We start from the raw sequence: 54,201 nt of genomic DNA, 5'->3' as shown, positions 1-54,201 counted from the left end.
CGACCACGGTGAACACGATCAACACGTTCACGATGACGATCACCCGGCATCGCACCGCCACCACCGGCACGCCCAGCGACATCGCCAAGGCGATCATGACCGTGCTGGAGAGGCATTCGGCGATGAGCATCAAGGAGATCATCCGCGAACTGCAGATGACGCCGCTTGCCGCCACATCCGGCATGCGCGAGCTGATTCGCGAAGGACGGGTCGCCTTGGTGAGATTCCAGGACGACCCGATCCAACGCTACCGGCTGAAGGGCAACTAGGGAAAGCCGCATCGCCCCTCGCCGTCATTCGGCAAGCTGCGTGACGGCTTGCGACACCGCACTTGGCCGCGAGCGCCGAATCCGCCCGACCGCCAGTCCTATGCAAAGGAACGCCGCGGCGAACAATGCGACCAGGCCGACCGAGCCGGCCCATCCGGCCACGCTCACGCCATCATGCGCGGCGGTTCCTATGCCAAGCGCCTGATCGACTGCCGTGCAATACCACCAGCCGGGGAGCATCCTGCCGATGACGGTCATGAATCCCGGCATCATATCGACTGGAAGCCACATACCTGACGTGAACATGATGAGCAATCCGAACAGGTTGGCGAATCCATTGGCCATCGTGTCGCTTGAGCTGCATTCGCCGAGCAGGAATCCGCAGGCCACCGTCATCAGCGCGTAGACGAACGCGGCGATGACGGTCATGGCGATCCCCGATGGCGGCAGCGCGGCGACATCGGCTCCCGCCACCAGCATCAGTCCCAGCGTCGCCAGAAGATATCCGACCGTCACGATCAGCGCGAACACGCCGATGGTGGCCAGACGCTGGATGCCCATCAGGCTGAATCGTTGCGGCGAGGCGGCGAGTCGCCGTCTGGTCTCGCCGGCATTGAACACGCTGAGCACGAGGGCCGTGCATACCGTCATCGCCAGGAACAGCGGATAGAGCGCGGTCTTCATCGTGCTGCCGAAGCCGCTCACCGCCGTATCCGCGTCGGTTGACGCGTTGGCAGCGGCAGCGGAGCTTCCGGCGGCGGCCTGCGTTGATGCCTGATCGGAGCGATCCACCGCGATCGCATGATTCGCGTTCCCGTCGGCCGCAATCGCACGAACCCGCTTCGCCGCATCCGCCAGATCATCCAGGGTGAGATTGTCCAGGCGTCCATTCGGCAGCATGTCCAACGTGCTCTGATCCGGCGTGGTTCCCGTCTGCGTCTGTGTACCGGTGCCTTTCTGCGCAGCATCCGTCGGCGCAATGCCATCCGGGGCAGCGGCAGTCGTATCCGCATCCCCGTACTTGGCCGCCCAGTCGCCGTCGGTCACCGCCACATTGCCGCCGATCAGTGCCGTGCGAGTCATGCCAAGGAATCCGCTGACATCCATCGATGCCATCGCGCCGACACCGGACGTGTAGCTGGTCACGGTCTCAACGGTCGGCGCACCGTCATGCGATGCATCCGAACCAGCCGAATCCGCACCGCCCGCTGCCGAATCAGCCGAATCCGCACCAGCCGAGGAAGCGGATGCGATCAGCCCTTCGGCATACCCATCGGGAATGATGACGATGAGATCCACCCAATTCGACGCCACCGCCTGCTGCAGCGTGCGCGGATCGTCTTGCAGATCGACCAGATCACTGCTGTCGGCCAGATATTCGCGCATTTCCTGGGCGATGCGCCCACGGTTAGCATCCCGGTCGATGACCGCCACCGTAGGCCTGCCGGGCGCATAGGTGTCGCTGCCGCCCTCATCGCGCGAGCCGAACAGCTGGGCACCGCTGATGGAGAACATCATGATGCCGATGAGCACCAGATAGATGAAAATGTAGAGTCGATGCGCAAGCAGCACACGCAACGTGGCCTTACAGGTGTTCATAGCGTTCCTCCTTGAGCATGACGACCGCGGCGATCAGGAATACGGCGCTCATGGCGAGCAGCCGGGCACAGGTGGCGACGAACGGACCATAGCCGTCGTAGTAGAGAATGTCGTAGAACAGGTCGGTCACCTGCTGCGCGGGGTTGATGAGACCGAATGCGGGCGCATTGCGGGCGATCCAGTCGCTCAGCGACATCGCGAATCCTCCATACAGACCGGTGAACAGCGACAGCGCGCAGGGAATCGCGCTGGTCAGACCCGTCTTGACACTGTGCGACAGCTTCGGGATCGCGCCGATCATCGTGCCGAACGCGCAGGCCATGAACGAGGCGAGCAGCACCGCGAGCGCGGCGGCCGGCTCACGCCCGCCAAGCGCAATGCCGCACACGTAGCGAATGTAGGCGAGCGCGATCAGAAGACTCAGCCCGGAGCACAGCCAGCTGGCGAGGAATCCGGCGATCAGCTGCGCGGAACGGCTCAGGGGGGCGACCGTGCGGCGAATGCCCAATGCGGACAGGTTCGCCTGAGCGGTGGTGACTGCGGAGATGGCGTATCCCATGGCCGTCAGGCACGACATGCCGAGCAGCGCATAGTAGTATCGCGCCATCGCGTCCGGTTTGAAGTTCGTGAGCGTGGTTTCGCGGGTCATGCCGGTGATGTCGTTGAGCGACGTCCAGAATGAGCGGCTCGCCGCAGCCTGGGGATTGGTGTCGAGAAGCTGCCTGGTGAGGGTGTCGGTGCGGTTGTAGAGGTCGATCGCCTCGCCCAGCGCGGCGATGGTGATGTGCGTGTTCGACGCGCTTTCCGACGCGTTCGTCGAGCCGTTTGCGATCGCGGCGGATACCGTCAGGACGATGCGACCCGACCCGTCGACGCTCAGGTATCCGTCCGTTGTCGCTCCGGCGATCGTTTGGCGCGCCTGATCGAGAGAGGTGACCGCGGTGGCGTCCACCAGCCGCATGTCGGTGCCGGATGACTCGGTGCCGGCCGACTCGGTGCCGGCCGCCTCGCTGTCTGCTGCCTTGGTGCCGGCTGACTGATCGGAACCGGCAGCATCAGAACCGGCCGCACTGGAACCGGTCGCACCAAGGCCGGCACCATTCGACGTGGTCGTGCCGGACAATGCGTTGACGAACGTCTGTGCCCCGACGGCCCGTTTCCAGTTCGCGTCCTGAACCACCGCCAACGGGACCGCTTTGATCTCATAGCCCGAGGCGAGGTCGCCGAACATGCCGTTCAACAGCGTCGCCACTGCGAGGGGGAAGACGATGACCCAGAACAGTGCGGGCTTGTTGCGCAGGTTCGTCTTCAATGTCATGACGAATGTGGACCACATGGCTGTCTCCTTCCCCGCTAGTCCCGCAGCGCCTTGCCGGTCAGCTCAAGGAACACGTCGTTGAGGGTCGGCGGCTGGCTGGTCAGATGGCCGACGCTGGCACCGGCGGCACGCAGCACGCCGAGCAGATCGACCAGATTGTGCTCTCCCCGACCGCACCGCACGTCGAGCTGAGTGCCGTCATAGTTCGCTTCGATGACGAAGCCGAGCGCGCGCACCGCCGCAAGGGTATCGTCGGTCAGATCAAGCGTTTCGATGGTGATGCGCTCTCCGGTGCCGATCATCGCCTTGAGCTCGTCGGCGGTGCCGAGCGCCAGATGCCTGCCGTGATCCATGATGAGGATGCGGTCGCAGATCCGCTCGACCTCCTCCATGTAGTGGCTGGTGTAGATCACCGTCGCACCCGCCTTGTTCAGGCGCACGATGCCCTCGAGAATGGCATTGCGGCTTTGCGGGTCCACGGCCACGGTCGGCTCGTCGAAGAAGATGAGGTCGGGTTTGTGGGCGATGCCGCACGCGATGTTGAGCCGCCGAAGCAGACCGCCGGAGAGCTTGCCGGGGCGGAACCTGCGAAAGTCCTGCAGCCCGGCGAATTCGATAGCCTCCTCCACCAACGGTGCGCGCTCGGCCTTCTTCGGCACGTACAGCGAGCAGAAGTAGTCGATGTTCTCGGTCACGGTCAGTTCGTTGAGCACGGCGACGTTCTGCGGCACGATGCCGATGCGGCGCTTGAGAGCGTAGCTGGTGGGCGTCATCGGCTGGCCGAATACCCGGATGGTTCCCGAATCGTAGGCGAGCAACGCAAGAATGCAGTTGATCGCAGTGGTCTTGCCGGAGCCGTTGGGGCCGAGCAGACCGAAGATCTCGCCCTGGTGCACGTCGAGATCGAACTGGTCGAGCGCCACCATGTCGCCATAGCGTTTGACGAGTTTCGTGACGCTGACCGCCGAGATGCCGGTCTCCTCCGACGCGGCTGGGTTGCCGACGCCGCCATTGACGCCGGTGTTGGCGCCGGCGTTGGCGCCGCCGCCGACGCCGCTGTTGCTGTCTGTTTCCGTGGTCATGTCCGATTCCTCTCTGCCTCGGATTGCGGTGCGGATGCCTGTGGTTGAGGCTGATTCCATTGTCCGCTCGACGGCCCGGTTCGCGCCACCGCCATTTGTCACGCGGCGCGGACGACGCGATGACAAATGTCATTGGTCGTCTCCACGAGGTGCATCTTGGCAATCAACTATCATGGTGTGCATGCGCGCATTGGGAAATAAGGCGCTGTTGCTGGCGTTGGGTGTGATCATGGTGCCGTTCGGCGTGACGACTGGCACGTCGGCTGGCGCGCTGATCGTCGATCCCCGCGCCGACGTGCCGATCATGCTGATCGGTCTGCTGATCGCCGTCTCCTGCTCCTCGCTGGGTGAATGGCTGCTGCGCGGCACTCCGTCGTCGCCTTTGGCATGGCTGCCAAGCATGGTCTTCGTCGCGGCATGCCTGCCGATGACCTCATGGTGCGCGTTTCTTTCCGTTGCGGCCTACGACATGCCGCGTTGGAGTATTACCCAGCAGGCGGGCAACGACTTCATGACGCGTGTCACCCGACATGCGCAGCATGCACTGTGGCCGCCGCGTCTGCTGTGGCTGCTGCCTGTGCTACGCATGATGATCGAGAACCGTCCCGATCGAGGCATGGTGCTGACCGCGGTCGTGACGCTGGTCGGATTCGTCTGGGGTGTCGCGGATCGTGAGATCACGGCCACGCGCCGTTTGATGCGTCGTGCGCAGGATGCCATTCGCGACATGACCCGCGCATCGCGCAGAAGGGTCGCCGATCTGGAAGAGGAGCGCTCCCGTTCGGTGCGCATGGCAACGCTCAACGAACGCACGCGCATCGCCCGTGAGATTCATGACAACGTCGGTCATCTGCTTACGCGTGCGATCATGCAGGCGCAGGCCGGTCGGGTCGTCGCCGATGCGACCGGTGACGACAGTGCCGCCCAAGGATTCGCCGCGCTTGCCGAAACGCTGGACGGGGCGATGACGATGGTGCGCCGGTCGGTGCATGATCTTGAGGACGACGGCACGGATTTTTCCGCGCAGGTCAACGATGCCGTCTGCGCATACGCCGAGTCGTCTTCGTCGCTGACCGTGCGTCTGGCGAACGACATCGATCATGTGCCGGCACCGGTCGCACGCTGCCTATCGACGGTGATACGCGAGTCGCTGGCGAACGTGTCGCATCACAGCATGGCCCGTGAGGCATCCGTCACGCTTCGCGATTTGCCGGCATTATGGCAGTTGGTCGTTCAGGACCCGGGACCGGCGAAGCCCGACATCCCCACTGATGGCACGCCTTCGCACGGCATGGGACTCGCCGATATCGAGGCCCGTGTCAGATCCGTCGGCGGCATCTCGTCCTGCGGTCCGTATCAGGATGGCTGGCGGGTGTTCGTCTCCGTGCCGAAATCACGATGGCCCGAACATGTTCACGGCGCATCGAATAGCTCAGAAAACACCTCAGAGAATATCTCACAGAATATCTCAAGGAAAGGTGGACGCGCATGACAACCGCCGACATGACCATCGCCATTGCGGATGACGATCCGATCGTATGCCAGTCGCTGGCGACCATTATGACCGCCACTCACGCCGCCGACGTACTGTGGACCGCCGGCAACGGCGCGACGGCGACGACGCGTTATTTCGACAGTCCGACAAGCCGTCCCGACGTTCTGCTCATCGACATTCAGATGCCCGGAAGCGACGGTCTTGCCGCCGCCCGCGCGATACTCGCACGCGATCCGGCCGCGCGAATCCTGTTCCTCACCACGTTCGCCGATCGCGCATACATCGAACAGGCGATCGCGTTGGGGGCACGCGGCTATCTCATCAAGCAGGATGTCGCCTCGGTGGCGCCGGCGTTGCATGCGGTGATGGCCGGACAGATCGTCCTCGGCGCCGACGTGCTCGGCAAGATCACCGGACCGACGGCACCGACCGGCGCGCCTGGACTCCCCCATGATCCGGTTACGTCCACGCCGGATGCGGCAACGGATGCCGATCGGATGGCATTGGATGCGCTTGACGAGCGTAGTCGCATGATCGCCGCGCTGGTCGCCGAGGGTCTCGACAACCGCGACATCGCCGCCAGACTGTACCTGAGCGAAGGGACGGTACGCAACCGCATCAGCGCCATGCTGGACAGACTGGGACTGACCAACCGCACCCAGCTTGCGATCCTGTGGATCAACACGTATCGCTGACCAGCTTCGTATCGCTGGCTGCCGCCGTGTCGCTGGCGGCTGCCGTATCGCCGCCATTCCGCCGCCATTCCTCCGCCATCGAGCAGGCGTGCAGGCGTGCAGGGCAGCGTATCGATCAGCGCTGCGATCAGTTGTTCTTCATGACGATGCCGTCCACCACGTCGGCGACATGCTCGCAGGCGTCCGCACAACGTTCCAGATGCGTGTACACCTCATGCCAGGCGAACACCTGCATCGGATCGACACAGGTGGTGTGCAGTGTGCGCATCGCCCCGATGTACGCTCGGTCAATGTCCTGTTCGATGCGGTTGATCGCGAACACGCGCTGTCTGATCGACTTGGATCGGCGGAATTTCGGCAATTCGTCGAACAGGGCTACCATCTGTTCGCATGCCGTGACGATCATACCGGCCATGTCCAGCGCATCCTGACGCATGGCGGTGACGTTGTCGTAGTACATGCGGTGAAGCACGCCTTCGATGCCGTCGGTCACATCGTCAAGCGTCTGACTGAGCCGACCGATGTCCTCGCGATCGAACGGCGTGATGAACGCGGTCACCAGTTCGTCCATCATGCCGTGACGGATATCGTCGGCCTCCTGTTCGATGCGATGCATGTCTTTCATGCGTTCCTCAAGCCGGGTCGGCTCGAAGTCGTTCATGACATCGATCAGCAGCACCGAGGCACGATGTGCGCACCGTGCGCTGGACTTGAATCCGTCGAAATAGAACGCATCGTTTTTTCTGGACATCTATGGTGGTTCCTTTCCGCTTGTCCTGATGATGGTGTCGACTATGGCACCGATGCTGCGATTGTCGATGCATCGGCGCAGCGATGTCGTCTTCCCTGTGCATCTCTAGTGTCCTCCGCCAGAAGATCGTTGATCATATCTCTGGCTCCCCTTGTCAGGGGAGCTGGCTCGCGAAGCGGGACTGAGGGGTAGTGAATTCGTCAAAGAACTTCTGACGGAGGACACTAGAACATGATCATGAACAGTCGGGCCATGGCGTAGCTGATGATGCCGCAGCCGGGGAATGTGAACACCCAGGTGAGCATCATGTCCCGCACGACGCCGAAATTGATGGCCGAAAGCCTGCGTACCGCGCCGACACCCATGATCGCGCTCGTCTTGGTGTGCGTCGTGGATACGGGGATGCCCAGCACCGTCATCACCAGCAGGCACAACGCACTCGACAGATCGGCGCTGAATCCCTGATACTTCTCCAATCGCACCATGTCCATGCCGACCGATTTGATGATTCGCTCGCCGCCAACCGACGTGCCGACGCCCATGATCACGCTGCACATGACCATCAGCCAAACCGGGATGACGACACCGGCGACCCCGGACTGCCCATTGGCGAACGCCATGCCGAGGAACAGCACGCCGATGAACTTCTGCCCATCCTGAGCGCCATGCATGAAACTCATCGCCGCGGCACCGGCGATCTGCGCGTAGGTGAAGAAACCGTTGGTGCGTCTGCGGTCAAGCCTCGCGCACACCAGTGTAACGGCCTTGCACACCAGCCATCCCATGCCGAACCCGATGAGAAGGCTCGCCGCAAGTCCATACAGCACCTTGACCCATTCACCCATGTTGATGCCTTCGACGCTGCCGTGAATCGCTATGGCGGCACCGGAGAGTCCGGCGATCAGACTGTGGCTTTCCGATGTGGGGATGCCGAGCAGCGATGCGCCGACGCTGTAGACGACGATGGAGAACAACGCGGCGCACAATGCGATAAGCGCCTCATTCGCATTGCCGCCGAAGTCCACCATGGTGCTGATCGTCGAAGCGACCGATGCGTTGATCCTAGTCATCACCAGCACACCGAGAAAATTGAGCACGGCGGCCATGATGACGGCGGATCTGACTCGCATGCAACGCGTCGTCACACAGGTGGCAATGGCATTCGGCGCATCGGTCCATCCATTGACGAAGATCACGCCAAGCGTCAACAACGTAGTTATCGCCAACGCGGGATTCGAGGTCATCTGCTGGAGGAAGTAGTCGAATGAGACATCCACTAGGAAATTACCACCTTCTTCGTCGAGGGTCGACACAGGGACAACGCTGATTGTAGCGGAACCAGACTACGTAGTCATCGCCATCGTCGGTCGTGTCGCGATATCGTCCACCAGATGCCATCAAGCACCATCTGACACCTAGTGGTCCATCTCGTAATTGCCTGCGTGGTGTTGGCATCCTTTGATGACGTTGCCGTGAAGCAAACAGCGGAGCTGTTTGTAGGCAACGTCGCTCGACGACAGTCGAGCCAGCAAACCGCGCGCGCAGCGCGTCCATGATTGCGGGACCGTTGCCGTGCGCAATCGTCCATGCCGCTGACCGTGCCGCCGGTCCATGGTTGGCGATCAAAATTCGGGAAAAGAACGGCCATCTCCCGAATATTGTTCATTGGGATGGCGTCAGTGATCATTATTCGGGAATCAGGCCCATTGCTCCCGAATTGTGATCGCTGCCGGCCGCTCAGTGAACAAAATTGAGGGAGATCAGCCATCGATTCCCGAATTTCGTTCACTGGAGACCGCCCCAACAGGCACTCGCCGTGCCTTTCACATCCATCGTGTGCAGGGGATGCTCGGCCGCGTGGACTGTCCGCGGAGTGTGTGCATGCAACGGATACCGAATGGACTGCCTGTGGGCATCGTGTGCATGGAGCGTATGTCGTCGGAGGCATCGTGTGCATGGAACGGTTGTGTGGAGGCTCGAAACGCGCGCTTCATGTACGTCGTATGCACACGATCGCGCAGATGTACGTTGCATGCACACGATCAGCAGCGCCTTATGTACGTGCCATGCACACGATCGACGGCTCGACATGGCGGGAGGGCCCGTCGCACCCCCTGTTACGTACGTTGCATGCACACGATGATTGTTACAAGGTGCGGGTCGCGTGCGCTCCGGCCGCGTGCGGATACGCCCCATGCACACGATCGAAGACCAGACAAGGCTGGGAGGCCCATCGTCCCCCCCCCGTTATGTACGTGCCATGCACAGGACGCCAAAACAATATACGTCCCATGCACACGACGGGCTACGTACGGGGATCCTCGTCACGGACACAGGGAGCGGGTTCGGTCACAGGGAGCGGGTTCGGACACAGGGAGCGGGTTCGGTCACAGGGAGCGAGGCGCACCCCGTGACCGGGGGCTGAAATCGTTGAAATATCAAGGGTTTTGAGCAATGGTCACAGGGAGCGGGGCGCACCCTGTGACCACACCCGTCCGAGCCCACGCCTGCGCGCGCAGCCTGCCAGCTCGCCGGTCGGCTCACACAGCACCTGCAAACAGCACCGCTGTTTGCAGGTGCTGTCCCGACATGGGAGCCAACGATATAATCAACGAAATTCGAGTCTTTGCCAGTTTGTGTGGTGTGTGATTGGGCCGAGGTGTCTTCGCCGGGGCCGATTTCGGGAGCGACGGACTTGTTCCGAGATTATCTTGCGCTTGCGGGTTGCTCCGCGCAAGGTTCTCTCGGGATTAGCCCTGAGCTCAAGATTCTCTTGCGTAAATCCGCCTGTCAGCGCAAGATTCTCTCGAACTGAGGGTTTTCCGCGAGATTCTCTTGCGCAAATGGGTGCGCCAACGGGAGACGCATAAACGGGTGAACGGGAGAACTAGCGGGAACGCAAAAGAAGCCATACAGTAAGAACACACACAGGAAGAACGCCCATCTCGTATCCCACACAGGAAAAAGCCCGACGAAGATACCAAGGCTCAACCAAGGCTCAACCACACCCACACAAACAGGCGAAGACTCCGAAATTCTGATGCAGGACACTAACCTGACAAGAAACAGGCTCGGGAAAAGCAAAGGGTGGACTTCGGGACGAATCCCGAAGCCCACCCTTGTGAGCTGCTAGCCGAAGCTAGCGAGAGAACCTTGAGTCAGGCTCGCATCACTCGTTGTCGCCAGCGGTGGCGGCGGTGGCGGTGACAGCACCCTTCTCAGCGGTGTTCAGGCCGGAGTACACCCAGTCGGTGTAATCCGGGTGATCGTAGCCGTGGTCAACGGCGAACTGGAAGGCCTCATCACGGAACTTCTCGAGCTCGTCGATCTTGGCGGCGTACTTGTCGGCATCGATCATGCGCAGAGCCTCAGCGGTCAGCTCGTAGCGATCGAGCTCGTTGACGCGAACCATGTCGTACGGGGTGGTGGTGGAGCCCTCCTCCTCGTAGCCGTGGACGTTGAAGTTGTCGTGGTTCGGGCGATCGTAGATCAGGCCGCGCACGTCGTGAGCGTAGGAGTGGTACGCGAACAGCACCGGCTTGTCGGCGGTGAAGATGTCAGCGAACTCCTCGTCGGTCAGGGCCTCGTCGTTCTCCTTGGCGGACTGCAGAGCGAGCAGATCCACCACGTTGACGACCTTGAACTTGATGCCGAGTTCCTTGAGCTTGTCGGAAGCGGCCATGATCTCCTGGGTCGGGACATCGCCGGCGGCGGCAAGCACGATCTCAGCCTCGTCGTTGGACTTCGCGGTGGAAGCCCAATCCCAAGCGGCAGCACCCTTCTCGAGTTCGGCGCGAGCCTCATCGAGGGACAGCCACGTGGCGGCCGGCTGCTTGCCGGCGATGATGGCGTTGATCTTGTTGGTGGACTTGTAGCACTTCTCGGCGATGGCCAGCAGCATGTTCGCATCGGTGGCGAAGTAGATGCCGATGACGTGGTCGTTGTGGAAGCACTTGTTCAGCAGCAGGGAGGTGACACCCGGATCCTGATGCGAGAAGCCGTTGTGATCCTGACGCCACACGTGCGAGGAGACGAGCAGGTTCATCGAGGCGATCGGCTTGCGCCACGGGATCTCGCGGACGGTAGCCTCAAGCCACTTGGCGTGCTGGTTGAGCATGGAGTCGATCACGTGGACGAAGGACTCGTAGGAGCTCCAGATGCCGTGACGACCGGTCAGCAGGTAGCCCTCGAGGAAGCCTTCCATCTGGTGCTCAGACAGCTGCTCGACGACCTGGCCGGAGACGTGCATGTGCTCGTCGACCTCGTCGGAGATGTAGCCGGCATCCCACTGCTTGTTGGTGACCTCGTAGGAAGCCTGCAGACGGTTGGAAGCGGTCTCATCCGGTCCGAAGATGCGGAAGTCGTGCGGGTTGTTCTTGATGATGTCGCGGGTGTAGACGCCGAGACGACGGGTGGCCTCGAGCTGGCCCCAGCCGTGGCCGTACTTCTCGACTTCCTTGACGGCGTAGTCCTCGATGTTCGGGAGCTTGAGGTCGTCGCGGATCACACCACCGTTGGCGTTCGGGTTGGCACCGATACGCAGCTCGCCCTTCGGCATGAAGGCCAGGACATCGTCCTTGACGGCGCCGTTCTCGTCGAACAGCTCCTCCGGCTTGTAGGACTCGAGCCAGTTCTTGAGAACCTCGAAGTGAGCCTCGGTATCGCGGGCGGAAGCCAGCGGCACCTGGTGAGAACGCCAGGAGCCTTCGGTCTTCTTGCCATCGATGTACTTCGGGCAGGTCCAACCCTTCGGGGTGCGGAAGATCAGCATCGGGTAGAACGGACGGTGCACGTTGTCGGTCTGGGCGGTCGCCTTGATGTCGCAGATCTCGTCCCAGATGGACTCCCACAGCTCGGCGAAGCGGCGGTGGATGGACATGTGGTCCTCATCGTCGAAGCCGGCGACGAACTCGTACGGCTCGTAGCCCATGCCGTGGAAGAACTCGTGCAGCTCTTCGTCGGAAATACGGGACAGAATGGTCGGGTTGGCGATCTTGTAGCCGTTGAGGTGCAGGATCGGCAGCACGATGCCGTCGGTGCGCGGGTTCACAAGCTTGTTGGACTGCCAGCCGGTGGCCAGCGGGCCGGTCTCGGCCTCACCGTCGCCGACGATGGCCGGGACGAACAGGCTCGGGTTGTCCATGATGGCGCCGTAGGCGTGGGACAGAGCGTAGCCCAGCTCGCCACCCTCGTGGATGGAGCCCGGGGTCTCCGGAGCGAAGTGGGAAGGAATGCCGCCCGGGTAGGAGAACTGGCGGAAGAACTTCTGCAGACCTGCCTCGTCCTTGGTGATCTTCGGGAAGGTCTCGGTGTAGGTGCCGTCCAGGTAGGACTGCGAGGTGCCGGCGGGGCCGCCGTGGCCCGGGCCCATGATGATCACGGTGTTCTGGCCGTGGTCGGCAATGAAGCGGTTGATGTGGCCGATCAGGAAGTTCAGGCCAGGAGTGGTGCCCCAGTGGCCGACCAGACGGTGCTTGACGTCTTCGCGGGTGAAGGGCTCCTTCATCAGCGGGTTGGAACGCAGATAGATCTGGCCGATGGACAGGTAGTTGGCAGCACGCCAGTACTTGTCAACGCCTTCAAGGGATTCCTCGGAAACCGGAGCGTTAAGCTTCTTCCAAGGGGTTCCAATAACAGGACTCGTCATGTGTACTCCTGTACTCCATGCACCGTTGGGTGCAATTGGTTATTATCTTCGGTCATGAGCCGACCGAGCCTTGCGGCTTTCACGGCCCGCTCAATCCCAATCGTCCCTCATGGTACGTGCTAGACGCGACTTATGGAAACTTTTGAGCATGTCTGTGCGCAAATGTTTGTTTAACGTAATGAATTATGTGTGAATCAGCGGTAACGCCAAAATGACAACAATCCGCGCAATCCCAAGGAAAACCGTATACGAACACCCTTCAGGGCACTCCCGGAATCGAACAAACGAACAAATCGCCGACCACCCAAACGGCGTGTTGGTTGTGCGAAAATGTTCGATTTTTCATGCTTCAGGCCGCCATGCGTCGGCATATCGAACAAACACCACTGTATAGGCCCCTCACTACGCCGCATCCGCCATTGTCTGCTTGAACGGCCACAATGTAAAGACACCGGAACAATCACCGAACCGAAAAGAGGAAACCACATGGCACAAGGACCAGTGCTCGTCGTCGACTTCGGCGCACAATACGCACAGCTCATCGCACGCCGCGTTCGCGAAGCCGGCGTATATTCCGAGCTCGTCCCCCACTCCATGCCCGCCGACGAAATCCTCGCCAAGGATCCCAAGGCGATTATCCTCTCCGGCGGCCCGGCCTCCGTCTTCGAGCCCGGCGCGCCCACCATCGACACCAAGGTGTTCAACGCATCCATCCCTGTGCTCGGCATCTGCTACGGCTTCCAGGTCATGGCCTACGAGCTCGGCGGCAAAGTGGACAAGGCCGCCCTCGGCGAATACGGCAAGACCAAGGCCGTCGTCGACGACGCCGAAGGCATCCTCGCCGACTCCCCTGCAGAACAGACCACATGGATGAGTCACGGGGTCGCCGTCGAACAGGCCCCCGAAGGCTTCACCGTGCTGGCGCACACCGAAGGCGCGCCAGTCGCCGCCATGGCCGACGAAACCCGCAAGCTCTACGGCGTGCAGTGGCATCCGGAAGTCAAACACTCCCCGCTCGGCCAGCAGCTCATCGAAAACTTCCTCCACCGCTGCGCAGGACTGCCCCGCGACTGGGACGCCTCCTCCATCATCGAAGACCAGGTGAAGAAGATCCGCGACAAGGTCGGCGACGCCGAAGTGATCTGCGGCCTGTCCGGCGGCGTGGACTCCGCCGTCGCCGCCGCCCTCGTGCACAAGGCCATCGGCGACCAGCTCACGTGCGTATTCGTCGATCACGGCCTGCTGCGCAAAGGCGAAGTCGAACAGGTCAAGCACGACTTCGTCGCCGCCACCGGCATCCGTCTGATCACCGTCGACGCAGCCGACGACTTCCTCACCGCGTTGAAGGGCGTCAGCGAACCGGAACGCAAGCGCAAGATCATCGGCGAAAAGTTCATCCGCACCTTCGAAAAAGCCCAGCGTCAGGTCCTCGAAGAAGCCGGCGCCCGCGGCAAGGAAGTCAAGTTCCTCGTCCAAGGCACCCTCTACCCCGACGTCGTCGAATCCGGCGGCGGCGACGGCGCGGCCAACATCAAATCCCACCACAACGTCGGCGGCCTACCCAAAGACCTCAAATTCCAGCTCATCGAGCCCCTGCGCACCCTCTTCAAGGACGAGGTGCGCGCCATCGGCACCGAACTCGGCCTGCCCGACGAAATCGTCTGGCGCCAGCCGTTCCCCGGCCCCGGCCTCGGCATCCGCATCATCGGCGAAATCACCAAGGAACGCCTCGACCTGCTGCGCGAAGCCGACGCCATCGCCCGCGAGGAACTCACCCGCGCCGGACTCGACCGCGACATCTGGCAGTGCCCCGTCGTCCTCCTCGCCGACGTCCACTCCGTCGGCGTCCAAGGCGACGAGCGCACCTATGGTTCCCCGATCGTTCTCCGCCCGGTGAGCTCCGAGGATGCCATGACCGCCGACTGGTCGCGCCTCCCCTACGACGTCCTCGCCACCATCTCCACGCGCATCACCAACGAATGCCGCCAGATCAACCGCGTCGTGCTCGACTGCACTAGCAAACCCCCCGCAACCATCGAATGGGAATGATGTGATGACGGAGCGTTAGCTGCGTTGCGGGAGACTCGACGTACCTGTTGCGCTGCGCGCAACCGTCGCAGCATAGCTGCTCCCTTCGCCTGGGGACAGTCCACCGGACTGTCCCCTATACGGCTCAGCGCCTTCCCTCGGTGCGCCTTGCTACCGCACGCGTCATCACATCATTCCGATACAAGGTATACAAGGTGATGGAGCGTCCTCGACGTTGCCCCTCGGTCGACGTACCTGTTGTGCTGCGCGCAACCGTCGCAGCATAGCTGCTCCCCTCGCCTGGGGACAGTCCACCGGACTGTCCCCTACACGGCTCAGTGCTGCGCGCAACCGTCGCAGCATAGCTGCATTCCACTGAATATGCGAAGGCGGGCCGGATCCTCGCACGGGTCCGGCCCGCCTTCGTGCACGCACGGAACGCGGCTTCCGGTATAATCTTGACGTTTACGATGCCGTGCGAAAGGATTGCCAGCCATGAAACAGGGATTCGACAACGACAAGTACATCAGGCTGCAGGCCGACAACATCAGAAAGCGCATCGCGCAGTTCGGCGGCAAGCTGTATCTGGAATTCGGCGGCAAACTGTTCGACGACTACCACGCCTCGCGCGTGCTGCCCGGCTTCCGGCCGGACACCAAATTCCGCATGCTCGACAGCATGAAGCAGGATGTCGAGATCGTCATCGCAGTCAACGCGAACCACATCGAAAAGGCGAAGACACGCGGCGATCTGGGCATCACCTACGACGAGGACGTGCTGCGGCTGATCGACATATTCCGTGCACGAGGCTTCCACGTGGGATCCGTCGTACTCACCCAGTACGCCGCACAACCCGCAGCCGACGCGTATCGCCACCGTCTCGCCCAGCTCGGCGTCACCTGCCGCCTGCACTACCCGATCCCAGGTTATCCGCACGACATCGAACGCATCGTGTCGGACGAAGGATACGGCCGCAACGACTACATCGAAACCAGCCGCCCGCTCGTCGTCGTCACCGCGCCAGGACCCGGCTCCGGCAAACTCGCCACCTGCCTGAGCCAGCTGTACCACGATCATCAGCGCGGCATCAAAGCCGGATACGCGAAATACGAAACGTTCCCGATCTGGAACCTGCCGCTGAGCCATCCGGTCAACATCGCCTACGAGGCGGCCACCGCCGATCTCGACGACGCGAACATCATCGACCCGTTCCATCTGGACACCTACGGCGAAACCACCGTCAACTACAACCGCGACGTCGAGGCGTTCCCCGTACTCAAGGCGATGATGGAGCGCATCATGGGCAAAAGCCCCTACGCAAGCCCCACCGACATGGGCGTGAACATGGCCGGCTACGCGATCAGCGACGACGAGGCGTGCCGCGAGGCCGCGAATCTGGAGATCGTACGCCGGTATTTCGCCGCGGCGGTGCAGTTCCGCCGCACCGGCAACGGCGAGGATCAGGTCGAACGGCTCCGTTCGATCATGAAACGCGCCGGAGTCGACGAGAACCTCTCGCCGGCGCGCAAGGCCGCCCTTGACAAGGAGGCGGCGACCGGAGCGCCCGCCGGCGCGATGGTACTGCCCGACGGACGCGTCGTCACCGGCAAGACCGGCGACCTGATGGGCGCGGCGAGCGCACTGCTGATGAACGCGCTCAAAGCCGTCACCGGCGTCGACATGGAGCTGCCGGTCATCGACGCGGCCGCCATCGAACCGATCTGCCGGCTCAAAACCGAGCATCTGCACGCCGCGAACCGGCGCCTGCACTCCGACGAGACGCTGATCGCCCTGTCGATCACCAGCTCCACCAGTCCCGTCGCCGCCCAGGTGATCGCCGGACTGGAACGACTGCACGCATGTGACGCGTTCTTCTCGGTGATCATCTCGCCGACCGATGAGGCCCTGTACCGCAAACTCGGCATCAACGTATGCTGCGAACCGAAATACGAGCGCACAAGCCTGTATCACAAGTAGCGCCGTGGCGCGAGCCGCCTGCATCGCGCGACCGCATCGCGCGGCGCGCCCATGTCGTTCGCGTCCGGAAACCAGCGATCAGCGGCTCCCGGACGCGTATTAGAATGGACCTCATGTGTGTGCAAAGTGGTCACACGGCAGCCTGTCCCCAAGCAAGGAGTTCACTGTGGCAGTTACCAACATCTACATCGCCAGCCCGGAAGGAGCCAACGGCCGCAACGTCGTCGCATACGGCGTGCTCAAGGCGTTGACCACCAAATACAAGACCGCGGTGTTCCGTCCTGCCGTCTCCAACCACGATCATTTCACCCCGATTCTGCTCGGCGCGTCGAACGCCGGACTCGGCGTGGCGCTGTCCAGCGGACTCGACATCCACAAGGTGCGCCGCGACAAGGAGGCTTCGCGCGGTGACATCGTCGCCGCCTTCGACGATGCGATGAGCGTCTCGCGCGCCGACGCCGCGCTCATCGTCGGCACCGACAAGTCGCACGTTAACGATCCGACCGCCTACGAGTTCAACGCGAACATCGCCGCCGACCTGCAGGCCGGCGTGTTCCTCGCGATCTGCACGATCGACCGTTGGCCCGACGAGCTGCGCGAAACCGTGCAGCTGTCGATCGAAGGCATGGAGGCCGCCGGCAACAAGGTGCTCGGCATCTTCATCACCGGCTGCGATTCGCGTCATTCGGTGTTCGTCAAGAACACGCTTGCCGAATTCGGTCTGCCGGTGTGGACGATTCCGCAGACGCCGTTCACCGAGGCCGGTCAGGCCGACGCCGCACTGAAGGCGTTCCAGGACAACGTGCCCACCGAGGAGGTGCTCAAGGCGCTCGACGTGGACATTGATTTCCCCGTCACCTCATACTCGTTCCAGCACAGCCTGCTCGGCCGCGCGAAGATCAACAAGAAGACGATCGTGCTGCCCGAAGGCGAGGAGGATCGCATTCTCAAGGCAGCGGACTACCTGTTGGAACGCGAGGTCGTGAACCTCATCATCGTCGGCGACCGCGAGGCGATTCTCGCACGCGGCGCCGAACTCGGTCTCGATTCGCTGGGAAGGGCCCGCTTCCAGTCGATGGACGACGAGAACATCCTCAAGCCGATGATCGCCAAGCTGTGCGAGCTGCGCGCCAAGAAGGGCATGACCGAGGATCAGGCGCGCGAACAGCTCAAGGACGCCAGCTATTTCGGCACGATGCTCGTCGTGCTCGGCTACGCCGACGGACTGGTGTCCGGTTCGGTCAATTCGACCGCGAACACCGTGCGTCCGGCGCTTCAGGTCATCAAGACCAAGCCCGGCGCGTCGCTCGTGTCCGGCTCGTTCCTGATGTGTTTCAAGGATCATGTGGCCGTGTTCGCCGACTGCGCGATCAATCTCAACCCGAACGCCGAGCAGCTGGCCGACATCGCCATCCAGTCCGCAGAAACGGCGAGGGCGTTCGGCATCGATCCGAAGATCGGCATGCTCTCCTACTCCACGCTCGGATCCGGCAAAGGGCCGGATGTGGACGTCGTCGAGGAGGCGACCCGCATCGTGCGCGAAAAGGCACCGGAACTGCCGGTGGTCGGCTCCATCCAGTTCGACGCCGCGTGGTCGCCGACCGTGGCGGCCACCAAGGCCAAGGGCAACGAGGTCGCCGGCCATGTGAACGTGTTCGTGTTCCCCGACCTGTGCGCCGGCAACATCGGATACAAGGCCGTGCAGCGCTCTTCCGGGGCCCTCGCGATCGGACCGATCCTGCAGGGGCTCAACAAGCCGGTCAACGATCTTTCGCGAGGCGCGCTCGTGCAGGACATCATCAACACGATCGCCCTGACCGCCATCGAAGCGCAGTAGTTTGTAGCAAGCAGCGAGTAATCTGACTTGCGGTAACCCGTGTCAGCGGGAAACAGACAATTCACAATGGAGGATGCCCACAATGGCGAAAACCGTCCTTGTCATCAATTCCGGTTCCAGCTCGATCAAGTACCAGCTGGTGGATCTTGAGTCCGGCGAAGGCCTCGCCTCCGGTCTCGTCGAGAAGATCGGCGAGCCGATCGACGGCCACTACAAGCACGAGTACAACGGCGAGAAGCACGAGCTTGAAGAGCCGATCCACGATCATGAGCAGGGCTTGAAGCGCGTGCTCGGCTTCTTCAAGGAGTACGGCCCTGATCTGTCCGAGGCCGGCATCGTGGCCGTCGGCCACCGCGTGGTCCAGGGCGGCTCCATCTTCCCGAAGCCGGCTCTGGTCACCGACAAGACCATCAACCAGGTCAAGGATCTGGCCGTGCTCGCCCCGCTGCACAACGGCCCGGAGGCCAAGGGCGCCGAGGTCATGCGTGCGCTGCTGCCGGACGTGCCGCAGATCTTCGTGTTCGACTCCTCCTTCTTCTTCCAGCTGCCGAAGGCCGCAAGCACCTACGCGCTGAACAAGGAGATCGCCGAGCAGTACCACATCCGCCGTTACGGCGCCCACGGCACCTCCCACGAGTACATCTCCTCCGTGGTGCCCGAGGTCGTCGGCAAGCCGGCCGAAGGTTTGAAGCAGATCGTGCTGCACATCGGCAACGGCGCCTCCGCCTCCGCCGAGATCTCCGGCAAGCCGGTCGAGACCTCGATGGGTCTGACCCCGCTTGAGGGTCTGGTCATGGGCGGCCGTACCGGCGACATCGACCCGGCCGTGGTCTTCCACCTCATCCGCAACGCCCACATGAACGTGGACGAGCTGGATGCCCTGTTCAACAAGCGTTCCGGCATGATGGGCATGACCGGCTTCGGCGACCTGCGCGAGGTCCACCGTCTGGTGGCCGAGGGCAACGCGGACGCCAAGCTGGCCCTCGATGTCTACGTGCACCGCATCGTCAGCTACATCGGCAACTACACCTACCAGATGGGTGGCTGCGATGTGATCACCTTCACCGCCGGCGTCGGCGAGAACGACGACATCGTGCGCAAGATGGTGTGCGACAAGCTCGCCCCGTTCGGCGTCAAGCTCGACGAGGAGAAGAACGCCACCCGCTCCAAGCAGCCGCGCGTCATCTCCACCCCGGACTCCTCCGTGATCATCGCCGTGATCCCGACCAACGAGGAGCTGGCCATCGCCCGCAAGTCCGCCGCCATCGCGGAAGCCGGCGAGGACACCTACGGCAACACGTTCGCCAAGTGATGAACTGAGGCAACGCTCAGATACACGGTGGGGCTCTGCGATGATTCACAGGAATCGTTGCAGAGCCCCACTGCGTTATGCGACCGGCACCATACCGGCACCATATCGGTTATGCGATCAGCGCCATGTCACTGAGCCACCGCGTCGGCATCCGCCGATCAGTTCATGCCACCGTGTGAGCGTCCAGCCAGCATGTCGGTCCACATGCCAACGAAGTCGGGCAGGGTCTTGCGCGTGGTCGCCACGTTGACGATGCTCACACCCGACACACGCAATCCGATCATCGCGGCGAACGTGGCCATGCGATGATCGGCGTACGATTCCATCACCGCGCCGTGCAGCGCCTCCGGCTCGCCATTGCCGACCGGAGTGATCTCGATGCCGTCCGGCAATTCACGCGCCGCTCCCCCGACACGTTGGATTTCAGCGACCAATGCCGCCAACCTGTTCGTCTCATGGCCGCGCAGATGACCGATGCCGATCATGCGCGTCGGCGCGTCGGCGAATACCAGAATCGCAGCCAGCGACGGCGCGATCTCCCCCGCCGCGGTCAGATCGAAATCGCCAAGTCCGCGGATCCGGCCATTCGAGCTCACTTCGCAATAACGGATGCCACCCTGTTGCGGGAACGAGACAGCCGCCCCCATGCGTTCCAGATATCCGGGCAGCAGACCGCCCGGCTGCGTGGTTTCGACCGGCCAGTGCGGCACACGAACCGTGCCGCCGGCGATCAGCGCGGCCCCGAGGAACGGCGCGGCATTCGACAGATCAGGCTCCACCACCACGCGCGACGGCAGCTGCAGTGCACGCGGCGCGACCGTCCACCGGTGCCGCGTCTCATCCGCGAGCGCGCTGCCGCCGGCGCCGTTGACGTCGGCCACGGTCATGCGAATGTGCGGAAGACTCGGGGTCTTTGCGCCGACGTGCGTCAGTTCCAGCCCGCCCGGCAGTCGTGAGCCGATGAGCAGCAGGCCGGAGATGAACTGGGAGGATGCGGACGAATCGATGGTCACCTGGGCGGCGTCCGCGCTCGACTGCAAACCGGGCTGCAAAACAGGCTGCAAACCGGTTTTCGATGCGGAGTGTGGCGCAACGGCAGATAACGATGCGGCGGGCGGCGTGATGGTGAACGGCAGGAATCCCTCCTCGCCGTGGTAGGTGACGGCGGCACCCAGCTGCGTCAGCCCGTCAAGCACCGGCTTCATCGGCCGCGCATACGCTTGCCGATCACCGTCGAAGCGCACCGGCCCGTCGGCGAACAGGGCGAGTCCTGGCACGAATCGCATCACCGTGCCGGCCAGTCCGCAGAAGACATCCACGCCACCGTGGAAGCGGCCTCCCACTGGCGGAGTGACGGTGACCGTGGTGTCGACGTTCGGATCGACATCGCAGCGCACGCCGAGCGCGGCGAGCGCGTTCATCATCAGTTCGGTGTCGCGCGAACGCAGCAGTCCGATCAGGGTGACGGGCCGCGAGCCGAGCGCGGCGAGAATCAGATACCGGTTGGACAGTGATTTGCTGCCGGGAATGGTGACGGTCGCGTCAAGCGGTTCGCTCGCCGTCGGCGCGGGCCATGGATCGATGGGGGTCGTTGCTTCGCTCATAGTGCTCTATCGTATCGGTTTGTTCGCTGCGCGGCGGTCATGCGTCCGCTTTCGTGGATTTGTGGCGCTATGGTGGTAGATATGCGTGTCATCGAACGGTTTTGTCAGGGCAAGCGGGCTGATCAGTCGCTCAATGAGGATGGTCTGATCGTCACCGATGCGTATGCGGCGGTGGTCGATGGGGTGACGAGCAAGAGCGTTCGTCGGCTGTGGCGGCCGAGCGGCGGCGTGGTGGCGAAGGATCTGCTGTTGGATGCGATCGCCGCACTGCCGCAGGACGCGTCGATGCGCGAGGCGCAGTCGATGCTCGATTCCCGGCTGCATGAGCGGTATGTGCGATTCGAGTGTGCGGATTGCGCACATGACGACTTCGACCCGTGCAGGGTATTCGCCGCCGAGCCTTGGGAGCGTCTGCAGGCGAACGCGGTGATCTACAGCGATCATCGGCGCGAGGCATGGCTGTTCGGCGACTGTCAGATCATGGTGAATGGCGTGCAGACGCCGACGGTCAAACGTGTGGATGTGCTGCTTGGCGATCTGCGGTCGTTCGCCGCGCAGGCGCTGGCGCTTGGCGGCGATGCGGCTGATACCCGAGATACGGCTGATTCACCGGCTGCATCATCGGCGCCTGCGGCATCATCCGATCCGACGCGCGCCCTGATTGTGCCGTTCCTGAGATTGCAGACGCGGTTCGCGAATCGGCGGGGCGAGTATGGGTATTTCGTATTCGACGGCTTCACCGATCCCGACTATCCGATTCGCACGATCACTGTCAATCCCGGCGATGAGGTGGTGCTCGCCTCGGACGGCTATCCTCGCCTGCGTCCGACGCTTGCCGCTTCGGAACGGGAGTTGGCGAGGCTGCGCGACGCCGATCCGCAGCTCATCCACGAGTATCGGTCGACGAAGGGGTTCTCCGACGATCTTGCATCATTCGACGACCGCACCTATCTGCGGTTCATCGCATGACGATTCAACGCATGATGCCCGTCGATTGTATCCCATGAACGCGTAGCGCGGGCCTGAACGCACGACGCGGACCGTCACACGACCAAGGCCGTGCGGCGATCCGCGTCAACGATTGCGGCCGATTGTAGCCGGACTCAGGCCTCGAGCGTGTCCTTGATCGCGCCGACGAACGCATCCAGGTCGGCGGGCTTGCGGGAGGTGATCAGACGCCAGCCGTTCTCATCATCCACGGTCAGCTGTTCGTCGACATAGTGTCCGCCGGCGTTTTCGATGTCGGCGGCGATGTAGCGGCATGGCGAGAGGGTCTTGCCTTCGACGAGATCGGCGTTGACGAGCAGCCACGCGCCATGGCAGATCGCTGCGATCGGCTTGCCTTCGTGGGCGAACTCCTGCGCGAGGGTGATCGCATCCTCGTTCACACGCACGCGGTCGACGTTGCAGGTGCCTCCCGGCACGACGAGCAGATCGTAATCGGCGGCCTGCACGTCCGACATCTTCGCGTCCGGGGTGAGCGTTTCGCCCTCGTAACGGTCGTGCTCCACGGTTTCGCACGGGTCGAGCGTGGTCGCGGCGAGCGTGACATCGGCGCCTGCGGCCTTGAGGTCGCGCAGCGGACGGGTCAGTTCCGTCTCCTCGATGCCCCAGTTGTTCACGATGATCAGTACCTTGGCGTCCTTGACTGCCATGTCTCCTCCTAGTGTATTGCCGCGTATTGCCGCGCACTGTCTTCATTTCATTGGTGTGCGAGCCGTGCTTTGACGCGCTCCATGTCCCATTATCGCGCACGCATTCATGAACAACGGTGCTTCGTCTTTGAGCGCAGTGAACAACGTTGCATCACCGAGGATCATCAAGGATCGCCGATGCCGCATGCCGCATCACTCACCGCGCGGACGCAGCCGTTCGTAGGACTCCTCCAAGGCCAGCGACACCCGTTCGATCTGTTCGCGGGTCAGCGGCGTGCGAAAAGTCATGCGCAGCGCGCAACGCGCGTCCGCCGGATCGATGCCCATCGCCAGCAGCGTGGGCGGAATCTCATGCCGGCCCACCGCGCATGCGGAGCCGGACGAACATGCGATGCCGCGCGCATCCAGATCGACCAGCAGCGCCTCGCCGACGACTCCGGGAATGACGAACGAGGCATGTCCGGGAAGCCGGTCCGCCGGATCCCCCGTCAGCACCGCCCGCGGAATCACGCGACGAACCGCATCGATCAGCATGTCGCGCGAAGCGACCAGCGCGCGCATCGCACCGGCGGCGCGCCGATTCGACTCGCGCAACGCAATGGCGAGCGCCACCGCGCCGGCCACGTTCTGCGTGCCCGATCGCAATCCACGTTCCTGCCCGCCGCCGCTGATCAGCGGCTCGATGGGTGTGCCCGCATTCACCAGCAGTGCGCCCAGCCCCTTGGGCGCGCCGAATTTGTGCCCCGATACGCTCAGCGCGTCCACGTGCCAGTCGCGCATGCGTATGGGGATGAGTCCCGCTGCCTGCACGGCGTCGACGAACAGCGGCACGCCGTGCTCGTGCGCTATCGTGGCGATGCGCTCGACCGGCTCGATCGTGCCGACCTCGTTGTTGGCGAGCATGGCGCACACCAGCGTGGTACGCCGTCCGGCCTCGCCGTCAAGCTCACGAGAGAGCGCGTCCGGATCGAGATGCGCCTGCCGGTCCACCGGTATGCGCACGATCTCGAATCCGAACCAGCGTTCCAGCCATGCGGCGGATTCGCTGACGGCCGGATGCTCGATCGCGGAGATCACGATGCGCGGGCGAGGCTTCCGGCGGCACTGAGCAGTTGCCGCTTCATCCGACTGCGGCCGCCGCAACCCAGACTGCTGCACTCCAGACTGCTGCATTCCAAATTGCTGCAATCCAAGCTGCTGCAATCGCGCCAACGCGATGCCCTTGACCGCGAGATTGTCGGATTCAGTGCCGCCTGACGTGAGGATCACGTCGTCGGGGCTGCCGCCAAGATCGGCTGCGAGGGAGGCGCGCGCGGCGGCGAGCGCCCGCGCCGCGGTTTTGCCCGGCTGGTGGACGCTGGCGGGATTCGCGTAGGCGTCGGTGAGGAACGGCAGCATCGCTTCGATGACGCTGCGGCTCACCGGTTCGGTGGCTGCGGCATCGAGATAGAGTTCATCCGAATCCGCCGGCTTCTTGCCGTCTGCCCTGCCTGTCGGCTCATTGCTCAGTAGATTGCTCGGCGCATTGCTCAGTAGATTGCTCGGCGCATTGCCGATGTCGCGCGCAGGCATATTGCCAGCCTCGCTGCCGACCTCGCTCGTGTCTGCGTTGATGCCCGTGCTCATGACCGCGCCTCCACCCAGTCGAGTCCCAGATCGATGGCTCGCGCGGAATGCGTGAGTGCGCCTACGGAGATCACATCCACACCGGTTGCGGCCACGGCGGGCACACGCTCCAATGTCATGTTGCCGCTGGCTTCGACGATGGCGCGTCCGTCGATGAGTTCGACGCCCCGGCGTGTGTCGTCGAGCGTGAAGTTGTCGAGCATGATCGTGTCCGCTCCCCCGGCGAGTACGGCGGGGATCTGATCGAGCCGGTCCACCTCGACCTCGATGTGCACGGTGTGGCCGACCTGTTCGCGCACATGGCGAATGGCCTGTGCGAGGCCTAGACCCCGCGCGGCGAGCGCTGCAAGATGGTTGTCCTTGAGCATCACCGCGTCCGACAGTGACTGGCGGTGGTTATGGCCGCCGCCGCAGACGACCGCGTGTTTTTCGAATGCGCGCAGTCCCGGCGTGGTCTTGCGCGTGTCGGCGATTCGCGTATGCGCGTAGCGGCCAGGCCGGCGAGGTCGACAAGCCGCAGCCGCCTGCCGATCGAGGCCGTCGGCCTGTTGCGGCGCATAGATCGCCTCGACAGCGTCCACGAACGCCGCGGTCATCGTGGCGATGCCGCACATGCGTTGCGTGAAGTTCAGCGCCACGCGCTCGGCGGTGAGCATGCCGCGCACCGGTCCGCGCACGACGGCGAGCGTGTCGCCAGCCTTGAATCGCGTACCGTCCGCGATCGCCGCATCCACCATGATCGACGGGTCCGTGGCGGCGAATGCGGCCCGGAACACGTCCATGCCGCTCATCACGCCGTCCTCGCGCGCGACGAGGGCCGCCGCGCCGCGCTCGTCGGCGGGAATCGCGCTTTCACAGGTCACGTCGCCCCAGGGGGCGTCCTCGGCGAGGGCCGCTTCGACGGCGGTGTCGATGATGCGTTGCGTCAGCATGCGCGGATCTCCTTCTGCGGGTGTTTTCAGGTGTTTCTGTTGTTTTCTGGTGTTGCTGGTGTTTCAGTAGATGATTTGGCGGATAATGGTTCGGCCGACCAGCCGTTATCGTGAGCGTTATCGTGCGACATAGGCGACGGAATGAGCCCATTCGTCGCGCGGGCGCGGATGGTCGGTGCGCGCGTGGGCGCCTCGCGATTCGGTGCGGGCGAGCGCAGCCGTGGCGGCGACATAGCCGACGGTGAGCATGTTGCGATTCTCGAGCGCGGTGACATCGCCTGTGGCTTCCATCGTCGCGGCATGCGCGTTGGCCGAGGCCAGACCTTCGGCGAGCGCCTCGGCGGCATGGCTCAGGCCGTCCGCATCGCGCAACACGCCCACGCCGTGCCACATCGTGTTCTGGATGCGCGCCCTGTCCCATGGCTTGTCGGCTGTTAAGCGAGCGCCGGTCGCATGATCGGCAACGGCAGTGTCAACCACAGCGGCATCAACCACAGCGGCACCGTCCACAGCAGCGTCGCCGTCAGAGGAACCGCCATTCGTCGGCGTGGCGAGCACCACCGGCGGGTTCGTGTATGCCGTGCCGGTCACGGAATTGAGCAGCGGCTCGGGATGCCAGATCATGTCATCCGCGTCGCCGGCCGCGGCGATGCCGGCCCTGCGCCCGTAGACGAGCCCTTCGAGCAGCGAGTTCGATGCGAGTCGGTTGGAACCCATCACGCCGGTGCGCGCGCATTCGCCGGCCGCATACAGGCCGGGAAGCGACGTCCGCCCGTCAAGATCGGTGCGAATGCCGCCCATGAGGTAGTGCGCGGCCGGGGCGACGGGTATCGGCTCGCGGCTCCAATCGAACCCGAGGGAGCGGGTGTATGCGTCGATGGTCGGGAACCGTGTGGCGAGGAACGCCGCAAGATCGGGATGCTCGCGACGCATCGGTGAGGTGTCGAGCATGACCGGTCGGCCTCCCTGGGCCTGCATGACGCGGAAGTTCTCGCGTGCCACCACGTCGCGCGGAGCGAGTTCGGCGCGCTCGTCAACGTCCGTCATGTAGCGTCGCCCATGCTCGTCGAGCAGCACCGCCCCCTCGCCGCGCACCGCTTCGGAGACGAGGAAATGCTCGCCGACCGCCATCGCGGTGGGATGGAACTGGGTGAATTCCAGATCGGCGACCTGCGCGCCGACCCGCCATGCGGCGGCGAGCCCGTCCGCCGTGGCGACGGCCGGATTGGTGGTGTACGGGTACATGCGTCCGGCCCCGCCGGTGGCGAGGATGACACGGTCCGCCGTCAGTTCGCGGCGAACGGCCCGAGGGGAACCGGCCTGACCGGAATCGGTCTGTCCGGGATCGTTTGCGATCAGCAACCGCACGCCGCACACTCGCCCGTCGCGCACGATCAGATCGGTCAGAAACGCGTGTTCGATCACATGGATGCGCGGGTTGGAGCGCACCATCGCGGACACGTCGAGTTCCAGCACACGACCGGTGGCGTCGCCGCCCGCGTGGACGACGCGCGCGCGGCAGTGGGCCGCCTCCAATCCGCGCAGCATATGGCCTTGCGCATCACGGTCGAAATGCACGCCGAGCGCGGCGAATTCGCGCACGCGCTCCGCTCCCTCCCGCGTGAGAATGTCCACGGCCTTCGGATCGCACAGTCCGTGTCCTGCGGCCATCGTGTCGGCGGCGTGCAGCTTCGGGTCGTCGTCACTGAAGATCGCCGCGGCGATGCCTCCCTGCGCATGGTAGGTGTTCGATTCGACCAGATCGGCCTTGGTGACGAGCGTCACGTCGCTGCCGGTCGCGGCGACGGCGAGCGCGGCGGACAGTCCGGCCGCGCCCGCGCCGATGATGACGATGGTGGGTTTCCTCATGATTCGCTTCCGTATGTGTGGCTTTTCGTATATGCGGCTTTTCGTATGGCTTATGTATGGCTGGCGTATGGCTTATGTATTGCTGGTGCGGCGTCTCCTCAGTGGGTTTCCTCGGATTCGGGATGCTGCGATGCGCCGCGGCCCGCAGCGCAGCGCATCACATCGCATCGCAGCGCATCGGCAGAGGGTGCCTCGCATGCATCGATCAGGGATGCACGCGCAGCATGCGCTCCAGAGCGACCTTGGCGTCGCGCGCGGTGTCGTCGTCGACGGTGATGCGGTTGACGACGTTGCCCTGCTCGAGATTCTCCAACACCCACGCCAGGTATGCGGGGTGGATGCGATACATGGTCGAACAGGGGCAGACCACCGGGTCGAGACAGAACACGGTCTTGTCGGGATGCTGCGCGGCGAGCCGGTTGACGAGGTTGATCTCGGTGCCCACGGCGATGACCGCCCCTGCGGGGGCCTGCTCGATCTGACGAACGATGTAGGCGGTGGACCCGACGCCGTCCGCCGCGTCGACGACCTGCATCGAGCATTCGGGATGCACGATCACCTTGACGCCCGGATAGGCGCGGCGCGCGCGTTCGACCTGATCGACGGTGAACCGCTGGTGCACGGAGCAGAATCCCTTCCACAGGATCATCGTCGCCTTGGCGTAGTCGTCCGGGTCGGAGGCGCCGCCGCATGGGCGGAACGGATCCCACAACGGCATCTGCGCGAGCGACACGCCCATGGCACGCGCGGTGTTGCGCCCCAGATGCTGGTCGGGGAAGAACAGCACGCGGCGGCCTCGCGCGAACGCCCATTCGAGCACGGCGCGCGCGTTCGACGACGTGCACACGATGCCGCCATGCCGTCCGCAGAACGCCTTGAGGGCCGCCGAGGAGTTCATGTAGGTGACGGGGACGACCGGCGCGAGCCCCTCGGAATCCGGCTTGTCGCCGCAGATGCGGGACAGTGCGTCCCAGCATGCCTCGACCTGCTCGATGTCGGCCATGTCGGCCATCGAGCAGCCTGCGGAGAGGTTCGGCAGCGTCACGCTCTGCTCGGGCGTGGAGAGGATGTCGGCGGTCTCGGCCATGAAATGCACGCCGCAGAAGACGATGTGCTCGGCGTCCGGCCGCTCGGTCGCGTTCTTGGCGAGCTGGAACGAGTCGCCGACGAAATCGGCGTGCCGGATGATCTCGTCGCGCTGGTAGAAATGGCCGAGAATCAGCAGTCTGTCGCCAAGCCGCCGTTTGGCATCCGTGATGCGCTTCTGGAGTTCGTCATCGGACGCGTTGCGGTATTCCTCGGGCAGCATCTGCTGACGCGGGGCGTCGGACGGCAGTCGGTCGAGCATGGACGCGCCCGGTCCGTAGCTGGGGCGCACGGCGTCGAAATGCCACGGATCCTGGGTGAGGCCGGCGTCGCAGGTGCTCTGTGCGCCAAGCCGGGCGATGATCTCGTCGACGGACGGCGCGGATAGTGTTGCGGTCATCATTGTTCCTTCCTTGTTGTCACGATGTCGTCTCGATCGGTCACTTATGATCGGTCACTTTGCGATCGGCGGCTTTTCAATCAGTCACTGCGCGATCGCCGAGGGCAGCAGCGCGGACAGTGCATCATCCGACCACTCCTCCCGCGGCGATTGCGCATGCGCATTCGCCTGTGGCGCGTCGGCCGCAGCGATCGGCTGCGCTGCGGCCCGCGCGTATCGGTACAGCGACGCCGGCCGGTGCCTACCTTGCGCGATCTTGCGACCGGTGTCCTCAAGTTCGCCGGAAGCGAGTATGCGACGGCGGAAATTCGCCAGATCGATCGCGCGACCGGTGACGGCCTCGTAGACCCCGTGCAGCTGGGCGAGGGTGAATTCGTCGCCGACGAGTCTGGCGGCTATCTGCGGGTATTCGATCTTGTATCGCAGACGGTCCAGCGCATAGTCGATGATGCGCCGATGATCGAATGCAAGTCGCGGCAGCGCGTTTTCCGGAAACCACGCGACGTTGTCTCCTTCGGCGAGATCGCGCGATTCGGCACGTCCCACAAGAGCCCAGTAGACGATCGACACCATCGGAAGACCGCCCTGCGAGCGGCCGGGATCGCCAAACGTGTAGAGCTGTTCGAGATAGTTCGGATGCAGATCGGTGGTGGATTCGAGTGCGGCATACGCCGAATCCTCCAATGACCGGTCCGCGCGCAGATCGCCGCCCGGCAGCGCCCAGTCGCCGAGGAACGGCTGGCGGACACGACGCACGAGAGGAATCCACAGCTGCGCGCGAGCGCCGTCCGTGTCACGACCGGGACCATTCGCGGCGAGCGTTTCGCTCGCGGCATGCGAGATATGCGTGATAGGCGTCTCGCTCGCAGCACCAGCGTCAGCGCCGTCCGCGACGATGCCGTCACCAGCCGGACCGAGCGCGAGAATGACGACCGACACCCCCACCTGTGGCGGCTGGCTGCGCCGCTCGGATACGTTGCCGATGCCCATGCTTCCGCTCCCCTCGCTCTCTTGTCGATTCCTTGTACCGCTCGCTTGTGCCGGCTACGCGGCCGTTCGCCGCATCAGCCACCGGATCAACCCTCAGATCAACCGGCGAACCGACCGGCGAACCGACCGGCGAACCGACCGGCGATCGAGCGTTCCATAATCGTCAAGCGCCGAGCATATCACTTATAGTCACTATGACTATATCACCGGCGCGTCGCAGGAAATCCAACGCAAATCCAATGCAAATCACAGGAAGCGAAGCCCAGGGAACGATCCGCGGATCGGGGCGGCACCGACCAGACCGCACGCCGCCGACATCACCCACAAGCCGGGAAGACACGCCTGCACTTCACCAACACCGCATCGGCTCGCACCCCTTGCGATGCGAGCATGACGCCAGCATGACATCAGCATGACGCGAGCATCATATGCAACGACAGCCCCGCCGTCCAACGACACCGATCCGACGCCGTGTCATCCATAACCGGCATCGTAACCAGTTGACGGCGGGGAGTGCGTAATGCGATCGTCTATTTCAGGTATTCGTCGCTGTCGAAGTAGCCGGCGATGTCGTTGCTCTCGACAATGAGCTTCGGCGCGATGGCGAGCGTGTGGTGCGCATCCTCCGTACCGCAGTACACCATGTCATGCTCCAGAAGCCTATCGTCGAAAAACATGCGCACACCGTTGAGGAACAGTGGGCCGACCGTGCCGACGTCGTAGCCAGTGCGTTCCTTGACCAGCTCCGGCGATGCCAGATGGATCTGATGCAATCCCAAGGCGCGGCCGAGCTGACGCCACTTCAGGTGCCCAGTGGCGGAAGCGACGACGGCGAACACGCCCTCCTTGGCCTCGACGATGTAGGTGGCCGCAGCCTTGGCGATATCGAACACCTTCGCACCGGACTCAAGATCCACGATCGCGATCTCATGCTCCATGATTCGGGCCTGGTCGGGATGTATCTGCGCGAACTGCTCGATCTGTTCATAACTGGCCATCTCGCACCTCCGGTCAATGCGGCTCTTTGCGGTCTGCATCGCTCCTCGTATTTGCAGGCAAATGAAGAATATCATTGGGTATTGCGTCCGACTGCATTCAGAGCCGATCCCACAGCATGAAAGAAGCCCGGAATCGTTGAGATTCCGGGCTTATCTGTCGGACCAGCGGATTTGAACCCGCGACCCCTTGTTCGGTTTTTGGGATGTTTCGTTAATTATTGTGAGCTTCGTTAGTCTCGTTTTCGTTGATATGACGCGGTTTCTGGGCTATTGGCGATGTTCGTTGATTGCCGCTGATTTCGCTGTTCTCCGCGGTCATTGTGTCCCGGTTGTGTCCACTCCAGCGAGGGTGTTCCCCAGTCAAACGAAGCTGAGATGACTGAGGAATAGCGAATTGAATCCGCAAATATTCCAAATGTGGTTATCGGTCAGTCTGACGAATCGGTTATTGATATTGCGATGTCCATCCTCGTGATCTGCAATAGTGGCAGCATTCCTACAGTTTCTTGAAACTCTCATATTGCTCGAGAAAGTCATCATCCAAATACCCGTCATCTGCGTACCAGCGGGCGAACTTGCCGAATAAATCCAAGGATTCCTCGTCTAGTTTGATGTGTTCGCGCAGCAACGCCTCGAATCCCAGACTGATGCCGACATCCCATTCCCCGGCATTGATGCATTCCACAGTCTCAGCAATGTCGTCGTCCATTCCTTCCCTGCGCAGAATCGTCATCAGCATTTGCTCGATCTTATCGTCTATGCCTTCGAGCTCTTTGTCTGGAGGCCTCCACCCGCGCTCCGTCTCCTCGAAGCCGGGCTCGTAGAAGGGCGTCCACAGCACTTTCGCATCATCGGGCCGATAGCGCTCGTATTCCTTGGATCCGGGAATCAGCAGATGAGCTGAACCATCGGCCTTATCGACGGCAATTTCGGATAGTTCGCTTTTGTCAGGGCCCAAGTACACGCAAAAGAACACGTACGCCATATCGTTTTCGGAAGCGCCGCATATATCTCGTTCCGGATAGGCGGCCTTTGCCAGTTGTTCAGCCTTAGAGACGTCCAAGGTAGCTCCTTAATCCTGCTTTAATTATCGGACTGAACGAATTGTCGGTCAGTATCGATCCAATTGATAATCCACCCGATAATAGTCGCTGGCTTGGTTCTTTCTCCATCGACTGCCAACTCCTTGTAACGAGAACCGAGATCCCCCAGTGAGGGCAATCCCGTCTCGCGCATACGAATCACCACCCAGCCCGCATCAAGCAGGTCGAGGCTCTTTCTCGTATCGGTGTCGGTTTTGCCTGAATGCCAGTACGCCCCGTCGTATTCGATGGCGACGTTGATGCCGTTGATGCGACAGATGATGTCAGGCCGCCATGTTGTTCCCCTTGTGAACGCATCGTCTTTGAGTGCCACTCCCGAACGTGCGTCCTCAAACGACTGTCGGATTTCAGCGTAATACTCCAGCTCGATAGCGGATTTGCCCTTCTCCCTGCATTCTGGGCATGGAGAATGACCTGCCCATCTTGCCGCCGTACTGGCGCGCCATTGATGGGCGTGATTGACCGAGCATACCCATAGCGGCGTGAATGGCGTTCTGCCGGTAGGGGTCACTTCCCAAGCGGTTAGCGGATTCTCCGCAGACCATTCCTCGGCAAGGTCGGGAGCGAAGTATGCCAAGGATCCTACCAGAGTCTTACATCGAGGGCATAGCCACATCGGATGGAGAAAACGATCCCTGACCCTTTGTCTCCATTCATAACCGCACTGTGAGCAACGCCACCAAACCTGACGACGGGAGTCATCAGCCACGTTCTGCGGAGTCCACTCGCCATTGTGCTCGGAATCCCATTGAGCCGATAATTCTGGACTGGCGAAGCTCAGCGCACGTTTGCCCAAGCCTTTCTTCTTGGCTTCAGCCGCCCTGCATGCAGGACATCCCCTGTCCAAATAGGTGGCGGGCCGAATGGTCATCCGATGCCCCTCGGGGCACTTGAGCCGATAAGCACCGGTGCCGTTGCGCCAATCATCTAGGCAGATGTCATGGGGATCGTATTCGTCATCATCCCATGCGGTGGCAAGCTCCGGCACCTCGGATATATGGGTGGATTTCTCCCATGTTTGCCTTGCCTTGAATTGAGCGTCGAAGTTTGCCCGCGCTTTGCGGGAACATTCAGGACAGTACGGCATTTGCAGAGGAGCCGCTTGGAAACGGCATCCGCATTCAGGACAATGCCACCGGTATTGTTTCGTTGCGGATCTACGCGACGCCGTATTCCAGTCGTTCTCAGTATTGCGGTCGAAATCCCACCAGCCATGCAACCCCGAGTCCGGATCACAGACGCGAGGAGTCGCCTTCTTGCGTGGTTTGACCGATGCGGATCCGGCCTTGCTCATGCACGAGCATCCGAAACCGACATCAGCCGAATCGGTTATGGTTCTGCGGCCGCATCGTTTGCATTCAACGACCATCCCAAAGGCGCGATCCCCATCTTGCAAGATTTCGAGAAGTTTCAGGCCGTGTTCTTCACACGCTTTCCTATTGCGCTCGTAATCGCCACGCACCTTGCCACCGGGCCAGAACGGGTTTCGCCCGTTCTCCTTGAGGTAACAAGCGTCGCACGCACCACGGTCACCGGGGTACGCTCCACGTCCCCATACCGTCTTAGGAATGTAATCTGCCTCAATGCCACACGTCTTGCATCGACAACGAACCGGCGTGGTCTTGTTCTGGAACTCGCCCACAAGTTCCATACCCTGTTCTTGGAATTGCCTACGAACGCATTCCATGCAAATCCGGGCCTTCGGCCTGAACACCGGGTTAAGACCACAGGTTTGGCACAACCGCTCCATCGCTATCTCCGATCTACGATTCTCACCACATTACCAATAACATATAGAACGATGAAGTGCTCGCCCCGATCGCAGTGGACACGCCCGCACCGCTGCTGCTGCGCGAGCAGACGAGGGAACTGTACTGTCAGGCGGAGCAGCTGGTGCAGCTGGCGGCGCTGCAATGCGGAGGATGCCCGCCTCGATCATTCGCACGTGGATCCACCAGAAACGTCTCACACCCGACCAGAACGGCCATGTCACCCTGCGCGACATCGTGCCATTGCTGCGCCGAAGAGCCGACTAAAACGGCAAGACGGCCCCGCTCTCCAAGATGGGAGAGCGGGGCCGTACCATGTTGGGTATGGAGGAAGCGAAGCAGCGTCAGCGTGGCAAGCTGTTCACATGGTGTCTGGTCGCCAACGTCGTGGACGAGCACGAGGTCGGCCAAGATCACCATATCGAGCATGGGACGAAGATCTTCAGCCCCGGCACGAAGGTGTACGTATCGTCGTGGTGGGACAACAGCGCGAAGGATGATGGAGGTGTGCTGTACGTCATCGGCAAGGCCCGCAGGCAGTGGCGTCTCGTCGCGGCGTATATCGCGCGCGACCGTTTGACGAACTTCCGTGCCAAGCAGGTGTTCGATCCGAAGGCGCTGCGCCGCATGGCGCAGGACGAGGGGCAGAATCGTGTGCGGCCGGGGCAGTTCGTCCGCTGGTGGGGCAAGGACGAGGAAGCCCGCAGACAGGTGGAGCAGAAAGCCGCCTACTACAATCAGGACATCTATTCAGTACGGCGGCGCGAATGGGAAGAGGCCAGACGCGGTATGGAGAAGTTGTGAAAAGTCGTCTTGGGAGAGCCGGGAAAGTCGCCGGGCGACCGCCTGAAAATGGCTTAATTTGAGGCGTGTCGCAGGGGTGTCGTGTCTGGTCGTGTCCGAAAAACGTGTCTGAATCGTGTTTGAAGAGCCAAAAGAGGGGATTCAGAGATAACAACAAAGCCCGGAATCGTTGAGATTCCGGGCTTATCTGTCGGACCAGCGGGATTTGAACCCGCGACCCCTTGACCCCCAGTCAAGTGCGCTACCAAACTGCGCTATGGTCCGATGCTGCATTTTGCAACAGTGGAATACTGTACCAGACTGTTTGCAAAATGCAAATCACGCATGTTCCGCGTGTGTCGCGCGCGTCGCATACGCTGCATGCCGTCTACCGGCGCTTCTTCTTTTCGCGGATGTTCACCGAAATCTGGATCGGCGACCCCTCGAATCCGAACTCATCGCGCAGGGAGCGCTCAAGATAGCGGCGGTAGCCGTGCTCCAGGAACCCGGTGGCGAAGATCACGAAGCGCGGAGGCCTGGTGGAGGCCTGCGTGGCGAACAGGATGCGCGGCTGCTTGCCGCCTCGCAGCGGATGCGGATGCGCGGCCTGCACCTTGCCGAGGAACGCGTTGAGCTTGCCGGTGGGAATGCGCTTGTCCCACGATTCGAGCGCCTCGCGCATCGCGCGGGACAGACGGTTCGTATGCCATCCGGTCTTGGCCGAAAGGTTGACGCGCTGCGCCCAGGTGACCCGGTTGAACTCGGTGATCCACAGTCGTTCGAGCCGCTGGCGGACGAACTCGTCCATGAGATCCCACTTGTTGAACACGAGCACGATCGCCTTGCCCGCATCCACCGCGGTGCTCATCACCTTGAGATCCTGATCGGAGATCGGCTGGGAGACGTCGAAGAGCACCAGCGCAAGCTCGGATCGTTCGATCGCCGCCTGCGTGCGCAGCGACGAATAGTACTCCGCTCCGGACAGCTTGTGCTGACGGCGTTTGATGCCGGCCGTGTCGATGAACAGCCAGTCCTCGCCGTCGACGTTCACCACCTCATCGACCGGATCTCGCGTGGTGCCGGCGAGATCGTTGACGACGGACCGTTCGGAGCCGACGAGCTGGTTGAGCAGCGACGATTTGCCGACGTTCGGACGGCCGACCAGCGCGATGCGACGCAGACCGGTCGGCGTGAGCAGACCGGAGGTCTTCTCCGTCTTGCGCAGCGATTCGAGCGCCACATCGAGCAGATCGCCCACTCCACGGCCGTGCATGGCCGAGATCGAATGCGGCTCCCCCAGACCCAGCTTCCAGAATTCGGCCGCAAGGTATTCGCTGGCACCGTCATCGATCTTGTTGACGGCCAACGTGACCGGCTTGCCGGAGGCACGCAGCATCTTGACGATGCGCTCATCGGTCGCGGTCAGCCCCACCAATCCGTCCACGACGAGGACCACCGCGTCGGCGAGCTGCACGGCGATCTCCGCCTGCGAGGCGATCGCCGATTCGATGCCCTCGACATCGGCTTCCCAGCCGCCGGTGTCGACCAGCTTGAAATCGGTTCCGGCCCATTCGGCATCGTAGCTGACCCGGTCGCGCGTCACGCCCGGCGTGTCCTCCACGACTGCGGCACGACGGCCGAGAATGCGGTTGACGAGCGTCGACTTGCCGACATTCGGCCGGCCGACCACGGCGAGCACGCCGACCTGACGTGCCGAGACCGCATCATCAGCCGCATCGAATCCCCGACCAGAGACCAGCAGTTCATCGTCCTCGTTGAGGTCGTAGCCTTCGAGATTCGCAGCATACTCCTCGTATTCCTGCTCCTCGATCGCATCATCGACGAGCTTGATCAGCGCGTCGAGTGTCTGGTCGAAATCCATGTCGGAATTGTCAAGCGTGACGACCCCGTCGGCCGCGGTCATGAAGCTCGTGACCTTGGCATCGGCCTTGTCGCGGGCGGCGACGTCGTCCGCGCCGACGGCGGACGCGACGCTCTGACCGGACCGGCGCGCCTGACGGACCTCCTCGCGGGCGGTCATCAATACGCGCACCTCGGCATCCGGCGCGACGACCGTCGTGATGTCACGGCCTTCGGCGACGACGCCGCGACCGCCCGAGAACGAATCGGCGGCGGCCTCGCGCGCCATGACGGCACGCTGGGCGGCGATGAGCACATGCCTCACCGGAATCACGCCGGATACCTTGGAGACGTGCGATGAGACTTCGGCGGAGCGGATCTCGTCGCTGATGTCGCGCCCGTCGATCAGCACGCGGGAGTCATCAGGATCCACCGTGATGTCGAAATGGTCGCCGGTGAACAGCTCGCCGACCATTTCGGTCACCTCGCGCTCATCGACCTGCTCGGCGTCAAGATCGATGCCGTTGGCAAGACACCACCAGGCGCAGGCGCGGTACATCGCACCCGTGTCGAGATAGGCGAAGGAGAAGTGACGGGCCAGCGCCTTCGACGTCGAGGACTTGCCGACGCCGGCCGGCCCGTCGATGGCGACGCGGATCACAGTCCGACCTCCTTGGACAGCGATCGCAGCTCGGTCTGCGAGAGCACGCGATACGAGCCGGACTTGAGCTCGCCGAGCTTGATCGGGCCGATCTGCGTACGCACCAGGCGCCGCACGGGATATCCGACCGCGTCGAAGACGCGACGCACGACGCGGTTCTTGCCGGAGTGCAGCACGACCTTGACGATCGTGGCATCAGACTTGGCGTCGATGATCGCACAGCGGTCGAAGCGGATCAGACCGTCGTCGAGCTGCACGCCCTGGGTGACGAGACGTCGGCACACGTTGCCGCCGATGCGCCCGTCAAGCGTGGCGATATAGGTCTTTTCGACCTCGTACTTGGGGTGCATGACGTGCTGGCTGAGCTCGCCGTCGTTCGTCATGAGGATGAGTCCCTCGGAATCATAGTCGAGACGACCCATGTGGAAGATGTGCTCATACTTGTCGCCGACGATGTCGCGCAGCGTGTAGCGTCCCTTGGGATCGTCCATGGCGCTGAGCACCTTGCGAGGCTTGTTGAGCGCCAGCGTGACGTGATTGGGGTTGAGGTGGACGCGCGACCCGTCGAGCCGCACCTCCTGTCGCAGCGGATCGACGCGCGTTCCCAGCTCGGTGACGAGCTGCCCGTCGACCTCGACACGCCCTTCGACGATGAGCTGCTCGCACTTGCGTCGCGAGCCCAGTCCGGCCTGCGCCAACACCTTCTGCAGGCGGATACCTTCGTTGTCGTTCTTGTCTTGCGCCTTTGCGGCGCGGGAATATGCGTTTGGCATCGTTCTCCCAACGTGGCCAGGCATCGACGCGCTCTGCGCGTCCGATGCATGTTGATATTCAGTATGCGCCGAAAACCGGCTGAATTAGCATAGCAGAGGGCACGTACAGCGTTCCATGAGATTGTGCTGGTATCATGACGGGCGTTCGGCGCGATCGCCGATGCGCCCACGACGTCCACGAGTCGGTCCGACCGACGCACGACGCTCGTGCAACGCCAACGCTTGCGCAACGATAAGACAAAGGAACGATGTATGACTGAAGTCCTCACCCCTGACGCCACGGATGGCGTCACCGCCAACGATGCGGCGCTGACAGCCGAAACCACAGCCGCCGCCCTCCCCGTGAAACCGGCAGACGCAACCATGCGCCGCGAGCCGTCGACCGCGCTGCGCGTGCTCGCGGAGCTCGCAGGCAGCTTCCTGCTGTGCCTTGGCATCTACGCATTCTATACGGTCGGCACCGCGATCTTCGGTCTCGACATGGCGTATCTGACGCTGTCGACCGCGCTGATCTACGCGACCGTGACACTGCTGTTCTCCCCGATCTCCGGTGCGCAGCTCAATCCAGCGGTCACGCTTGCCGCGATGCTGACCGGCCGCACCAGGCCCGTGACCGGCATCCTCTCCATCATCGTCCAGGTGATCGGCGCGATCGGTGCAGCCGCGTCTCTCAAGTTCCTGCTGCCCACCTCGGACACCATCACCAACAAGGTGTGGATGACGCCGGTCACCAACGGCTTCGGCAAGGGTGCCGTGTTCAACACGACGCTGACCTCGGTGGGCATCACGTTCGGCACGACGCTCGCGATCGTCGTCGAGCTCGCGGCCGGGATCATCATCGTCGCGACGGCGATGCGCACGATCGGCCGTGACGGCCGCGCCGACGCGCTGCATGCGCCCGCGATGGGTCTGGCCTATGGCGTCGGCGCGGCGATGGCGTATCCGGTGACCGGTGCCGGTCTCAACCCGGCGCGTTCCACCGGCATCGCCCTGTTCGCCCGCAATCAGGGGCTGGCGGTCGATCCGCTGCAGCAGCTGTGGCTGTTCTGGGTGTGCTCCGCGCTGGCCGCCGCGATCGTCGCCTTTGTGATGATCGCCATGCAGATGTCTCGTGAGGCCGCGGATCGCAAGGCGAAGCGCCTCGCCCAGGAGGCGAAGCGTCATGCCAATGCCGATGCCGCCGCCGATGGCATCTCGGCTGCCGGCACGCGCGCTTCCGGTGTCGAGCCGGGAACCTCCGGCGCGATCGTGTGAGCGTCCGTCCGCGCACTATAACCATATGATTGTGGCCTTCCAACTTCGTACATGAAGTCGGAAGGCCACATTCGTTATCCGAGAAACTTCGCAAAGGGCTCGCATGCAGATTCCTGCGGTTCCTCTCAGCGCAGACCCACTCAGTGTAGCGGGTCCACTCAGCACTGCGGCTTCGCTCAGCGCAGCAGCCACATGCTGAAATAGACGGCCGGAAGCCCTATCGCGAATCCGATGCCGATCACCACGTCAAAGGCGACCGATCGCACCTTCCATGGACTGCGCGATCCGAGAAGGAGGCGCAGCAGCCCAGTCAGCAAGGACAGGGCGGAAAGCGCGCATACGGCGAGCGTCGTATGCCCGAGAAAGGCCGCGGCGATCGCGGCGATGACGATGAGTGCCACCGCCCATTCGAATGCCGGCGCGCCCTCATGCGCCTCGGAGACGTATGGATGATCGTGCATCATGCCCTTCGATCAGTGGAAGAAATGACGGGTTCCGGTCAGGTACATGGTCACGCCGGCCTTCTTCGCCGCTTCGATGACCTCCTCGTCGCGAATGGAGCCGCCCGGCTGGACGATCGCCTTGACGCCCGCCTTGATGAGGATTTCGGCACCGTCCGCGAACGGGAAGAACGCGTCGGATGCGGCGACCGAACCGGTGGCGCGATCGGCGCCGTCGGCCAGCGTGTTGGCGCGCTCGACCGCGAGATTGCATGAATCGACGCGGTTGACCTGTCCCATGCCGATGCCGACCGTGGCCTGGTGATGCGCCAGAAGAATCGCGTTGGATTTGACGCAGCGAACGGCGCGCCACGCGAACAGCAGATCGTTGAGCGTGTCGGGATCGGCCGGCTCGCCGGAGACGAGCTTCCACGCATCGGGATCGTCGCCGGGCGCGTCGATCAGATCGGTGGTCTGCACGAGCAGGCCGCCGTCGATCTGACGGAACTGGACGTGCCCGAGCGGCGGCTGCGCGACCTTGAGGATGCGCAGGTTCTTCTTCTTCGTTGTGAGCAGTTCAAGCGCCGCCGGCTCATAGTCGGGCGCGACGATGACCTCGGTGAAGATCGGGCGTACCGATTCGGCCATCTCCAACGTGACCGTCGTGTTGCAGGCGATGACGCCGCCGTAGGCGCTCATCGGGTCGCATGCATGCGCCTTGCGATGCGCTTCGGCAGCGGTCGCGCCGATCGCCAGGCCGCACGGATTGTTGTGCTTGACGACCGCGACGGCGATCTGCGGCGCGAAATCCCACACGGCTCGCCACGCGGCGTCGGCATCGACGTAGTTGTTGTAGCTCATCGGCTTGCCGCCGAGCTGTTCGGCGTGGGCGAACCCGTCACGGTGGAGCGGATCGATGTACAGCGCCGCCTTCTGATGCGGGTTCTCGCCATAGCGCAGCACATGGGCGCGATCCCAGGTACGCGTGAATGCGGCCGGGAACTTTGCGTCGTCGACCACGTTGCCGTTCTCGTCGACGTCCGGGACATCGATGCTGTCCGGACGCGTCCAATGCTTCGACGTCCACTCGTTGATCGTGGCGTCATAAGCCGCCGTATGTGCGAATGCCTTGGCAGCAAGCCAACGACGCTCCTCCAGCGAGAAGCCGGTGCCGTTCGCGACGCGCTCGGCCACCAGCGCATAGTCCGCCGGATCGGTGACGACGGCCACGGATGCGCTGTTCTTCGCGGCGCCGCGCACCATCGAGGGGCCGCCGATGTCGATCTTCTCGATCGTGGCGTCCTCGTCGGCACCGGAGCGCACGGTGTCGGCGAAGGGGTAGAGATTGACGACGACCAGATCGAACGGCCTGATACCGAGCCGCTCCAGCTGAGCGGCATGGTCGGGATTGGTCATGTCGGCGAGAATGCCTGCGTGAATATGCGGGTCCAGCGTCTTGACGCGGCCATCCAGGCTTTCAGGGAATCCGGTGACCTTGGAGACCTCGGTCACGGCGACGCCAAGGTCGGACAGGCGTTTGGCGGTCGAACCGGTGGAGACGACCTCGACGCCGGCCTTGATGAAGGCCTGTGCGAGGACCTCGATGCCCTCCTTATGAAAGACTGAGACCAAAGCCCGTCGAATCGGACGGTGCGTGTTCGTCATGCTGTTCCTCCTTGGATCCTGCGAATCCGGCAACTGTTCTTGCGGTTGATCTTTCGGCTGCACGATCGCCTTGCGCGACCGTACGGGTGGTGGTCGATACGACTGGGCCGGCACTCGTCGGCCTGACATGCCCAGCCGTGACACGCATATGCATCCAGCGTATCCCGAAACGTCCGGCAACGCCAATCAGCACGAGCAGCCATGCGACGAGCAGTCCGAGCGCGGTGCCATGCCCGACGACTCTGGTCGATTGCACGACGTCGACGCCGAGATGCGCGAGTCTTGCATGGCCAAGCCCTCCGTTCGACAATGCGAACAGAATGCTCATCGCGAGCGCCACGACGCCGCTGGCAAGGCAGAACGCACCCGCTGGGTATGCCAGGCCAAGCAGCGATCTGCGCTCGCTGGGCCAGTCGAATCCGCTGCCTGCCTTGGATTGGGCGGTGCCATCGCCGCCGCCCTCACCGTCCGCGGCGTTATCATCGCCATTGTCGACATCATCCACCGTGCTGCCGCCCTCGGCTCGGGCAGCCTTCGCACTGCCGGCCACCGTGCTGCCGATGGTTGCATTGTCGGCCGCCACGACGCTGGACATCGCATTGCCGTTCAGTACAAAGCACCCTCGCTTCGTGATCATGGCGATCAACGCGATCAGCATGCTCAGCAGCAACGGCAATGCGGTCAGCAGCATGCGAATCGTATCGTCGCCTACCGGTTCGGGCAGCAGTCCGAATACCGGCAGAGCCGGCAATGACGACGCCTGACCGCGCCACAGCGTGAATTCGGCGATGTCGCCTATCGCGAACCCGCCGCCGAACAGCCATGACAGGGCCCATATGCACAGATTCGGCAGCCATGCCACGCACGCGATCGTCGTGACGATGCGCGAGCCCGTGCCCATGCCGATCAGCTCATAGAGACGAACCACCGCCGCATGGTTGCGTACAATCCATACGATCACCGTGATCAGACCGATGGCGAGGTACGCCAGCACCAGTGTGCAGCCGAGCCGGAATCCAATGTGCAGGGTCGTGCGAACTCTGTTCGATACGTGCTCGCGCCACAGATCCGCTGCGCGCGAGACCAGCCGTGATGTGAACGCGGCGGCGAGCAGGTAGCCGATGGTGAATACGATCGCGCATTTGAGCAGCACGATCCACGCATCGTCCTGCAGACCGGTCTGCGTGCCCTGCCGCGCCAGCTCGCTCAACATCAGCCATACGATCAGACCGCCACAGTACCCGGCGGGATCGGTGGAGCATCGTTGGCAGAACGCGCGAATCAACGCGATCAGCATGACGGTCAACAGCAGCGGCATGATGGTCACGGTCACGGGAAGCACTGAGAATCCCACGCCCTCGCTGAGCAGTATGATGGCGCACATGAGCGACCATGTCGCCGAGGTGAGATTGTCGCCGCCCTCCTCCATCGAGATGACCAAAAGCATCAGCGCGATGAAGCAGCCGATCGACACGGCATACAACGTCATGGCGATGAGCGATGCCACACCGCCGCGTCCGAAGGAAACCAGCCGTCGAATCATATCAGAGCGCGTTCGTGCAGCATCTGACGCATGAGCTGCGCGGCCTGCCCTGGAGTGCGTCCGACCGGTATGCCGACCGCCTCCAACGCCTCCTTCTTGTCTTTGGCGGTGCCTTTGCCGCCGGACACGATCGCGCCGGCATGCCCCATCTGCTTGCCTTCCGGCGCAGTGAATCCGGCGATGTAGGCGACGACGGGCTTGGTCATGTGTTCCTTGGCCCAGCGAGCGGCATCCTGTTCGGCATTGCCGCCGATCTCGCCGATCATCATGACGGCCTTGGTATTCTCATCCGCTTCAAAGGCGGCAAGTGCCTCCTGCAGCGTGGTGCCGACGATCGGGTCTCCGCCGGCCCCGAGGCATGCGGTGAATCCGATGTCGCTGAGTTCGCCCATCAGCTGGTAGGTGAGCGTGCCGGATTTCGAGACAAGACCGAGCGGTCCGCGTGAGACGATGCCATCGGGGATGATGCCGAGATTGACTCCATGCGAATCCGCGGATGACGCGGTGGTGAGCAGTCCGGGGCAGTTCGGACCGACGATGCGTACGCCCTTGCGCAGGGCGAGTTCGACGAAGTACGCGCTGTCGGCGACCGGAATGCCTTCGGTGATGACGACGATCAGTGTGATGCCCGCCTCGATGGCCTCGACGACCGCGTCACGCGCGAATCGCGGCGGCACGAACACCACGCTGGCCTGGGCCTGTGTTGCGGAGAGCGCATCCGCACAGGTGGCGTACACGGGAACGTCCACATCGGACCCGTCGGTGGGATTCGACGCGGCAAAACTCACCACGGTTCCTGCCTTGCGGGGGTTGACTCCTGCGACGATGCGCGTCCCGGCCTTAAGCATGCGCGCCGTATGCGTCATGCCCTGATGGCCGGTCATGCCCTGAACGATCACGGGGGCATCGTCCGCTATGAACACTGTCATCGGTGGCTCCTCTCACTTGCGCTCTCGCCTGCGGCCGCAAGTCGGGCGGCGGTCTGCGCGGCCTGTTCCATCGTGGGTTCGACGTGTAGGTTCGGATTGGAGGAATGCGCGAGGATGCGCAGTCCCTCGTCGGCGGCGTTGCCGTCGAATCTGACGACGATGGGCTTCGATGAAGGCAACCGATCCAAGGCCTCCAGAATGCCCTGTGCGACCAGTTCGCATGAGGTGATGCCGCCATAGACGTTGATGAACACCGAGCGCACCTGAGGATCGGAAAGCACGATCTCCAAGCTGTCGCTCATCACCTGCGCGGATGCGCCGCCGCCGATGTCGAGGAAATTGGCGGGCTTGATTCCGGTGCCTTGATCCTCGCCGGCACCGGAGACCGCGTCAAGGGAGCTCATGACCAGTCCCGCGCCGTTGCCGATGACCCCCACCTCGCCGTGCAGATGCACGTAGTGCAGTCCCTGCTCACGCGCCTTCATCTCATAGGGATCGGCATCGATGGGGTCGATGAACCGTCGCCATCCGTCATGGCGGAAGGCCGCGTTGTCGTCGAGGGATATCTTCGCATCCAGTGCGCACAGCGACTTGCTTGACTCGTCGTCGGGATCGCCGATCTTGGCCAAGGGGTTGATCTCGACGAGCGTGGCGTCGTTGCGTTTGAAGCATTCCCACATGCTCAGCAGTATGCGGGCCGCCTGACCGGCGTCGGCATGATAGAAGCCGATGCTGTCTGCCATGCGCGTCGCGGCCTCGAGGTCAAAGTCGTCCAACGCATCGATATGCAGCCTTTTCACCGATTCGGGGTGCTCCTTGGCGATCTGTTCGACCTCGGTGCCGCCATTGGCGGTAGCGAGCACGTCGAAGTCACGCGAGGAGCGGTCGACGGAGATGGACACATAGTACTCGTGGAGGATGTTCTTCGCCTCGGCGACCAGCACGCCATTGACCTTGTGCCCGTGAATCGTCATCGGGAACATGGATTCGGAGATCAGCACGGCCTCGTCGCGATCGTGGGCGATCTTCACGCCTCCCGCCTGACCGCGATGGCCGATCTTGACCTGCGCCTTGATGACGCACGGGTATCCGAGAGTATCGGCCGCCTCGGCGACCTCGTGGGAGTTCTGCGCGTAGATGGCCTTCGGCGCGGCGATCCCCTCTTCCTCCAGCAGCTGTCGTGCCTGATATTCGTATAGATCCACGATAATCCTCTCAGTGCGTTCAATGCGGACGATGGGCGATGCGGGGCATCGTCGGGTTGCCTGCTTGGTTGCGTGCGCGTCTTACGATTGCGTTTCTTATGCGTGCGCGACATGCATGTGCGTGTGCATATGCATGTCGCGTTCGCATTGCGTCAGGCGGGCATGGAGACGAGCGAGCTCGTCGGCAGGCCGCCCAGATGGGACAGGCCGTCCAAGCCGATCAGCTCCATGACGAAGCTGAACCCAACCACGACGCCTCCCGCCTTGACAATGAGATCGGCGGCGGCCTTGGCCGTGCCGCCGGTCGCGATCAGATCATCGACGATCAGCACGCGCTCACCTGGATGGACGAGATTCGTCTCCACTTCGACGGACGCGGTGCCATATTCGAGATCATAGGACTCGCCTATGGTCTGCGGCGGAAGCTTGCCCGCTTTGCGAATGGCGAGAAACCCCTTGCCCAGATGCGCGGCCAGCGCGGGGCCGAACAAAAAGCCTCGGGCCTCAAGACCGGCGATGGTGTCGAATGAGTCCGCAGGAACCGGAAGCGCGCTCTGCATGCCCTCCAACAACAGACGAAGCGCGCGAGCGTCTGAAAGCACCGGCATGAAGTCTCTGAAGATGATGCCTTCCTTGGGGAATCCCGGTACCGAGCGAATGCGCGAAACCACGTATTCGGCGTTCTCATGCCCAATGCGTTCAAGCTGCTCGATCGTGATGTCGGATTGCGTCATGCTGCGTCCTTCCTCATCCGTCACGTATTCGGCGGCCGCCAGCAACGCCTGACGACCGCCTACCTATTACTTGGTCTTCTCGTCGTGCTCCGAATCGGAAGCGTTCTGCGAGGAATCCCCGGCGTTGACGTCCTCCGCCTCGTCGACAGGCACCTGCGCCTGATCGTCGCTCTGCTCAGGCAGCGGATTGCCGTTCTCATCCACCTCATCATCGTGAATGAACGCAGGGCGAACATATTCACGCGCAATGGCGTCGAGAGCGAAACGCATCTTGGAGCCTTCGGAGTCGATGACGATCTCCTCGTATTCGGTGTCGACGGAGACGACCTTGCCGATGACACGGCCGATGGTGATGACTTCGGTCCCTGGCTGCAGATTGGCTCGGAAATCCTTGCGCTCCTGCTGCTGTTGCTTGCTTTTGCGGGACTGGAACCACATCATGACCATCATCACGACGACGATGATGAGAAGCGGCAGCATCTGTCCCAAGCTCTGTCCAGGCACGATTGAAACTCCTTCGCGATTGCGGTGCATCCATGTGCCCGCGTTTCATGTACGGTATACAACAGGTATATATGCATCCGAGGTCAGAAGTCTAGAATAGCTTGCTGACATCATCATTCGGTTCAAGGCCCAGATGGCTCCAGGCCTTGGCCGTGGCCACACGCCCCTTGGGCGTGCGCACCAGAAAGCCCTCTCGAACCAGATACGGCTCGCACACCGTTTCAACGGTTTCGGACTCCTCACCGACCATGGCCGCCAGATTGTTCAATCCCACCGGACCTCCGTTGAAGTTGCGGACGATGGCGTTGAGCACTGCGACATCCAGCCGGTCCAACCCCTCCGAGTCGATCTGGTACAGAGCCAGAGCCTCCTTGACGTCGGACTGTCCGACAACATCGAGATCATGCACGATCGCCCAGTCTCGCACACGGCGAAGCAGTCGGTTCGCGATTCTCGGCGTGCCACGGGAACGCAGGGAAAGCTGTTCGGCGGCCCCCTCCCCCAGCGCGACCCCCAGCACCGTGGCGGAACGCTCGATAAGCCGTTCCAACTCCTCGTGGGGATAGTAGTCAAGGTGCGCGGTGAAGCCGAAACGGGCGCGCAGCGGCGAAGGCAGCATGCCCTCACGCGTCGTGGCGCCGATCACCGTGAATCGGGGCAGTGTCAGCGGAATCGACGAAGCGCCCGGCCCCTTGCCCACCATGACATCGACGCGGAAATCCTCCATCGCGATGTACAGCAGCTCCTCGGCCGCGCGGGGCAGTCGGTGGATCTCGTCGATGAACAGCACCTCGCCGGCATCCAGCGAACTAAGGATCGAAGCGAGATCGCCCGCATGCTGGATGGCGGGACCGGAGGTGATGCGAATGGGCACGCCAAGCTCATTGGCGACGATCATCGCCAACGTGGTCTTGCCCAGACCGGGAGGACCGGCGAGAAGGATATGGTCCGGAGGAACCTCGCGCTTGCGCGCGGCGTCAAGGAACAGCTGCAGCTGCGCCTTGAGACGCGGCTGCCCGATGAACCCCTCCAACGCATGGGGACGCAGCTCCTCGTCACTGACCGGTTCGTTGTCGAGCGGAGCCGCGGACACCATGCGCAACGACTCCTCGTTGGCACCCGAGTTGCGCTGCGAACCGTATTCGACTGAGTCCTCCGCCACCACGGGATCGATATGATTCGCCATACTCACCTGCCTCTATCGAGCGAGCTCAGCGCGAGCTTGAGCACTCTCGGCACATCGCCGCTCGACAGCGGCAGTGCGATGTCGTATTCATCACAGACGTGACTGACCGCCGACTGCGCGTCGGACTGCCGCCAGCCCAACGACACCAATCCTTCGACCACCTGCGCGAGATTGCCGTCATTCGCCTCGCCGCTCGGCGCGGCCTCGTCGCCCATGAGCGCATCGAGATCTATGGAACCCTTGAGCTCAAGGATGATCTTCTGCGCTCCCTTGCGCCCAAGCCCGGGAGCCTTGGCCAACGCGGCGGCATCGTTGTCGGCCACCGCCTTGGCCAGACGTTCCGGGTTCAGCGTGGACAGCAGCGACAACGCGACCTTGGGACCGATGCCACTGACCTTCTGCAGATCGAGAAACATGCGCTTGGACGCCAGCGAAAGAAACCCGTAGAGCGTGATCGCATCCTGCGACACGTTCAACGACGTATACACGCTGGCCTCACGCCCGGCATGCAACGACGACAGATCCGCCATCGGCATGCGCACCTCATAGCCGACGCCGCCCACCATGATCAGCGCGCTTGAGGCGCCCACCTGACCGACTTCGCCGACGAGCATTCCTATCATGGCATCTCCTCGAAATCAGCATTGCGACATGAGCAACGGCACTGCCGCATCACCACCGTATGCGACAGCCACCGTCACGACACCGCAACAAAATCGTACATCCGTTCGATATCACCCTAGCGGATGCACGCGACTACATGCCGCGATCCGCGCCGCGTCTGCGCGTCGCATGCTGCGCCGCCTGCGCCCACTGACGCTGCGCGGCGGTCAGATGCTGCTCGCGCTCCCCTCCCTGCAAGGCGCCTGCGGGGCGCAGCGCATGGCAGATCGCCAGCGCCAGCGCATCGGCCGCATCCGCGGGGGTCGGCATCGTGTTGAGTCCGAGAATACGCGTGACCATACGCTCGACCTGCACCTTCTGGGCCTGCCCGTTGCCGGTGATGGCCAGCTTCGCCTCGGTCGGCGTGTGCAACGCCACCGGGATCGTGCGCTGTGCGGCGGCAAGCATGGCAAGGCCGGCGGCCTGGGCGGTTCCCAACACGGTGTTGCGATTCGACTGGGCGAAGACACGCTCGATGGACACCGCGTCGGGCGCGAACCGTTCGATCTTCGCCACCAGACCGTTGTAGATCGCCAGCAGTCGCAGATCCTGCGACATATCCGGCGACGAACGAACCACATCGACATGAATAAACGAAAGCCGGCGATGGGCGCCGGCTTCGATCACGCCGACCCCGCAGCGCGTAAGCCCGGGATCGACGCCAAGAATGATCACGAGGAACTACTCCTCGTCATCGAGCTGAGCCATGACCTCGTCGGAGGCGGTCCAGTTCGCATAGACGTTCTGCACGTCGTCGAGGTCATCGAGATTGTCGATGAGCCTAGAGACCTTCTGCGCATCCTCGAACGTCAGATCGACCTCGTTCTTCGGACGCATGACCATATCGGCGGAGTCATAGTCGAAACCGGCGTCCTGCAGGGCCTTGCGCACCGTGTGCAGATCGGAGGGATCGGTGACGACGGTGAAGACGTCGCCATCGTCGACGACATCCTCGGCACCGGCGTCGCCGGCCTTTTCGAACAGATCGTCGAAATCAACGCCTTCGCTGGGGACCTCGATCTGGCCCTTGCGCTCGAAGTTGAAGCTCACGGAACCGGAGGTGGCCAGCGAGCCGTTGCCCTTGGTCAGCGTGGAACGCACCTCGGCGGCAGCACGGTTGCGGTTGTCGGTCAGGCATTCGATGATCAGGCCGACACCGGCGGGAGCGTAGCCCTCGTAGACGATGTCCTCGTAGTTGGCGCCGCCGGCTTCCTCTCCGGAACCGCGCTTGATGGCGCGCTTGATGTTGTCGGCGGGCATTGATGCCTTCTTGGCCTTGTACACGGCATCATAGAGGGACGGGTTGCCGTCCGGATCGCCGCCGCCCATGCGGGCCGCGATCTCGATGTTCTTGATGAGCTTGGCGAACAGCTTGCCGCGCTTGGCGTCGATGGCGGCCTTCTTGTGCTTGGTGGTCGCCCACTTGGAATGACCTGACATGAATGCTCCTAGCAAGTTACGAATAACTGTCAAACGAATTGATTCTAAACCGGTTCGCAGACAAGGCGGCAATCGCAGTCGCGACATGAGACGACGGCGGTCTGTCGCATTACGAATGCATGCACGAATAAATACACGAATGAATACACGGGTGAATGACGGATGGATACGAGTGTAGATACGGATGATGGGGAGCATTCCAGTGAAGGAATGCTCCCCATCACAGTGATCCGCTATGGGTCCGCCAGTCAGCGAACCCTTACGCGCGGCGCTTGCGCAGCACCATCACAGCGGCACCGCCTACGACCAGCAGTCCTGCCGCCGCAGCCATCGCCGCGACGGATACGCCGGTGTTCGACAGCTTGTCGCCAGTCTCCTTCTTCGGCTCGCCGGGCTCCTTGCCGGTGTCCTTGGCCTTGACGGTCACCGTGCGGACGACGGTGGCGATGTTGCCCGCCTTGTCAGAGACACGGTAGGTGAACGTGTACGTTCCGGGCGTGTTCACGTCGAGTCTGCCGTATCCGCTGATCCTCGTGGTCACGTCGCCGTCGACGTCATCGTATGCGGTCACACCGGCGCGGGGGTCGAACTTGGCTCCCACGAGAATCGTCACGTTATCGGCACCCTTGATCACCGGAGCCACCGTGTCCTTCTTGCCGGTGTCCTTGGCCTTGACGGTCACTGTGCGCGTCACCGAAGCCGTATTGCCGGCCTTGTCCGACACCGAGTACGTCAGCTCATAGGCTCCCGGCTTCGACGTATCCACCGAACCGTCCACCGTAATCGACGTGGTCAGATCGCCATCGACATCATCCGTGGCGGTCACACCATCCAACGGATTAAACGACACGTCCTGATCGATCGTCACGTCGCCGGCGCCCTTGATCACCGGAGCCACCGTGTCCTTCTTGCCGGTGTCCTTGGCCTTGACGGTCACTGTGCGCGTCACCGTCGTCGTTTTGCCAGCCTTGTCCGACACCGAGTAGGTCAGCTTATAGGCTCCCGGCTTCGACGTATCCACCGAACCAGACACCTTGATCGACTTGGTCAGATCGCCATCGACATCATCCGTGGCGGTCACACCATCCAACGGATTAAACGACACGCCCTGATCGATCGTCACGTTATCGGCGCCCTTGATCACCGGCTTCGTCGTATCCGGGTCCGGCTCAGGCTCCGGGTCCGGCGTCTCGATCGGAGGCCGCTCGCCGACCCATGCCTGTACGATGCGCCCGCCCTTGGTGGCGATGCTCATCGCCGACGCGGATGGAATCGGATACGAGTCGGAGCTGACGGTGACGTCGATCGTGCCGACCGCCTCATCGGCGGATGCGAGCGCGTCGGCCGGCAGCGTGGCGATGACATCGACGATCGAGTTCATGTGCGCGCTGTTGACGATCAGCTTGCCGTTGGCATCCTTCGACTGCGCGCCGAAGGCGGTCTTCATCGCGAGTTCCACCGGCAGATCGACCGTTGTGCCGTCCTTCTTGGTGTAGGTTGCAGTCACGTGCACGCCGTCGGTCGAGGTCAGTCCCGGTTCGGCGTAGCGGCCGATGACCGCCTTGCCGCCGTCGGCGAGCTTCTGCGCGGCCGAATCGACGGCCACGTAGGAGCCCTTCCAGCTGATTTCGGAGGCCTTGTGGAAGTTGTTGCCACGGTTCATCAGATCGATGCCGATGTCGGAGGCGCGCTTCACCCAGTCGGCGTAGTCCCTGCGATCCTGCTGCGTCCAACCGACCTCGGCGGTGGCCATCAGACGGGTGTACATGAGCAGTTCGGCATCGTTGAGCGAACGCAGATGCTCGCTCCACAGCGCATCCTCCACGCCGAGCACCTTCTCCTCGGTGGTGCCGGCCTGCGTGGTCGGATTCCAGTTATAGAAGTTGCTGGTGGTGCAGGCTCCACTACACGCCCAGCTGACGCCGGTGAGCTCGTTGCCCGGCTTCTGCGGGAAGTAGGCGTTGGTGGCCGGCGACATGATGATCTTGCCGTTGCGCTGGTTGAGCAGCTTCTGAATGTTCGCGCTGGTGGCCGCGTTGCCGGTCCAATGCTGGACGACCGACCCCTCGGGAATCTGATCGACCGCCGCAAGGCCGTCGTTCCAGACGATGGCGGTCTTGTTGTCCTTCTTGATCATGTCTCCGACGCGGCCGAGATACTGCTGTTCGCGCTGAACCTTGTCGCCGGTGCCGCCGCCGAGGAACAGCTCGTCGCCGCCCATGTGGAAGTACTGGCGCTTGATCTCGCTCGACGGCATCGACGAAGCGGCGATGCCCTTGTCGATCATCGAATCAAGCTGGTCCATGATGTGGCCGAGCACGGTGTAGGTGATCTCGGAGTCGGTGGCGAGGCTGCTCCTGCCCTGCGTCTCCTTGGTCAGGTCAGGCGTGTCCTTGCCGGCGGCCGGCTTCGGATTGGAGTTGCCGACGTTGAGCTCCTTGAGTCCGTGCAGCAGGCCGAGCGAGTGGCCGGGGCCGTCGATCTCGGGGACGATGGCGATGCCGCGGTCGGCCGCATAGGTGACCAGATCGGTGAACTGCGCCTGCGTATAGTAGCCGGGCAGACCGTCGATCGCGGGCGACCACGCGTTGTTCGGATACGCCGACGGATAGCCCAGCTTGCTGGACTTCTCCGCCAGCTTGGTGTAGTCGGTCGTGTCGCCGGCCGCGCGACCCTCGTTGGTGATCTCGATGCGAGCGCCCTCGTCGTCGGTCAGATGGATGTGCAGCGTGTTCATCTTGTACGCGCTCATCACATCGATCATGGTCTTGACCTCATCCGCCGTATAGAACGAGCGGGCCGGGTCAAGCAGCAAGCCGCGCCACTGGTAGCGGGGGGCGTCCTCGATGCGCACGGACGGCACGCTCGCCTGCGCGGCGAGCTTGACCGTGGAGTTGGCCCACGGCCCGACGAGCTGGATGAGCGACTGCGCCGCCCAGATGCCTGCCGTCGCGCTGCGCGCCTTGACGGAGATGACGCTCTTGGAGGTGGTGATCGTGTAGGACTCGTCCTTGCTGATCGACTGCGTGTCGCTCACCTTGTCGGAGACGTCGAGGTTCTTGTCAAGCTCGAACGACACCGCGCACTTGCTGTCGCCGATCGGCAGCTTCAGACCGTAGGATTCGCCGAGCGATTCGCGCAGCACGTCTGCGGCGGCCTTCAGGCTGTCGTCTTTGAGATACACGCAGGTGTCGTCGGTGAATGTGAACGTGCCGCCGCTGCGATTCTGCGAATACAGCGGCTTGGGAGTGAGTCGGCTGAGCGGATCGGTCTGTTCGGCGGTGATGGTGCCCATCACGCGCATCTCCCACACCGACAGCGAATAGTTCTGGCTTTTCGCCTTCGCCGTCATGCGAATATGCGAGGTGACCAGCGGCTGATCAAGCTTGGTTTCGACCCACTGGGCCTTGGCGCTGGCCTTCAGTCCGGTCTTCACATCGGTCCAGTTCTGCCCGTCGGTCGAGGTCTGGATTGAATAGTCGGTGGCATAGGTGTTGCCCCAGCCGATGTTGATGCTGGTGATCGTCGCCTTGCCGGGGAACTCGTAGGCGAGCCACCACGGGCCGCTGCCGCCGTCCGCGCTCCATCGGGAGGCGTCCGTGGCGTTGTGCACGCTCGGATTGGTGGCGTTGGCGGGCAGTTCCTTGTTGTCGGCGGCAAGAGCCGGTCCGAATCGGCCGGAGACCTCCTGGCCGGAGGCGGTGACCGTGGCGAGCGTCGCCAGATTGAACGGCGTAGCGGCCTGGGTGGCGGCCTGATTCGCGCTCGCATCCGTGTTCTCGATCGCAAGCGCGCCGGAGGCGGGCATCAACGCCATCGCCACGGCACCGACGATCGAAGCGAAGCGTATCGCTGAACGCCTGATACTCATCATATCGTTGTCCTTCTGTTGTTGCCGTTCTTCCTCGAACGGATCGGCTCAGCGGGCTTTCCATCATCGGTCCGACCACTGGGTTTGGTGGAAACTCTATCACGGACGTGAGATTTCGGTAAAGATAGTATGCATAAATGCGAGACGTCTGCTGTTTTCGTGGGTTGGATGGTGGGGCACGAGAGAGACGCGAGCGAGGAGCGCTGCTGTAGCGCAAGGATTTCTCGGGGAAAACGGCCATCTCGTAAAATCCTTGCGCAAAGAGGACCGTTAGCGCAAGGATTTCTCGGAAAGAGGGGGAACTTCGTAGAATCCTTGCGCTAAGACACTGCCTAGCGCAAGGATTCTACGAACTCAAATCCCGAAAAAGCCTTGCGCACAGGAAGCACATGAGAAGCACAAGAGAAGCACAAGAGAGACGGAAAGTGCAATCGAGAAAGGTAGAGAGGTAGAAAGAGGTAGAAAGAGGCAGAAAGAGGCACAGGAGGTGAGCCGGAGAAGGGTGCCAGAGCAGGGACACCGCTGAGCGCAAGTTCCGTGGTCCTTCTTGGACGATGAGCATCCTACCCGAATAGCGCCCTTCCTCTACCATCCCAACGGTTCAGCAACGAACCACCACACACGATAACGACACGACACAGCAGAGAC

Annotated in this window: 39 protein-coding genes, 1 tRNA gene and 1 pseudogene; 10 read left to right on the top strand and 31 right to left on the bottom strand. The window is 62.7% G+C overall.

Going from position 1 to position 54,201, the window contains the following annotated elements; genetic code table 11:
• Nucleotides 1-269 (top strand): annotated as a pseudogene (locus EHS19_RS06030) (ATP-binding protein); the annotation flags it as partial.
• 24 nt (nucleotides 270-293) lie between these two features.
• Here EHS19_RS06030 and EHS19_RS06025 read toward each other — a convergent pair.
• From EHS19_RS06025 to EHS19_RS06015, 3 genes are read right to left on the bottom strand one after another with little or no spacing between them, the layout of a single operon-like run.
• Nucleotides 294-1,868, bottom strand: coding sequence for an ABC transporter permease (locus tag EHS19_RS06025; protein WP_151916879.1), 1,575 nt, complete (start codon nucleotides 1,866-1,868; stop codon nucleotides 294-296).
• The gene (locus EHS19_RS06020; RefSeq protein WP_151916878.1) at nucleotides 1,855-3,204 is read right to left on the bottom strand and encodes an ABC transporter permease; all 1,350 of its coding nucleotides are present in this window, start codon (nucleotides 3,202-3,204) and stop codon (nucleotides 1,855-1,857) included. Before EHS19_RS06020 ends, EHS19_RS06025 begins: the two co-directional genes overlap by 14 nt.
• A gap of 17 nt (nucleotides 3,205-3,221) precedes the next feature.
• Nucleotides 3,222-4,268: an ABC transporter ATP-binding protein gene (locus tag EHS19_RS06015; RefSeq protein WP_151916877.1), complete on the bottom strand. Its 1,047-nt coding sequence runs from the start codon at nucleotides 4,266-4,268 to the stop codon at nucleotides 3,222-3,224.
• A 229-nt stretch (nucleotides 4,269-4,497) separates the two neighbouring features.
• Between EHS19_RS06015 and EHS19_RS06010 the strand changes: the two genes are divergently transcribed.
• Entirely contained in the window at nucleotides 4,498-5,760 is a 1,263-nt protein-coding gene (locus EHS19_RS06010; RefSeq protein ID WP_421745344.1) for a sensor histidine kinase, read from the top strand.
• A gap of 11 nt (nucleotides 5,761-5,771) precedes the next feature.
• The gene (locus EHS19_RS06005) at nucleotides 5,772-6,458 is read left to right on the top strand and encodes a response regulator transcription factor (protein WP_151916886.1); all 687 of its coding nucleotides are present in this window, start codon (nucleotides 5,772-5,774) and stop codon (nucleotides 6,456-6,458) included.
• Between the two features lie 127 nt (nucleotides 6,459-6,585).
• Here EHS19_RS06005 and EHS19_RS06000 read toward each other — a convergent pair whose 3' ends face one another.
• The 3 genes from EHS19_RS06000 to EHS19_RS05990 all read right to left on the bottom strand — a co-directional run bounded on the left by EHS19_RS06000 (nucleotide 6,586) and on the right by EHS19_RS05990 (nucleotide 12,856).
• Nucleotides 6,586-7,209 (bottom strand): DUF47 domain-containing protein, encoded by a 624-nt coding sequence (locus EHS19_RS06000; protein ID WP_151916875.1) that lies wholly within the window; start codon nucleotides 7,207-7,209, stop codon nucleotides 6,586-6,588.
• A gap of 224 nt (nucleotides 7,210-7,433) precedes the next feature.
• Nucleotides 7,434-8,486, bottom strand: a complete 1,053-nt coding sequence (locus EHS19_RS05995; protein WP_151916874.1) for an inorganic phosphate transporter — start codon at nucleotides 8,484-8,486, stop codon at nucleotides 7,434-7,436.
• 1,892 nt (nucleotides 8,487-10,378) lie between these two features.
• Complete coding sequence (locus EHS19_RS05990; protein WP_151916873.1) at nucleotides 10,379-12,856, bottom strand: phosphoketolase; 2,478 nt, start codon at nucleotides 12,854-12,856, stop codon at nucleotides 10,379-10,381.
• Nucleotides 12,857-13,342: 486 nt separating this feature from the next.
• Here EHS19_RS05990 and guaA point away from each other — a divergent pair, with 486 nt between their 5' ends.
• The 4 genes from guaA (at nucleotide 13,343) to EHS19_RS05970 (ending at nucleotide 20,010) form a co-directional block, all read left to right on the top strand.
• A complete protein-coding gene (gene guaA / locus EHS19_RS05985; protein WP_151916872.1) occupies nucleotides 13,343-14,905 on the top strand; it encodes a glutamine-hydrolyzing GMP synthase in 1,563 nt (520 codons plus the stop codon).
• A gap of 474 nt (nucleotides 14,906-15,379) precedes the next feature.
• Nucleotides 15,380-16,861: a DUF1846 domain-containing protein gene (locus EHS19_RS05980; protein WP_151916871.1), complete on the top strand. Its 1,482-nt coding sequence runs from the start codon at nucleotides 15,380-15,382 to the stop codon at nucleotides 16,859-16,861.
• Nucleotides 16,862-17,027: 166 nt separating this feature from the next.
• Nucleotides 17,028-18,698: a phosphate acetyltransferase gene (pta, locus tag EHS19_RS05975; RefSeq protein WP_151916870.1), complete on the top strand. Its 1,671-nt coding sequence runs from the start codon at nucleotides 17,028-17,030 to the stop codon at nucleotides 18,696-18,698.
• Between the two features lie 82 nt (nucleotides 18,699-18,780).
• Nucleotides 18,781-20,010, top strand: coding sequence for an acetate/propionate family kinase (locus tag EHS19_RS05970; protein ID WP_151916869.1), 1,230 nt, complete (start codon nucleotides 18,781-18,783; stop codon nucleotides 20,008-20,010).
• Nucleotides 20,011-20,168: 158 nt separating this feature from the next.
• On the opposite strand, the gene EHS19_RS05965 is transcribed toward EHS19_RS05970, so the two are convergent.
• Nucleotides 20,169-21,614: a 3-phosphoshikimate 1-carboxyvinyltransferase gene (locus EHS19_RS05965; protein WP_151916868.1), complete on the bottom strand. Its 1,446-nt coding sequence runs from the start codon at nucleotides 21,612-21,614 to the stop codon at nucleotides 20,169-20,171.
• An 81-nt stretch (nucleotides 21,615-21,695) separates the two neighbouring features.
• Between EHS19_RS05965 and EHS19_RS05960 the strand changes: the two genes are divergently transcribed.
• Entirely contained in the window at nucleotides 21,696-22,583 is an 888-nt protein-coding gene (locus tag EHS19_RS05960) for a hypothetical protein (protein WP_175578345.1), read from the top strand.
• Between the two features lie 134 nt (nucleotides 22,584-22,717).
• Here EHS19_RS05960 and EHS19_RS05955 read toward each other — a convergent pair whose 3' ends face one another.
• The 9 genes from EHS19_RS05955 to EHS19_RS05915 form a co-directional block, all read right to left on the bottom strand.
• Nucleotides 22,718-23,269 carry a type 1 glutamine amidotransferase domain-containing protein gene (locus tag EHS19_RS05955; protein WP_151916867.1) on the bottom strand — a complete coding sequence of 184 codons (552 nt, stop codon included), beginning with the start codon at nucleotides 23,267-23,269 and terminating at the stop codon, nucleotides 22,718-22,720.
• A gap of 192 nt (nucleotides 23,270-23,461) precedes the next feature.
• Nucleotides 23,462-24,895: a cysteine desulfurase family protein gene (locus EHS19_RS05950; protein WP_241677112.1), complete on the bottom strand. Its 1,434-nt coding sequence runs from the start codon at nucleotides 24,893-24,895 to the stop codon at nucleotides 23,462-23,464.
• Nucleotides 24,892-25,827: a nicotinate-nucleotide diphosphorylase gene (locus tag EHS19_RS05945; RefSeq protein WP_151916866.1), complete on the bottom strand. Its 936-nt coding sequence runs from the start codon at nucleotides 25,825-25,827 to the stop codon at nucleotides 24,892-24,894. The genes EHS19_RS05950 and EHS19_RS05945 overlap by 4 nt, the downstream gene beginning before the upstream one ends.
• 117 nt (nucleotides 25,828-25,944) lie before the next feature.
• A complete protein-coding gene (locus EHS19_RS05940) occupies nucleotides 25,945-27,696 on the bottom strand; it encodes an L-aspartate oxidase (RefSeq protein ID WP_151916864.1) in 1,752 nt (583 codons plus the stop codon).
• 205 nt (nucleotides 27,697-27,901) lie between these two features.
• Nucleotides 27,902-29,182 (bottom strand): quinolinate synthase NadA, encoded by a 1,281-nt coding sequence (nadA, locus tag EHS19_RS05935; protein WP_151916883.1) that lies wholly within the window; start codon nucleotides 29,180-29,182, stop codon nucleotides 27,902-27,904.
• 84 nt (nucleotides 29,183-29,266) lie between these two features.
• The gene (locus EHS19_RS05930) at nucleotides 29,267-30,172 is read right to left on the bottom strand and encodes an NUDIX hydrolase (RefSeq protein ID WP_151916862.1); all 906 of its coding nucleotides are present in this window, start codon (nucleotides 30,170-30,172) and stop codon (nucleotides 29,267-29,269) included.
• Between the two features lie 530 nt (nucleotides 30,173-30,702).
• On the bottom strand, nucleotides 30,703-31,170 hold the full coding sequence (locus EHS19_RS05925; protein WP_175578344.1) for an aminoacyl-tRNA deacylase: 468 nt from the start codon (nucleotides 31,168-31,170) through the stop codon (nucleotides 30,703-30,705).
• 496 nt (nucleotides 31,171-31,666) lie between these two features.
• On the bottom strand, nucleotides 31,667-32,233 hold the full coding sequence (locus EHS19_RS05920) for a hypothetical protein (RefSeq protein WP_151916859.1): 567 nt from the start codon (nucleotides 32,231-32,233) through the stop codon (nucleotides 31,667-31,669).
• 20 nt (nucleotides 32,234-32,253) lie between these two features.
• A complete protein-coding gene (locus tag EHS19_RS05915) occupies nucleotides 32,254-33,924 on the bottom strand; it encodes a zinc-ribbon domain-containing protein (RefSeq protein ID WP_175578343.1) in 1,671 nt (556 codons plus the stop codon).
• A 442-nt stretch (nucleotides 33,925-34,366) separates the two neighbouring features.
• On the opposite strand from EHS19_RS05915, the gene EHS19_RS05910 reads away from it, so the two are divergent.
• Nucleotides 34,367-34,846, top strand: a complete 480-nt coding sequence (locus tag EHS19_RS05910; RefSeq protein WP_151916857.1) for a hypothetical protein — start codon at nucleotides 34,367-34,369, stop codon at nucleotides 34,844-34,846.
• 190 nt (nucleotides 34,847-35,036) lie between these two features.
• Here the strand turns inward: EHS19_RS05910 and EHS19_RS05905 are convergent.
• The 3 genes from EHS19_RS05905 to EHS19_RS05895 all read right to left on the bottom strand — a co-directional run bounded on the left by EHS19_RS05905 (nucleotide 35,037) and on the right by EHS19_RS05895 (nucleotide 38,119).
• A tRNA-Pro gene (locus EHS19_RS05905) sits at nucleotides 35,037-35,110 on the bottom strand.
• Nucleotides 35,111-35,213: 103 nt separating this feature from the next.
• Nucleotides 35,214-37,346, bottom strand: a complete 2,133-nt coding sequence (der, locus tag EHS19_RS05900) for a bifunctional cytidylate kinase/GTPase Der (protein ID WP_151916855.1) — start codon at nucleotides 37,344-37,346, stop codon at nucleotides 35,214-35,216.
• Nucleotides 37,343-38,119, bottom strand: coding sequence for a pseudouridine synthase (locus tag EHS19_RS05895; protein WP_151916854.1), 777 nt, complete (start codon nucleotides 38,117-38,119; stop codon nucleotides 37,343-37,345). Before EHS19_RS05895 ends, der begins: the two co-directional genes overlap by 4 nt.
• Before the next feature lie 252 nt (nucleotides 38,120-38,371).
• On the opposite strand from EHS19_RS05895, the gene EHS19_RS05890 reads away from it, so the two are divergent.
• Nucleotides 38,372-39,373 carry an MIP/aquaporin family protein gene (locus EHS19_RS05890; RefSeq protein WP_241677111.1) on the top strand — a complete coding sequence of 334 codons (1,002 nt, stop codon included), beginning with the start codon at nucleotides 38,372-38,374 and terminating at the stop codon, nucleotides 39,371-39,373.
• Nucleotides 39,374-39,549: 176 nt separating this feature from the next.
• Here the strand turns inward: EHS19_RS05890 and EHS19_RS05885 are convergent, their stop codons facing one another.
• The 12 genes from EHS19_RS05885 to EHS19_RS05830 form a co-directional block, all read right to left on the bottom strand.
• A complete protein-coding gene (locus EHS19_RS05885) occupies nucleotides 39,550-39,837 on the bottom strand; it encodes a DUF3017 domain-containing protein (protein WP_175578342.1) in 288 nt (95 codons plus the stop codon).
• Nucleotides 39,838-39,846: 9 nt separating this feature from the next.
• Nucleotides 39,847-41,478, bottom strand: a complete 1,632-nt coding sequence (purH, locus tag EHS19_RS05880) for a bifunctional phosphoribosylaminoimidazolecarboxamide formyltransferase/IMP cyclohydrolase (protein WP_151916852.1) — start codon at nucleotides 41,476-41,478, stop codon at nucleotides 39,847-39,849.
• Nucleotides 41,426-43,021 (bottom strand): cell division protein PerM, encoded by a 1,596-nt coding sequence (locus EHS19_RS05875; protein WP_151916851.1) that lies wholly within the window; start codon nucleotides 43,019-43,021, stop codon nucleotides 41,426-41,428. The genes purH and EHS19_RS05875 overlap by 53 nt, the downstream gene beginning before the upstream one ends.
• Nucleotides 43,018-43,950, bottom strand: a complete 933-nt coding sequence (gene sucD, locus EHS19_RS05870) for a succinate--CoA ligase subunit alpha (RefSeq protein WP_151916850.1) — start codon at nucleotides 43,948-43,950, stop codon at nucleotides 43,018-43,020. Before sucD ends, EHS19_RS05875 begins: the two co-directional genes overlap by 4 nt.
• Nucleotides 43,947-45,155, bottom strand: a complete 1,209-nt coding sequence (gene sucC, locus EHS19_RS05865; RefSeq protein WP_151916848.1) for an ADP-forming succinate--CoA ligase subunit beta — start codon at nucleotides 45,153-45,155, stop codon at nucleotides 43,947-43,949. The genes sucD and sucC overlap by 4 nt, the downstream gene beginning before the upstream one ends.
• Before the next feature lie 152 nt (nucleotides 45,156-45,307).
• Complete coding sequence (locus EHS19_RS05860; RefSeq protein ID WP_151916847.1) at nucleotides 45,308-45,889, bottom strand: adenine phosphoribosyltransferase; 582 nt, start codon at nucleotides 45,887-45,889, stop codon at nucleotides 45,308-45,310.
• A 66-nt stretch (nucleotides 45,890-45,955) separates the two neighbouring features.
• Complete coding sequence (gene yajC / locus EHS19_RS05855) at nucleotides 45,956-46,369, bottom strand: preprotein translocase subunit YajC (RefSeq protein WP_151916880.1); 414 nt, start codon at nucleotides 46,367-46,369, stop codon at nucleotides 45,956-45,958.
• Nucleotides 46,370-46,484: 115 nt separating this feature from the next.
• The gene (gene ruvB / locus EHS19_RS05850) at nucleotides 46,485-47,489 is read right to left on the bottom strand and encodes a Holliday junction branch migration DNA helicase RuvB (RefSeq protein ID WP_241677113.1); all 1,005 of its coding nucleotides are present in this window, start codon (nucleotides 47,487-47,489) and stop codon (nucleotides 46,485-46,487) included.
• Between the two features lie 92 nt (nucleotides 47,490-47,581).
• Nucleotides 47,582-48,202: a Holliday junction branch migration protein RuvA gene (gene ruvA, locus EHS19_RS05845; protein WP_151916844.1), complete on the bottom strand. Its 621-nt coding sequence runs from the start codon at nucleotides 48,200-48,202 to the stop codon at nucleotides 47,582-47,584.
• Nucleotides 48,203-48,335: 133 nt separating this feature from the next.
• Nucleotides 48,336-48,917, bottom strand: coding sequence for a crossover junction endodeoxyribonuclease RuvC (gene ruvC, locus EHS19_RS05840; RefSeq protein WP_151916843.1), 582 nt, complete (start codon nucleotides 48,915-48,917; stop codon nucleotides 48,336-48,338).
• Nucleotides 48,918-48,923: 6 nt separating this feature from the next.
• Nucleotides 48,924-49,682 (bottom strand): YebC/PmpR family DNA-binding transcriptional regulator, encoded by a 759-nt coding sequence (locus EHS19_RS05835; RefSeq protein ID WP_151916842.1) that lies wholly within the window; start codon nucleotides 49,680-49,682, stop codon nucleotides 48,924-48,926.
• Nucleotides 49,683-49,941: 259 nt separating this feature from the next.
• Entirely contained in the window at nucleotides 49,942-53,556 is a 3,615-nt protein-coding gene (locus EHS19_RS05830; RefSeq protein ID WP_151916841.1) for a family 20 glycosylhydrolase, read from the bottom strand.
• Between the last annotated feature and the right edge of the window lie 645 nt (nucleotides 53,557-54,201).

The organism is Bifidobacterium jacchi (genome assembly GCF_009078285.1).
Classification (GTDB): Bacteria; Actinomycetota; Actinomycetes; order Actinomycetales; family Bifidobacteriaceae; genus Bifidobacterium; species Bifidobacterium jacchi.
This window is presented reverse-complemented; position numbering and strand designations above follow the sequence as displayed.

What these genes read in the sequence shown, in the direction of transcription:
- EHS19_RS06025 (WP_151916879.1), bottom strand. Translation starts at nt 1,868, where the DNA reads ATGAACACCTGTAAGGCCACGTTGCGTGTGCTGCTTGCGCATCGACTC.
- EHS19_RS06020 (WP_151916878.1), bottom strand. Translation starts at nt 3,204, where the DNA reads ATGTGGTCCACATTCGTCATGACATTGAAGACGAACCTGCGCAACAAG.
- EHS19_RS06015 (WP_151916877.1), bottom strand. Translation starts at nt 4,268, where the DNA reads ATGACCACGGAAACAGACAGCAACAGCGGCGTCGGCGGCGGCGCCAAC.
- EHS19_RS06010 (WP_421745344.1), top strand. Translation starts at nt 4,498, where the DNA reads ATGGTGCCGTTCGGCGTGACGACTGGCACGTCGGCTGGCGCGCTGATC.
- EHS19_RS06005 (WP_151916886.1), top strand. Translation starts at nt 5,772, where the DNA reads ATGACCATCGCCATTGCGGATGACGATCCGATCGTATGCCAGTCGCTG.
- EHS19_RS06000 (WP_151916875.1), bottom strand. Translation starts at nt 7,209, where the DNA reads ATGTCCAGAAAAAACGATGCGTTCTATTTCGACGGATTCAAGTCCAGC.
- EHS19_RS05990 (WP_151916873.1), bottom strand. Translation starts at nt 12,856, where the DNA reads ATGACGAGTCCTGTTATTGGAACCCCTTGGAAGAAGCTTAACGCTCCG.
- guaA (WP_151916872.1), top strand. Translation starts at nt 13,343, where the DNA reads ATGGCACAAGGACCAGTGCTCGTCGTCGACTTCGGCGCACAATACGCA.
- EHS19_RS05980 (WP_151916871.1), top strand. Translation starts at nt 15,380, where the DNA reads ATGAAACAGGGATTCGACAACGACAAGTACATCAGGCTGCAGGCCGAC.
- EHS19_RS05970 (WP_151916869.1), top strand. Translation starts at nt 18,781, where the DNA reads ATGGCGAAAACCGTCCTTGTCATCAATTCCGGTTCCAGCTCGATCAAG.
- EHS19_RS05965 (WP_151916868.1), bottom strand. Translation starts at nt 21,614, where the DNA reads ATGAGCGAAGCAACGACCCCCATCGATCCATGGCCCGCGCCGACGGCG.
- EHS19_RS05960 (WP_175578345.1), top strand. Translation starts at nt 21,696, where the DNA reads ATGCGTGTCATCGAACGGTTTTGTCAGGGCAAGCGGGCTGATCAGTCG.
- EHS19_RS05955 (WP_151916867.1), bottom strand. Translation starts at nt 23,269, where the DNA reads ATGGCAGTCAAGGACGCCAAGGTACTGATCATCGTGAACAACTGGGGC.
- EHS19_RS05950 (WP_241677112.1), bottom strand. Translation starts at nt 24,895, where the DNA reads ATGAGCACGGGCATCAACGCAGACACGAGCGAGGTCGGCAGCGAGGCT.
- EHS19_RS05945 (WP_151916866.1), bottom strand. Translation starts at nt 25,827, where the DNA reads ATGCTGACGCAACGCATCATCGACACCGCCGTCGAAGCGGCCCTCGCC.
- EHS19_RS05940 (WP_151916864.1), bottom strand. Translation starts at nt 27,696, where the DNA reads ATGAGGAAACCCACCATCGTCATCATCGGCGCGGGCGCGGCCGGACTG.
- nadA (WP_151916883.1), bottom strand. Translation starts at nt 29,182, where the DNA reads ATGACCGCAACACTATCCGCGCCGTCCGTCGACGAGATCATCGCCCGG.
- EHS19_RS05930 (WP_151916862.1), bottom strand. Translation starts at nt 30,172, where the DNA reads ATGGGCATCGGCAACGTATCCGAGCGGCGCAGCCAGCCGCCACAGGTG.
- EHS19_RS05925 (WP_175578344.1), bottom strand. Translation starts at nt 31,170, where the DNA reads ATGGCCAGTTATGAACAGATCGAGCAGTTCGCGCAGATACATCCCGAC.
- EHS19_RS05915 (WP_175578343.1), bottom strand. Translation starts at nt 33,924, where the DNA reads ATGGAACTTGTGGGCGAGTTCCAGAACAAGACCACGCCGGTTCGTTGT.
- EHS19_RS05910 (WP_151916857.1), top strand. Translation starts at nt 34,367, where the DNA reads ATGGAGGAAGCGAAGCAGCGTCAGCGTGGCAAGCTGTTCACATGGTGT.
- EHS19_RS05895 (WP_151916854.1), bottom strand. Translation starts at nt 38,119, where the DNA reads ATGCCAAACGCATATTCCCGCGCCGCAAAGGCGCAAGACAAGAACGAC.
- EHS19_RS05890 (WP_241677111.1), top strand. Translation starts at nt 38,372, where the DNA reads ATGACTGAAGTCCTCACCCCTGACGCCACGGATGGCGTCACCGCCAAC.
- EHS19_RS05885 (WP_175578342.1), bottom strand. Translation starts at nt 39,837, where the DNA reads ATGATGCACGATCATCCATACGTCTCCGAGGCGCATGAGGGCGCGCCG.
- purH (WP_151916852.1), bottom strand. Translation starts at nt 41,478, where the DNA reads ATGACGAACACGCACCGTCCGATTCGACGGGCTTTGGTCTCAGTCTTT.
- EHS19_RS05875 (WP_151916851.1), bottom strand. Translation starts at nt 43,021, where the DNA reads ATGATTCGACGGCTGGTTTCCTTCGGACGCGGCGGTGTGGCATCGCTC.
- sucD (WP_151916850.1), bottom strand. Translation starts at nt 43,950, where the DNA reads ATGACAGTGTTCATAGCGGACGATGCCCCCGTGATCGTTCAGGGCATG.
- EHS19_RS05860 (WP_151916847.1), bottom strand. Translation starts at nt 45,889, where the DNA reads ATGACGCAATCCGACATCACGATCGAGCAGCTTGAACGCATTGGGCAT.
- yajC (WP_151916880.1), bottom strand. Translation starts at nt 46,369, where the DNA reads ATGCTGCCGCTTCTCATCATCGTCGTCGTGATGATGGTCATGATGTGG.
- ruvB (WP_241677113.1), bottom strand. Translation starts at nt 47,489, where the DNA reads ATGGTGTCCGCGGCTCCGCTCGACAACGAACCGGTCAGTGACGAGGAG.
- ruvA (WP_151916844.1), bottom strand. Translation starts at nt 48,202, where the DNA reads ATGATAGGAATGCTCGTCGGCGAAGTCGGTCAGGTGGGCGCCTCAAGC.
- EHS19_RS05835 (WP_151916842.1), bottom strand. Translation starts at nt 49,682, where the DNA reads ATGTCAGGTCATTCCAAGTGGGCGACCACCAAGCACAAGAAGGCCGCC.
- EHS19_RS05830 (WP_151916841.1), bottom strand. Translation starts at nt 53,556, where the DNA reads ATGATGAGTATCAGGCGTTCAGCGATACGCTTCGCTTCGATCGTCGGT.